Consider the following 55,806-nt stretch of genomic DNA (forward strand, 5'->3'; position numbering starts at 1 on the left):
GGTCGCCGATGCCGCCGAGACGCACGTGCCCGAAGGCGTCGACCTCGCCGCTGGACAGCGTCATCCCGGTGCCGTCGCGCGGCACCGCGCCCTCGGACACCACGAGGATCGGCGCGAAGCGCGACTCGAAGCGCTGCTGGACGAGCGCGCACACCTCCTCGATGTCGAAGGGCTGCTCGGGGATGAGCACGATGTTGGCGCCGCCGGCGATGCCAGAGTGCAGCGCGATCCAGCCGGCGTGGCGCCCCATCACCTCGACGACGAGCACCCGGTGGTGGGACTCGGCGGTGGTGTGGAGGCGGTCGATGGCCTCCGTGGCGATGTTGACGGCGGTGTCGAAGCCGAAGGTGAAGTCGGTGCCCGAGAGGTCGTTGTCGATGGTCTTCGGCACGCCGACGACCTGCACCCCGAGGTCGGCGAGCCTGGTCGCGACGCCGAGGGTGTCCTCGCCGCCGATCGCGACCAGCGCGTCGACGCCGGCCTCGGCGAGGTTGTCCTTGATGCGCTGGACCCCGTCGTCGACCTTGAACGGGTTGGTGCGCGAGGAGCCGAGGATCGTGCCGCCGCGGGGCAGGATGCCGCGGCACTGCTCGATGCCCAGCGGCATCGTGATGCCCTCGAGCGGACCCTTCCAGCCGTCGCGGAACCCGACGAACTCGAACCCGTGCTCCTTGACTCCCTTGCGGACGACCGCGCGGATGACGGCGTTCAGGCCCGGGCAGTCACCTCCGCCTGTCAGCACTCCGACGCGCATCGAGCCCCTGCTTCCCGTCTTGGATCGTTCCAGTGGCACGAGCCTAGCGAGAGCGGTCGCTAAGTTGCACCCATGACCTTCTCGATCGTTGCCCGGTCCGCCGACGGTGAGTCATGGGGCGTGGCCGTGGCCTCCAAGTTCCTCGCCGTCGGGTCCGCGGTCCCCGCCGCGGTGGCCGGCGTCGGCGCCGTCGCGACCCAGGCGTGGGCCAACGTGGCCTACAAGGGCCTCGCCCTCGCCCACCTCGACGAGGGCGCCACGGCCTCGATCGCCCTGCAGCGCCTCGTCGACGAGGACGAGGGCCGCGACCACCGCCAGGTCGGCATCGTCGACCTCGACGGCGGCGCGGCCACCTACACGGGCCCGTCGTGCCTGGACTGGGCCGGGGGCCTGACCGGCGACGGCTTCGCGGTGCAGGGCAACATCCTGACCGGACCCGAGGTCGTCGAGGCGATGCGCGACGCCTTCGAGGCGAGCGACGCCGATGCACCCCTGGCCCGCCGGCTCCTCGCCGCGCTCGCCGCCGGCGACGACGCCGGCGGCGACAGCCGCGGTCGGCAGTCCGCCGCGGTGCTCGTCGTCAAGGACGGCGCGGGCTACGGCGGCTTCGACGACGTCGCCGTCGACCTGCGCATCGACGACCACGAGGACCCGGTCACCGAGCTCGAGCGCCTCCTGGGCCTGCACGAGGCCCTCAGCCCCGACATCGCCGAGGCGGACCAGGTCGAGGACACCCCCGAGCTGATGGCCGAGCTCGACGGCCGCGCGCGGTCCCTCGGCCACCTCCACCTCGCCGCCTGGATGGGCACCCACAACCTCGAGGCGTACGGCGGCGACGGCTGGACCGCGCGCCAGGTCGTCGACCAGCTGCGCGAGGAGACCCCGGACTGGTCGCCCTCGGCCTGACGGCGGGACGACGGCCGACTCAGCCGAGCTTGTCCAGCGCGGCTCGCGCGGCGTCGCGGTCCTTGGTCGCCGTGCGCAGTGCCGCAGCGGCCTCGTCGCGGACGTCCTCGGCGTCGCCGAGCTCGTCGTCGACCTCGTCGAGCTCACCCTCGAGGTCGACCACCCGGCGGCGCAGCTCGTCGATCTCGGCCTGCAGCTGGAGCGAGCGCGCCGACAACCGCTCGACGTCGGCGACCGCCTCGTCGTGCTCGGACACGGCGCCGTCGTGGACCGCCGTGGCCTGGTCGAGCCGGTCCTGTGCCGCGGCGCGCGCCTTGGCGTCGCGGTCGGGGTCGGGCACGACGCGCAGGTCGGGCGGTCCGGGCGCCGGCGCCTCGCGGCCCGGAGCCGAGAAGCCCAGCGCCTCCGGCACCGCCAGCGCCGCGGCGAGGGTGGCCTCGTCGACCGCGTCGACGCCGTTGGACTGCAGCGGGGCGACGAGCAGCCCGCTCCGCACGGCCCGCCCGCACTCCTCGTCGATCATCGCCGCGGTGAGCGTCGCCTCGACCTGGTCGGCGACGGCCTGGGTGACCTTGTGCCCGGCCTCCGCGGCAAGGTGGCGCGCCTGGTGGGCGACGGCCGCGGTGACCTGCCGGCGCTGCTTGGTGAGAGCCCGCAGCTCGCCGGCCGACATCGCCGCCTGCGCCTCGCGCAGAGCCGCCCCGACGTTGAGCAGCTGGTCGACCTGGTCGCCCTCGCGCCGTACGAGCAGGTTGACGACCCACGCCGCGATGCCGGGCCGCTTGAGCGCCTTGACGGGCCCGGCCAGGTCGGTGCCCTTGAGCTCCTTGACCTTGGCGTCGCGGGCCGCGGTGAACTCCCCCGGCGTCAGCGCGTAGAGGTCGTCGGCGATGTCGAGCAGGTCACTCATCGAGGCCCTGCTCGATCGCGTAGCGGGTCAGCTCGACCCGGTTGTGCAGCTGGAGCTTGCGCAGGGTGTTCTGGACGTGGTTCTGGACGGTCCGGTGCGACAGCACGAGGCGCTCGGCGACCTGCTTGTAGGACATGCCCTTCGCCACCATCTTGAGCACCTCCGTCTCGCGCTCGGTGAGCTGCTCGCCGGGCGGCACGGCAGGGCCGGGGTCCTGGGCCATCCGCCGGAACTCCCCCAGCACCAGTCCGGCCAGCCCGGGCGTGAAGACGCTGTCGCCGACGCTCACCCGGCGTACGGCGGCGATGAGCTCCTCACGCGAGGCCGACTTCACCAGGTAGCCGGTCGCGCCCGCCTTCACCGCCTGCAGCACGTCGTCCTGCTCGCCTGACGCCGACAGGATCAGGACCCGCGCGGAGGGGTCGTCCTGCAGCACGGTCGCGGTGACCTCGACGCCGCTCGGCGCAGGGATCTGCAGGTCGAGCACCACCACCTGCGGCCGCGTGGCGCGGAACCGGTTGATCGCCTCGGTGCCCGTCGCCGCGGTGGCGACAACGTCGAGGCCGGACGCCTCGAGGTCGGCGGTGACGGCGTCGCGCCACATCGGGTGGTCGTCGACGACCATCACCCGGACCCGGGGCTGCTCCTCCATGACCCGTGACCCTACTCAGCGACGGTCCGGAACCGACCGCGCCGGTGCAGCAACGGCGCCGGGTCGTCGTCGCCGACGGTCACGGTGTCGATCGCCACCTGCACCTCGACCGACCAGCCCACCTCGCGCTCACCCACCAGCGAGACCTCGGCGTACGCCGTCGCCCCGACCAGCAGCGGACCGTACGGCGTCGCGACGAACTCCGCCTGGCGGAAGGGCCCGCCCGGTGCGGGGGCCGTTCCCGCGAAGGCCTCGGCGAGCTGCCGGTCGGCCCAGGTGAGCACGTGCACGACGCCGCGCCCGGAGTCGCGGAGCTCGGCGAGCAGGTCGCTGTCGGGATCGAGCAGCGCGAGGAGCGCCGGCGCCGGGCCGAGCGCGGTCATCAGCGAGGTCACCGTCAGGCCCGCGCGCGAGGGCCCCGCACCCGCGGTCCACAGCGTGACGGAGCCGCCGAGCCGGCCGCGGAAGCGACGCGCCGGATCGGGATCGGCGTCGGCGAAGGGATGCCCGGCGTGGATCGTCACGGCGCGGTCCTCGGGACGCGGAGCTCCCACTCGGTGCCGTCGGGACCGGTGGTCAGCGTGGTCACGCCGCCGAGGTCGCGCACCCGCCCCTCGATCGACTCGCTGACGCCGAGCCGTCCGTCCGCCCGCGCCTCGGCGAGCCGGCCCTCGGGGATGCCGCCGCCCTCGTCGCGCACCGACACCGCGACCTGGTCGCCCAGGTCGTCGAGCAGCACCCAGGCGGGGGCGTCCTCGCCGACGTGGCGCGCCACGTTGTCCAGGCACGCCGCCACGACGGCGACGACCTCGTCCGCGACGTGCTCCTGCACCTCGACCGGGCCGCCCGGCACCACGACCTCGACCCGCGGCCGCCGGCCCAGCTCCTCCAGGGCCGCCGCGAGATCGACCACCCCGTCCGCCTCGTCGGTCGTCACCCGGTCCTGCGACCGGATCAGCGTGCGCAGCGCCCGCTCCTGCTCCCCAGCGAGCCTGCTCAGGTCCTCCCCCGCCCCGCCGAGCTCGGCGCCCCGTCGTTGCACCAGCGCCAGCACCTGCAGCACCCCGTCGTGCACCACGCGGGCGAGCCGCACCCGCTCCGCCGCGGCGGCCGCCTCCCGCTCGGCCAGGTCCCGCTCGGCCGCCATCTGCTGGAGGGACTCGACGAGGTAGCCCACGATCGGCCCGCCCAGCACGATGAGGAAGACGTAGCCGTAGTTGCCCTGGTCGAAGTCGGCCCGGATCAGCCGGTCGGTCCCGCCGAGCAACACGGCCGCGAGCAGGCCGCCGCGCCAGCCGTAGCGGACCGCCCACGCCAGCAGGGCTCCCATGATCCAGAAGCCCGGGATGGTGGCGTTGAACCACTCGCCCTTGACGAAGGGCGTCACCACCAGCAGCCCCACCGCGATGCCGAGGTCGGCGACCATCAGCCGCGCGGTGCGCCGGATCGGCTTGGCGTAGGTGACGAGGGCGTACGCCGTCCAGCCGATCATCAGCGCCACGCACGCCCAGCCGGCGACCGGGTGGTCGAAGTTGTGGCGGTAGACGTTGAGGAAGACCGCGTTGGCCAGCACCACGAGCCGCAGCCACGCGAGCGCGCGGAACATCCGGTCCTCGACCGCGACCACGGCGCGGACCGCGGCGGGGCTGGACCCGGGGCGCGTCATGCCTCAGGCAGCGGGCTTGCGCTCCGCGCCCTTCGCCGAGTCGCCCTTCTTGGACTCCTCCTTGGCGCGGGAGGCGTACATGTCGACGTACTCCTGGCCGGAGAGCCGCATGATCTCGTACATGATCTCGTCGGTGATCGACCGCAGGATGAACCGGTCGTTCTCCATGCCCGCGTAGCGGCTGAAGTCGAGCGGCTTGCCGAAGCGGACGGTCGGGCGGATGATCCGGCCGAACTTCTTGCCCGGAGGCGCGACCACGTCGGTGCCGACCACCGCGGTCGGGATCACGGGCACGCCGGTCTCGAGGGCGAGCCGGGCGATGCCGGTCTTGCCGCGGTAGAGACGACCGTCGTGCGAGCGGGTGCCCTCGGGGTAGATGCCGAAGAGCTCACCCTCGCCGAGCACGCGCTTGGCGGAGATCAGTGCGCCGGACGCGGCGTCCGCGCCGGAGCGGTCGATCGGGATGTTGCCGGTGCCGCTGAAGAAGGTCTTCTGCAGCCAGCCCTTCACGCCCGGGCTGGTGAAGTACTCGGCCTTGGCGACGAAGCGGACCATGCGCGGGATCACCAGCGGCATGAAGAGCCAGTCGGCGTAGGAGAGGTGGTTGCTCGCGAGGATCGCCGGCCCCTGCGCGGGGACGTTCTCGACGCCCTCCGCGTGCGGCCGGAAGACGACCTTCAGCGCCGGACCCAGCGCGATGAACTTGAGGAACCAGTAGAACACCCCTACGCACCTTTCCCCCGAGACCGGGACAGGGAGAGCCTAGTGCCTCCCCGGGCAGACCTCGCACTCGTGCAGAATCGCGACATGACCCGCAACCCGGACTACGACGCGCTCGTCGTCGACGCCCGTCCCGAGCTCACCGGCGGCCGCCGCGTCGGCGTGCTCCTCAGCCACGGATTCACCGGCTCGCCCGTGTCGATGCGGCCGTGGGGCCGGTACCTCGCCGACCAGGGGTACGGCGTCCGCGTGCCCCTGCTCCCGGGCCACGCCACCACCTGGCAGGACCTCAACACGAAGACCTGGACCGACTGGTACGGCGCCCTCTCGGCCGAGCTCGACACGATGCTCGCGGAGCACGACGCCGTGGTCGTCGGCGGACTCTCGATGGGCGGAGCGCTCGTGCTGCGGCTCGCCGCCGACCACCCCGACGACATCGCCGGCGTGATGCTCGTCAACCCCGCGGTGGCCACCAAGCGCCTGGACGTCAAGCTGCTCCCGGTCCTCAAGCACCTCGTCGGCTCCTTCCCGGGCATCGCCAACGACATCAAGCTGCCGGGCGCGGAGGAGCACGGCTACACCCGCACGCCGTTGAAGGCGATCCACTCGCTCATCGCCTCGTGGAAGCCGCTCGTCGCCGACCTGCCGGCGGTGAAGGCCCCGCTGATCTACTTCCGCTCGACCGTCGACCACGTGGTCGACGAGGCGTCGCAACCGCTCATCCTCGACGGGATCTCCTCGACCGACGTGGAGGTCGTGCCGCTGCCCGAGTCCTTCCACGTGGCGACCCTCGACAACGACGCGCCGACGATCTTCGAGCGCTCCGCGGAGTTCGTCGCGCGCGTGACGGCCTGACGCGGACCGGCCATCGGGGCGCGGGGATTGCCGGGCCGCCGTACGCTGTCGGCATGCCGCGAGAGGACGACCCGGAGTCTGCCGACCTGGCTCGCGAGCGCGAGCTGGAGTGGCAGCAGATCATCGAGAACTTCGGTGAGCGCGTGGTCCTCGAGCCGGAGGACGAGACGCCCTACGAGGCGCCGAGCACGCGCTTCGAGCGCGACGACGAGCCGGACGACGTCGAGGTCGCCGACGACGTGCACCCCTCCGATGCCTTCGTGCCGCCGAGCCCTCCCCCGATGCCGCTACCGCCGGCCGACCGGCTGCTCGCCTGGCTCGGGGTCTTCGGTGTGCCCGCGGTGGTCCTCGTCTGCGTCGTCGCCGGCATCAGCCTGCCGACGTGGACGGCGATGCTGTTGGCGGCCGCGTTCCTCGGCGGCTTCGGCTACCTCGTCGCCAAGATGTCCGACGAGCCGCGCGACCCGTGGGACGACGGCGCCGTCCTGTAGTCAGCGGCGGGCCTCGGCCGCCATGAGCGCGGCACCGACCGCGCCCGCCTCCGGACCGAACCGGGTCGGCACCACGGCGGGCACCTCCCGGTAGGCGGTCCCCTGGAGCGCGCCGACCAGCGCGCTCCGGGCGGGCTCGAGCAGCAGGTCGCCCACCGCGGAGACGCCCCCACCCACGACGACGACCTCGGGGTCGTAGGCCGAGACCAGACCGGCGATGCCGACGCCGAGCCAGGTCCCGATCGTCGCGAACGCCTCGCGCGCCGTCCGGTCGCCCTCCCGCGCCAGCGTGGCGACCTCCCGTCCGTCGAGGTGGGAGCCGAGGGTGACACGGGTCAGTCGCTCGAGCGCGCGCCCGCTGCAGTACTGCTCCCAGCAGCCCTTCAGACCGCACTCGCACTGCAGTCCGTCCGGGACGACCTGCACGTGGCCGAACTCCCCCGCCAGCCCGTTGGCGCCGCGGTGGACCCGGCCGTCGACGACCACGGCGCCCCCGATGCCGGTGCCGACCGTCACGAGCAGCGCGGCGGACGTCCCGCGCAGCGCGCCGGCGACCAGCTCGGCGTGCGCCGCGCAGTTGGCGTCGTTGTCCAGCACCACGGTCGTGCCGAGGAGGGCGGCGAGCCGCGCCCGCACGGGCGCGTCCCGCCACGGCAGGTGGGCGGCGAACCGCACCCGCTCCCGCTCGCGATCGACGAGCCCGGCCGCGGACACGCCGACGGCGGCGAGCGGCCGCCCGGCGGCCACGTCGAGCGCAGCGCGTGCGACGGCCTCCTCCACCTCGGCGTCGGGGGCGTCCCGGCCCGGCATCGGCACCTGTGCCGACGCCGCCACGGCCAGGTCGTCGCCCGAGCCGGTCACCTCGACGGCGAGCACCTTCGTCCCGCCGATGTCCACCCCGACGTGCACGCGGCGTCCTAGGAGCGCGCCAGATCGGCAGCGCCGATGACGCCGGCCTCGTTGCCGAGCTCCGCGCCCCGGATCTCCGCCTGCGGCCGGTAGCCGCGTCCGGTCAGCTCACGGCCGAACGCCTCGCGGATCGGGTCGAGCAGCAGGTCGCCCGCCTCGCTGACGCCGCCGCCGATGACGATCACGGCAGGGTCGAGCACGGCGACCAGCGACGCGATGCCGTGGCCCAGCCAGCGACCCACCGAGGCGAGCTGCTCGACGGCGAACCGGTCGCCCTCCTGGGCGGCCAGGGTGATGAGGGGGCCGGTGATGCGCTCGGGGTCGCCGCCGGCACGCTCGAGCAGGTCCGCGGCGAGCAGGGAGCTGCCGCCGGCCGCCGCCTGGGTCTCCCGCACCAGGGCGGAGCCCGAGCCGTACTGCTCCAGGCAGCCGAAGTTGCCGCAGCCGCAGAGGCGGCCCTCGGGCACCACGCAGAGGTGACCGATCTCCCCCGCGACCCCGAAGCCGCCGCGCAGCAGCCGGCCGCCGGCGATGACGCCCCCGCCGACGCCGGTGCCGACGGTCACCATCAGCTGGTCGTCGACGTCCTTGCCGGCGCCGTAGCGGAACTCGCCCCACGCCGCGGCGTTGGCGTCGTTCTCGACGGTCACCGGGAGGCCGGTCAGGCGGGACAGCTCCGCGCCGAGGGGCTCGTCGCGCCAGGCGATGTTGGGCGCGAAGAGCACGGTGGAGCGGTTGGCGTCGATGTAGCCGGCCGCGCCCACGCCCACAGCGGTCACCGGGTGCTTCTGCGCCAGGTTGCGCACGAGGCCGGCGACCGCGGTCTCGATGGCCTCGGGGTCGGTCGCCGGCGAGACGACGCGCGCCTCCTCGAGGATCGTGCCGTCCTCGTCGACCACCGCTCCGGCGATCTTGGTGCCGCCGATGTCGATGCCGCAGGTCAGGCCGGTCACCAGGCACCGTCCGGACGCGGTGCGTCGTCACCGCCGTCGAGATCGATCCGCTGCACCTCGGGCCCGCGCTGCGGTCCGGCTTGGTCGGGCGCCGGCGTCTCCAGCATCCCGGCAGCGGCCTGCAGCAGCGAGGTCGCCGCGGTCAGCAGGTGGCTCTTGACCTCCGGGGAGGTCTCGCGCACCGCGTGGACGACCCGGCAGACCGGGCAGTAGCGGCACTCCGCGCTGTCGGTCGCGATGTGGTCGTTGACCTCCTTGGCCAGCGATCCGGCGTGGTCGACGAGACCGCCGAGGCTGGAGCCCACCTCGGTGCCCTGCTGGCGCGCCAGGTCGGCCAGGGCCCCGAAGAGCTTGACCGCTTCCTCGCCCACGGAGCCGACCTCGGGCCTCGGGGCGTCCGGACCCGCGGCGTCCTGGGGGTCCGGCTGCGGGTCGTCGGGCTCGGTCACCTCGTCGCCTCCCTCGTGGTCGTGTCCTGGTCGGGCTCCCGGAACCGCACCTGCAGCTCGCCGTCCTCGACCCGGGCGCCGGCGACCTCCAGCCGGGCGAGGCCGGCGGGCAGCGTCAGCAGCCGACGTGAGGATCCCACCGTGACGACGAGCTCGTCGCCATTTCGGGCCAGGCCGACCTCCGAGCGGGTCACGAACGGCAGCGCGAGGTGCACCACCGCTGCGCCGGACGCATCGCGGTTGACCCGGAACGGCCCGTCACCGCTGGGCCGGGCGAGCGGGTCGTCGTCGCCGTACAGCTCACGTGCGAGCGCCGCCAGGGCGGGTACGCCGACAGGCTCGCCGGGCTGGTACTCCGAACGCCACACCGGCAGGCCCGCGAACGACTGGTCGACCTCCTTGAGCACGGTGGCCTGCGCGTCGACCCAGGCCGCACGCCAGGCGTCGCCGTCGCCTGCGGGGAAGACGCGGTTGGCGATCACGCCGTCGACGCGATAGCCGAAGAGCGACAGGCTGGTGTAGGCGCGGCGGGCCTCGGCGAGCACGACGTTCTCGGGCGTGAGGACCAGGCGCACGGACGAGTCGGGGCCGGAGAGCAGCTCGTGCACCTCGTCGAGCTCGCGGTGCAGCCGGGTGATCGCGTCGAAGACCGAGTCGCCCGGCATCGGCACGCCGGCAGCCCGGTTGAGCACCGGGCGCAGGGCCTTGACCAACCGGCGCTGGATGGGGAGCAGGCGCTCCATGTACCACCCGAGCGCCTCCGGCAGGGCGAGCAGGCGCAGCGTCTCGGCGGTCGGAGCGCAGTCGACGACGATCACGTCCCACTGGCCGGACCGGGCGTGGAGGCGGAGCTCGAGCAGGGCGAGCACCTCCTCGGCACCCGGGATGACCGTCATCTCCTCCGCGGCGACCGGGTCCATGCCGGCCGCGTCGAGCACCGACAGCAGGTAACGCTGGATGTCGGCCCACGACTGCTCGAACCGCAGCTGCGCGTCGACCTGGTGCACGAACAGCCCCTCGGCGATCTCCGCCGGCTCCGCATGGACCTGACCCGACGCGCCGTACGCGTCGGCGAGCGAGTGGGCGGCGTCCGTGGACAGCACCAGCGTGCGCAGGCCCTGCGCGGCCGCCAGGGCCGCTGTGCCGGCGGCCACCGTCGACTTGCCGACGCCACCCTTGCCGGTGAGGAGGACGATGCGCACGGGGCTGCTCGGAGAGGTCGGCAGGACGATCAGGCGCCGGACTCGACGCGCTTCTTGAGCCCCTTCAGCGCGGTGTCGATCAGGATCTTCTCGCCCTTGCGCTTGAGCATGCCGATCAGCGGGATCGAGACGTCGAGCGCCAGTCGGTAGGTCACCTCGGTGCGGCCGGGCGCGATCTCGTCGAGCACGTAGGCACCGTCGAGGGAGCGCAGCATCTTGCCCTCGACCAGGGTCCAGGTGACCTGGCGGTCGCCGTCCCAGACGTAGGCGAGCGTGTACTCGTCCTTGATCGGCGCGACGTCGAGGGCGAAGTAGACCTTCTCCGCGCGGCCACGCGCGGCGGGGTCGCCCTCGTCGAAGGAGGCGACGACGTCGGCGGTCTTCACGCCCTTCGCCCACGCGGGATAGGCCCCGAAGTCGGCGATGACAGCCATCACGTCCGCTGCGGGAGCGTCCACGACGATCGACGACGACGTCTGCTCTGCCATGAGCGGCAGGCTACCGGATGGTCACCGAACCCCCACCCGGCGGTAATCTGCCCTGCGGTCCAGGTCACGCCCTGCTCGAGAGGATCCACCGTGCGCGAGTACTCCACTCCCCCGTCGGTCGAGCTGCCGACGAGCGGCAACCTGACCGACGACGTGGTCCGCAACGCCAAGGAGGCGCCGGAGGCGGTCGTGTTCAGCCGGCCCGGCGCCGCCGGGGAGGACTGGACCGACGTCACCGCCGCGGACTTCCTGGCCGAGGTCACCGGTGTCGCCAAGGGCCTGGTCGCCGCGGGCGTCGAGCCGGGCGACCGCGTCGCGATCATCTCCCGCACCCGCTACGAGTGGACCCTGGTCGACTACGCGATCTGGTTCGCCGGGGCCGTCACGGTGCCCATCTACGAGAGCTCGTCGGCCGAGCAGGTCGCCTGGATCCTGGGCGACTCCGCCGCCAAGGCCGTCGTCGCCGAGGACCACGCGCACGTCGCGAGGATCACCGAGGTCCGACGCGACCTGACCGACCTCCACCACGTGTGGGCGTTCGACGACAACGCCGTCGACGTGCTCACGAGCCTGGGCGCCGACGTCGCCGACGACGAGCTGGAGAAGCGCCGTACGACGGCCGCCCCTGCCGACGTCGCGACCCTGATCTACACCTCGGGCACGACGGGGCGGCCGAAGGGCTGCATGCTCACCCACGGCAACTTCGAGACCGAGCTGGGCGTCGCCGTCGCGGAGCTCGAGAAGCTGTTCGACGCCGAGGGTGCCTCCACCCTGCTCTTCCTGCCCCTGGCGCACGTCTTCGCGCGGATCATCCAGGTCGGTTGCGTGAAGTCGCGCACCCGGCTCGGGCACAGCGCCGACATCAAGAGCCTGCTCCCGCAGCTCCAGTCGTTCCGGCCGACGTTCATCCTGGCCGTGCCGCGGGTCTTCGAGAAGGTCTTCAACACCGCGTCGCAGAACGCGACCGCCGACGGCAAGGGCAAGATCTTCGACCGTGCGGCGGACACGGCGATCGCCTACTCGCGCGGCCTGGACGCCGGCCGGGTGCCCCTGCGCGTGCGGGCCCAGCACGCGGCGTTCTCGCGACTCGTCTACGGCAAGCTGCGCGCCGCGCTCGGCGGGCGCTGCGAGTTCGCCGTCTCCGGGGGTGCGCCGCTCGGCGACCGGCTCGGCCACTTCTACCGCGGCATCGGGCTCACCGTGCTCGAGGGCTACGGCCTGACGGAGACCACCGCGGCGCTGACGGTCAACCTGCCCGACGCCCTCAAGATCGGCACGGTCGGCCGTCCCCTGCCCGGCACGTCGGTGCGCGTGACCGACGACGGCGAGCTGGTCTTCAAGGGCGGCCAGGTCTTCACCGGCTACTGGGGCAACCCGGACGCGACGACCGAGGCGATCGACGCCGACGGCTGGTTCCACACCGGCGACGTCGGCGAGGTCGACGACGAGGGCTTCGTCCGGATCACGGGGCGCAAGAAGGAGATCCTGGTGACCGCGGGCGGCAAGAACGTCGCTCCCGCCGTGCTCGAGGACCGCGTGCGCGCCCACGCCCTGGTCAGCCAGTGCCTCGTCGTCGGCGACGGCCAGCCCTTCATCGCTGCCCTGGTCACCCTCGACCAGGACGCCCTTCCCGCTTGGGCGGAGCAGCACGGCAAGGAGGGCGACGCGGCCGATCTCGCCGACGACCCTGACCTGCGGGAGGCGATCCAGGCGGCGGTCGACGACGCCAACCTGGCGGTGTCGAAGGCGGAGTCGATCCGGAAGTTCGAGATCCTCCCCTACGACTGGACCGAGGAGGGCGGACAGCTGACACCCAGCCTCAAGCTCAAGCGCAACGTGGTGATGCGGGAGTGCCGCGACGAGATCGCGGCGCTCTACGAGGTCTGAGAAGACCTCGGCAGACGGCCGGCCGGGCGGCGGGCTGATTCGATCGGGCCACCCCCTGGCCCGATGTGACTAGGACCCCAAAACGTTCGGTCTGGCTTTGCCTCCGAGCGGTCTCGGGGGCCCAATTCTCGGCTAGCGTTCTGATCGCTCGGCTGCCGCTTGGGAGGGTGCGCAGCCGGGGGACAGAGCGAGATCGGGGAGGGCGGCAGCGTGCCGCGCCTACCCCGACATGGGGAGCGGGAGGGCTCTTAGATGGACCGTCGAAAGTTGCTGCTGGTCGTCGCCGCGGTTGTCGCGGTGCTCGGCGTGGCACTCGTCTTCGTTTATGCCAAGGGTGCCGACAAGCGCGCCGCCGACAAGTACGACACCGTCGAGGTTCTGGTCGCCACCAAGAAGGTCAACCCGGGCGAGAGCTTCGACGACGCGCTGCAGAGCGGGAAGTTCGAGCTGGCCAACGTGGCCAAGGCCCAGGTCCTCGACGGCGCGGGCGACAAGTCCGACCAGTACGACGGCACCGTCGCGCTGACGACCATCTACCCGCACGAGCAGCTGGTCCCGGTGAAGTTCGGCGGCGCCGACGAGGTCGAGGCCACCACCACGCTGCCGATCCCCGAGGGCAAGATCGCGATCTCGATCGCCGTCGAGGACGCGGCCCGCGTGGGCTACTTCATCCGCCCCGGTGCCGACGTCGCGGTCATCTCGACCCTGATCGACCGAAGCACCCAGGCCCCGATCGTGACGCGCACGCTGCTCGACCACGTCACTGTGCTTGCGGCCGGCGACACCTCGGCCATCTCCACGAGCAACGGCGGCGACGACAGCAACGACACCGACATCAAGCAGCTGCTGACGGTCGCGGTCACCCAGCGCCAGGCCGAGCAGGTCCGGTTCGCCGAGAAGGCGGGCGACCTGACGGTGGCGCTGCTCAACTCCGGCAGCAACGTCGACCCGGACAAGGGCGTCGACGCCGACAACCTGTTCGAGGGCTGAGGCCGAGATGCCTGTCCTCGTCGAGACCGACAGCAGCGTCGTACCGTCGCTGCTCCGGGCGATGCCGGCCGGCGCGCACGCTGTGGCCGCCGCCGACCGGATGTACGTGTGGCTGGACCAGCACAGCGACGAGTACGTCGTCGCGCTGGGCCCGTCGCTCTCCATCGAGCTCGCACTGTCCTACGCCGAGGACCTGCGGATCGCCAAGCCGACCGTGAGCGTGGTGCTGCTGCGCCACGAGTTCGACACCGAGACCCTGACGCGGGCGATGCACGCCGGCGTGCGGGACGTCGTGGGGGCCGACGACGAGAAGGGCCTCACGAAGGCCGTCGAGCGCGCCCACCAGCTCTACCTGGCGCTGCGCGGACCCGGCGGGGCGCGGCAGATGGGCCGGGTCGTCACCGTGTTCTCGCCCAAGGGCGGCGTCGGCAAGACGACCGCGTCGGTCAACCTGGCGCTGGCGCTCTCCGACAAGGGCGCCCGCAAGGTCTGCCTGGTCGACCTCGACCTCGCGTTCGGCGACGTCGCGATCACCATGCAGCTCTTCCCGACGCACTCCATCGAGCAGGCCGTCGGCTCCGAGGACTCGATCGACCTGGCGATGATCGAGGGCCTCCTCACCCGTCACGAGGACGCGCTCAACGTGCTCGCCGCGCCGGCCCACCCCGACGTGCGCGAGCGGATCACTCCCCTGCTCATCTCGCGGATCCTCCGGGCCCTGCGCGACGGCTTCGACTACGTGGTGGTCGACACCTCGCCGTCCTTCGACGACGCCACCCTGACCGCGCTGGACGAGACCGACGAGTGCGTGGTCGTGGCGACGCTCGACGTGCCGACGCTGAAGAACGTCAAGGTCGCCCTCGAGACGATGGACATGCTCAACATCGCGCGCGGCCACCGGCACCTGCTGCTCAACCGCGCCGACGACGAGGTGGGCATCAGCATCGACAAGGTCGAGGACATCCTCAACATGCCGATCGCCTCGCAGGTCCGCAGCGCGATGGACATCGCCGCCGCGACCAACTCCGGCACCCCGATCGTCTCGGGCAACCCGAACCACCCCGCGAGCCGCGCGTACGTCGAGCTCGCCTCCACCGTCACCGGCGAGCCGATCGCGGCGCCGGTCCTCACCCCCGAGACGGTCGACGCCTCGCGTTCGCGCAACGGCCTCTTCCGTCGTGGGAGGAGCTGATCATGGCCAGTCTCTCCGAGCGCCTCGAGGCGGCCCGCCGCCAGTCCGAGGGCAGGCACGCCGGCGACGCGGACCCGACGGACCCGAAGCGGCCCGAGGGCTCGGTGCTCGCCGACGAGCTCGCGACGATGCCGGCCCCGCCCGACCCGTCGGCCAAGGCTGCGGGTGGTCCGCTCTCGCAGCGCACCACCGCGGCCGCCACGTCGGACAACCGCTCCGCGCAGCGCCGGGTCCTGGCGAACCAGGAGGTCGACCGCATCGAGGAGCTCAAGACCAGCGTCCACGCCGAGCTGCTCAAGGAGCTCGGCCCGCACCTCTACGACGCGGAGATGGACCAGGAGGAGCTCGACCAGCGCGTGCGCACCGTGCTCGCCGAGGTGCTGAGCGCGCAGGACCGCCCGCTCAGCAACAGCGACCGCGCCCGCGTGACGCAGGACATCAGCGACGACATCCTCGGCTACGGCCCGATCGACCCCTACCTCCGCGACCCGGAGGTCTCCGAGGTCATGGTGAACGGCTACAACGACGTGTGGCTGGAGAAGTCGGGCCGGCTGATGAAGGCCGAGGCCCACTTCGCCGACGAGCCCCACCTGCGGCGCACGATCGACAAGATCGTGTCGCGCATCGGCCGCCGCGTCGACGAGTCCAGCCCGATGGTCGACGCCCGGCTCCCCGACGGCAGCCGCGTCAACGCCATCGTCCCGCCGCTCGCGATCGACGGCTCCGCGTTGACGATCCGGAAGTTCGCGACCGACCCGCTCACCGTCGAGGACCTGATCAAGTTCGGCTCGTTGAGCCCGCAGACCGCGGACTTCCTCGAGGCCTGCGTCCGCGGTCGGCTCAACGTGATCGTCTCGGGCGGCACGGGTGCCGGGAAGACGACGACGCTCAACGTCCTGTCGTCGTTCATCCCCTCCGACGAGCGCATCGTCACGATCGAGGACGCCGCCGAGCTCCAGCTCCACCAGGACCACGTGGTCCGGCTGGAGTCGCGACCGGCGAACATCGAGGGCAAGGGCGCGGTGACGATCCGCGACCTGGTCAAGAACAGCCTCCGCATGCGTCCTGACCGCATCGTCGTCGGTGAGGTGCGCGACGCCTCGGCGCTCGACATGCTCCAGGCGATGAACACCGGTCACGACGGCTCCATCTGCACCCTGCACTCCAACGGCCCGCGCGACACGCTCGCCCGCATGGAGACCATGGTGCTGATGGCCGGCATGGACCTGCCGATCCGCGCGATCCGCGAGCAGGTGGCCTCCGCGGTCGACCTGATCGTGCACCAGTCGCGCTTCAAGGACGGCTCGCGCCGGATCACCCACATCACCGAGGTGGAGCGCATGGAGGGTGACGTCATCACGCTCCAGGACGTCTTCGTCTTCGACAACTCCGCGGGCTTCGACGAGAACGGCCGCGTCCTCGGCCGGCTGCGCAGCACCGGGTTGCGGCCGAAGTTCATCGAGAAGCTCTCCTACAGCAACGTCGCCGTCGACCCGGCGATCTTCCGGCTGGACCGGTCATGACGCGGCGCGTCCTGGCCGCCGTGTTCGCGGCTCTCCTCGCAGCACTCGTCGTGCTCCTGACCCCGTCCACGGGGTGGGCGGACGACGAGCCGAGCATCGCGCACGTCGAGGCCACCGACGACGGGCTGCGGGTCCTCGTCAGCGTGCCCGCCGACGCCGACGTCGACCTGGGTGGCGTCACCGGCACCCTCGACGGCGACGAGCTCGACGCGACCGCGACGTCCACGGGCACCGACACCACGGTCGAGCGCACCACGATCCTGGCGATCGACACCAGCGACTCGATGGCCCAGCACGGCCGCTTCGACGCGGCCAAGGCAGCGGCCCAGACGTTCCTCGACTCGGTGCCGGACGATGTCGAGGTCGGCATCGTCACCTTCGACGGCGAGGTCCGCACCGCGCTGGCGCCGACCACCGACCGCGACGCGGCCCAGCAGGTGGTCGACGGGCTCGAGCTCAGCAAGGGCACGTTGCTCTACGACGGGATCCTTGCGGCCGTCGACGCGGCCGGCGACGCCGGCCAGCGTTCGGTCCTGGTGCTGTCCGACGGGGCAGACACGGGCAAGGAGACCACCCTCGACCACGTGACGACGGAGATCGACGACACCGCGACGCTCGTCGACGTGGTCTCGCTCGACCAGGCCGGCAAGCCCAAGGCCGTGGCCGCGCTGGACGCCCTCGCCGAGGCGGGGCAGGGCCAGGTCATCGAGTCCACCGGATCCGCCCTCGCCGACGCGTTCGCCGCCGAGGCGGAGGTGCTGGCGCACCAGATCCTGGTCACGGCCCCGCTTCCCGCCGGGTTCGACGCGACCGAGGCGACGGTCGCCATCACGCTGCCGACCGCGGGCGGCGACCTCGTCGCCCACGCGTTCGCCAAGATCCAGGACGCCGCCGACACCCCGGCAGCCCCGTCACTCGAGCCGGTCAACCCCGACGACGGCTGGGACGTGCCGGTCGGCGCGTTCTACGCCGGCATCCTCATCTTCGGTGTCGGGCTGGTCACCGCCGCGGTCCTGCTGGTGCCCAGGAAGGCACAGCCGATGACGATCGCCGAGCGGGTGACGGCGTACACCGGGACGGTGGGACGGGGGCACGAGGAGCCCAAGGCCGCCTCCGAGCCGATGCTCGACCAGGCCAAGGCGGCCGCGGCCGGCGTGCTCGACCGCAACAAGGACCTCGAGGCGAAGCTGGCCGTCCGCCTCACCGCTGCGGGCAGTGGGTTCAAGCCGTCGGAGTGGCTGCTGCTGCACGTCGGCGTCGTCATCGCTTCCGGGATGTTCGGCCTGCTGCTCGGCCGCGGCAACATCGTCGTCGGCCTGCTGTTCCTCGGCATCGGGTTCTTCCTGCCGAAGCTCTACCTGAGGTTCATGGCGGGACGCCGGCGCAAGGCCTTCAACACGGCCCTCCCCGAGACCCTGCAGCTGATGGCCGGGTCGCTGTCGGCCGGCATGTCCCTCGCCCAGGCGGTCGACACCATCACCCGCGAGGGGCAGGACCCGATCGCGTCCGAGTTCAAGCGCGTGCTCGTGGAGAACCGGATCGGCGTCGCTCTCGAGGACGCCTTCGAGGGCGTGGCGACGCGCTTCGACAGCAAGGACTTCGCGTGGGTCGTCATGGCGATCCGGATCCAACGCCAGGTCGGCGGCAACCTCGCCGAGCTCCTCACCACGGTGGCGGCGACCATGCGCGAGCGGCAGTACCTCCGCCGCCAGGTGGACTCGTTGGCCGCCGAGGGCAAGCTGTCCGCGTGGATCCTCACCGGGCTCCCGCCCGGCGTGTTCGTCTGGGTGATGATCACGCAGCCCGGCTACATGGCGCCGCTCTACACCGAGGGCCTGGGACTGCTGATCCTTGCCGGCGCCGTCGCCTGGCTGTCCCTCGGCGTCTTCTGGATGTCCCGCTTGACGAAGGTGGAGGTCTGACATGGTGCTGCTGCTGGCGGTCGTCCTCATCGGCTGCGCGATCGCAGTGCTCGGGCGCGCCCTCGTGTCCACCGACGGGCCCACCGGCCTCGAGCGGTCGCTCGCCTCACTCGAGCAGATGGGCACGCCCGGAGCCAACGAGCTCGTCGCCGAGGCCGAGCCCGCCTTCGCCGACCGCGTGCTGCGCCCGTTACAGGAGCGCGCGCTCACCATCGGCCGCCGGATCACCGGGGCGGACAAGGCGGAGCGCATCAGGCACCGGCTCGAGCTGGCCGGCAACCCGATGGACTGGACCGTCGACCGCGTCGTCGGCATGAAGGTCATCGCCGCCGTCGCGCTGCCCGTGATCGGCCTCGCCTACACCCAGGTGATCGGGATGAGTCTTGGCACATCCGTCCTGGTCTCGGGCGGGCTCCTCCTTCTCGGCTTCTTCGGCCCCGACCTCTACCTCTACAACCGGGCGGAGCACCGCAGCGAGGAGATCCGCCGCACGCTGGCCGACGCCGTCGACCTCCTCACGATCAGCGTCGAGGCCGGCCTCGGCTTCGACGCCGCGCTGCAGCAGGTCGCCCGCAACACCGAGGGGCCGCTCGCCCAGGAGTTCTCGCGCGTCCTGCGGGAGATGCAGCTCGGCAAGGGTCGTTCCGACGCCCTCCGCGCCCTGTCCGAGCGATCGAACGTCGACGACCTCAAGGTCTTCGTCGGGTCGATGGTGCAGGCCGACGCGTTCGGCATCTCGATCTCCCAGGTGCTGCGCGTGCAGACCGCGGAGATCCGGGTGAAGCGCCGTCAGCACGCGGAGGCCAAGGCGCAGCAGGTGCCGGTCAAGATCATGATCCCGGTCGTGATCTGCATCCTGCCCTGCCTGTTCGCGATCGTGATGGGGCCTGCGGCGCTGAGGATCATGTCGTCGTTCTAGACGCGATAGCCTGCCCCAACCATGCCCAGTAGCCAGGCATTCGCCGTCGTCGCGGCCGCGCGGCTCTTCGCGCTGCTCGCGATCGGCGCGCCCGCGCTGTGGTTCCGGGCGTCCGGCGCCCTGTTCGCCCTGCTCGCCCTCGCCCTGCTCTGGCTCTACCAGTCCGTGACCCTCACCCGGCGCGACCTCGAGCTGACCCTGTCGCCGGCCGTCGAGGCCGCGGCGGTGGGCGTGATCTGCGGGGTCGCCGTCAAGGCGTCGCCTGCGATCCTGGCCGCGCTCGTGGTGCCGCCGCTCTACGCGACCGCGATCGCCGGGCTGCGCACCATGGTGCGCACCGTGGCCTTCCAGGTGGTGTCCGTGGTGAGCCTCGGCCTCATGTGGAACGGTCGCGATCCGGCACAGACGGACTGGACGGAGTGGGGCGCGTCGATCTTCACCTGGTCGATGGCCGGCGTCGGCCTCAGCCTGGTCGCCGGCGTCACCTTCGCCACCGACCTCATCGCCCGCGACCGCCTGTCTCCCTACCGGGCCGCGCAGAACCTCCTCAGACAGCTCATCGACCTCTCGGACGACCTGAGCTCCGGGCTCGACGTCGCGGCCATCGGCGGGGAGATGCTCGGCGTCGTGGGCGACCTCGTCCCGACGCGCGCGCTCGCCCTCTACGTGCCCCGCGGCGACGCCCTGATCCCACTGGCGACCAGCTCCGAGCTCGACGCGGCCGACGAGGACGCCTGCGAGAAGCTCGCCACCGACGCCTGGGCGCGAGCGGAGTCAGTCACCGCCGGCCAAGGCTTCGCGTTCACCGCGGGTGACGCGGCGGTCATCGCCGGGCTCCGACCGGGTACTGGCAAAAACATGGCAGACCTCCCCTTCGAGGAGCTCGCGGCCGCGCTCGCCCCGAGCACGGTCAAGTTCGACACCGCGCTGCTGTTCTCCCACTTCCGTGACGTGGCCACGGCCGACGAGCGGCAGCGCCTCGCGCGCGAGATGCACGACGGCGTCGCCCAGGACATCGCGTCGCTGGGCTACCTCGTCGACGCCCTCGCCGCGCGACCGGCGGACGAGGCCCAGGCCAAGCAGTTCGCGATGCTGCGCGAGCGGGTGACCAAGGTCGTCGCCGAGGTCCGCCGCTCGGTGATGAACCTGCGCACGAGCATCGGCGAGAACGAGAGCCTCGGCGCCGCGATCAGCGCGGTCGCGCGGCACCTCTCCGAGGCGTCCGGCATCCCGATCCGGGTGCGGCTCGACGAGCAGCCCGCGCGGCTGCGGCCCGAGGTCGAGGCCGAGCTCTTCCGCATCGCCCAGGAGGCGATGAACAACGCCGTGAAGCACGCGCGGGCAACGGCGATCGACGTCCGCTGCCAGGTCTACGCACCCGACGCCCGCATCATCGTGGCCGACGACGGCGTCGGGCTGCAGGGCGGCCGGGCCGACTCGCACGGCCTGAAGATCATGCGGGAGCGGGCGAAGCTCATCGGGGCCCAGCTCACCGTGCGCGACAACGCGAGCCGTGGGCTCACCGTCTCGGTCACGCTGCGCGCCTCGGGCGGCCTCGGCCCTCCCCCCGAACGGACCCTCACGAAGGAGACACGATGACCGACAACATCACGGTCCTGCTGGTCGACGACCACGAGCTGATCCGCAGCGGACTGGGCGCGGTGCTCGACCTCGAGCCGGACATGACGGTGGTCGGCACCGCCGGGAGCGTCGCCGAGGCGATCACTGCCTACGAGCGGCTGCGCCCGATGGTCGTCGTCGCCGACCTGCAGCTCCAGGACGGCACCGGCCTCGACATCGTGCGCACCGTCCGCAAGCAGAGCGACACCGTCGGCCTGATCGTGCTCACCATGCACTCCGGCGACGACCAGATCTTCGCGGCCATGCAGGCCGGGGCGTCCGGTTTCGTCGGCAAGGACGCGCCGGCGACCGAGGTGATCAAGGCCGCGCGCCACGCCGCGGTCTCCCCCAAGGCGTTCGTGTGCGCCGGCCTGGTCGGGGCGATGATGCGTCGGCGCTCGGGCGAGACGACGTCGTTGACCGAGCGGGAGCACGACGTGCTGCTGCTCCTCGCCGAGGGCCTCAACGCTGCCTCGATCGGCGCGAAGCTCTACCTCAGCGAGTCGACGACCAAGTCGCACATCGCCCGGATCTACCAGAAGCTCGGGGCGGCCAACCGCGCCCAGGCGCTGGTAACGGCGATGCGGATCGGTCTGCTCTCCACGGTCCAGCCCTCGGCCCGCTGACCCCGGCGGATCGCGGCGCCGACGTAGTCAGAAGGGACTACCGCCGTCGACACGAACTCCCGATCCGGCGGGGGGTGCTTCCTCGGCAGGATATGGGTCATCGGGGGAAAGCCCCGGGGACACAGAAACACAACTGAGGGAGAACTCCGATGATCCAGTACCTGCAGATCCTGCTCAACGCCCACCGCGACGAGGAGCGGGGCGCCACCGCCGTCGAGTACGGCCTGCTCGTGGCCCTGATCGCCGCCGTCATCGTCGCGATCGTCGCCACCCTCGGCGGTCAGATCAACGACGCGTTCGGCACCGTGAGCACCCAGCTCGGCTGATCTAGCCACTACGGCACACACGATGGCCGCGTGTCCCACCGGGGCACGCGGCCATCGTCGTCTCGGACGAAGGACGAGGTGGACGATGAGGACTCAGGCGCAATGCCGCCCGGACCACGAGCGCGGCGCGACCGCGGTCGAGTACGCGCTCTTCGTCGCACTCATCGCGGGGGTGATCGTCACGACGATCCTCGCGCTCGGCCCCATTGTCGCGGGCCTCTACACAGCAGCCAGTCAGGGCTGGTGAGCGGCCGCGGCTCTCGCGATCGCGATCCGCTCCAGCACCGTGGGGTGCGAGCCGAACCACCACTGCGACCACGCCGGCGGCGTCGGGTCCGCGAGGGCCTTGAGAGCCAGCTGTCGCTGCAGGGCGATGAACGGCTGGGGGGCGTTCGTCGCCGCCAGCGCGTCGACGTCGGCCCGCGTCTCGATCTCCCGGCTGATCCCGTTCTGGACCGGGCTCGACAGCACCGTGGCGAGGGCCGCGAGCGCCAGGATCATCGGCACGGCGCCCACCTCGCCCGCCCGCGGCCGGCCGCGTCGCTCCGCGGCGCCGAGCAGCAGCCCGAGGAGACCGACCCCGAGCAGCGCTCCTGCGGCACCGAGGGCGGTGCCGGTCAGCACGTCGTCGTGGCGGGCGTGGGCGAGCTCGTGGGCGACCACGGACCTCGCCTGCTCCTCCGGGAGGTCGTCGACCAGGTTGTCGTAGACGACCACGCGGCGTGAGCTGCCGAAGCCGGACACGTAGGCGTTGAGCGTCGTCGTGCGGCGGGAGGCGTCGGCCACCAGCACCTCGTCGACGTCGACGCCCTCCTCGCGTGCCAGCTGCAGGATGTCGGAGCGCAGCGGGCCGTCCTCGAGCGGCGTGAAGGAGTTGAAGAGCGGTTCCACGACGACCGGGTAGGCGAACGAGGCGCCGACCACGAGCAGCGCGAGCACGCCGCCGGCCACCGCTGCCCAGGCCCGCCGCCAGCGTCGCGCGATGCCGACCAGGACGACCAACGCGATCGCGGTCGTCACGATCGCGACCAGCTCGGTCTTGACCACGTCGCCGGCCCAGGACCACCACGAGCCGGTGCTGATGCCGGCGTCGAGCTGGAGCCGGTGCAGCGCGATCGAGAAGGGCAGCGTCGCCAGCCGCCCGATCAGGGTCAGTGCGGCGACGACGCCGGTGACCTGCAGCCACCAGGGCCCGCGCATCCGGTCGGCGAGCCGCTGTCCGCGCGCCCCGAAGCCGAACCAGCAGGCGACCGCCAGGGAGACCACCAGGGACGTCCAGCTCCAGGTGCGTGCCCAGCGGGAGAAGTGCTCGGCGCGCTCGATCTGGGCCGCCGAGAAGACCTCGTCCGCACCGACCGGTCTCGGTGCACCGCCCGGGACGGGGTGCCACGGCACGAACCAGACGGCGAGCAGCACGAAGGCGGCGAGACCGATCAGCGTGGTGCCGAGCGCGATGCGGCGCTGGGTGCTGCGCACCGTTGCGGACGGGTCCACCTCAGGCGCCGTCCGTCGAGGAGATCGACCTCAGCTCGTCCTGCCAGGCCCGCGTGAGGTCCGTGACGGTCCAGTCCGTGGTGCGGCGAAGTGCCTGCTCGATGTCGGCGCCCCCGAGCACCGCCTCGTAGAAGTCCACCAACGCCTCCTCTCCACTGTGCTGAGCCAGTGTCACGCACACGAGCCAGGCCGCCTCGTAGGCGGCGCCGAGGTGCGGCGCCTGGCTGTCGAGGTCGGCCCGGGTCGGCAGTGCGGGCGGGACCCCGCGGCGCCGCACCTGGTCGATGACCTGCCCGGCGGTCCGGGAGAACGGCAGGTCGACGTCGCGCAGCGCCACGTAGTCCGCGAAGCCCTCCAGCAGCCACGGCTCTCCGCCACTCGCAGGGGCGTCGGTCAGCGCGTGGACCGACTCGTGGCTCATCACCACCTGGGCCGAGAGCGGGGTGAGGTCGCCGTACACCTCGGGGTTGAGGAACACGTGCACCGGCCGCCCGGGGACGGTCGACCCGTCGGCGCCGGTCGTGATGGCCGCGACGGCGTCGTAGGCGCGCTGGTCGAGACCGAGCGCCGCGTCCAGCCCGGACGTCGAGGCCGGCACCTCCACGACCAGCCGTCGCGGCGCGGCGGGCAACACCTTCCGGACGTCGAGGAGCGCCTGCTCGGCCTGGCCGACGAGAGGCTTCACCGGCAACGTGCCGGTCGCCGCGATGACGACCACCTCGTCGGTGCGTCGCACCGTCGTCGCGCCGGCGAGCCAGACCGGGGTGAGGTCGGCGCCACCGCCGATCGCGGCGATCCGGCTGCCCTCGTCGGCGAAGGTGAACGCCACGTCGGCATGGGCGGAGCGCTGCTCGAAGCCCGCCACCCGCCAGGTGGTGGCCACCGTCGCGGTCCAGGTGCCGGCGGTGCCGACCTGTCCCGTCTCGGTGATGTAGCGGAACGTGACGTCGTCGAGCCCGGCCGCGTGGACGCTGCCGGCGATGGCGCCGAGCAGGGCACTCGTCTGGTCGTCGGCACCCAGTGCGGCGGCGCCGCCCCGGTCGTCGCGCCGGAAGGCCCGTTCGAGCCGGTCGAGGGTGTCGGCGGCGGTCGCCGGCTGCAGGTCGTCGGTGGACGGCGCCTGGCTGGGGGCGACGTACGGCTCGTCACCGTCGCAGCCCGCGAGCAGCGCGGCGGCGAGCAGCCCCGCGCCCAGCGTGGCCGCCCACCGGCGGAGCAGGGAGGGCTCAGCCAGGGCGGACCGCACCGACGTACGGCATGTAGTGCAGCGGGCTCACCAGGACGCCGGCGCCGGGGTTGGCCGCGTGGACGATCATGCCGTTGCCGATGTACATGCCGACGTGGCTGATCGGGCTGTAGTAGAAGACCAGGTCGCCGGGCTGCAGGTCGCTCTCGGCGATGTGCGGGCCCATGCCGTACTGAGCGCTCGAGGAGTGCGGCAGCGAGACGCCGGCCTGTGCCCAGGCCATCATCGTCAGGCCGGAGCAGTCGAACGCGCTCGGGCCGGCGGCTCCGTAGACGTAGGCCTTGCCGACCTGCGCCATCGCGTAGTGGACGGCGGCGGCAGCCCGGCCGGAGGCGGAGACGCTGATGTCCTCGGCACGGAGGTCGCCCCCGCGCGACAGGATCGCCTCGCGCTGCTTGGCCTCCAGGTCGCCGAGCAGGTCCTTGGCCTCGGCGAGCTTGTCCTCGACCGTCTCCTTCTCGTCCTTCAGCTCCGACTCGAGGTCCGCGACCTGGTTGCGGCGGTCGCTGGTCTCCTCGCGACGGATCGCGTAGGCCTTGAGCTGGTCGTTGTAGTCGGAGAGCAGGGACTCCTGCAGGTCGCTGACCGTGGAGAAGGTGGAGAGCCCGCTCAGGAACGAGTCCTCGTCGGCATTGATGAGCTGGGCTGCCGGGCCCAGGCTCTGGCCCTGGAACTGGCGGATGACCGAGTCGCGGACGTCGGAGCGGACCTTGGCGACCTGGTCGCCCTGGCGCACCTCGTCGGACTGCAGCGACGAGAGCTCGTCGTTGAGGTCAGCGAGCTCGAGCTTCGCGTCGTTGTAGCGCTCCTGCGCCTGCTCGGCCTGCTGGAAGAGGCTGTCGACCCGGGCCCGCACGTCATCGATGTCAGGTGCGGCGTGCGCCGGGGAGGAGGTGTTGACCGTCAGGCAGACGGTGCCGGTGAGTGCGAGCGCGCTCAGCGCGGTGGTGATACGTGTGCGGCCGTTCAGCACGTGCTGGCGGTCCCCTCTGGTGTCGTACGCCTACCGGGTGAGCTGACGGATTCGGGCACGACCTGCCCTACCCGTGCTCCTCGCGTCCGTGTCCCACGGCCGCGCCTCGCACGGGATTCACCCCAGAGTGGTTTGGGTCCCCGGCTCCGGGGCCTCCCGACTGGTCGGACGGCACCGGACTCGACGCGATGTCCGCGCGGATCGGTCGATCCACTTCCACGGACATCTGAGCGAGCAGCCTAGACGCCTTCCCTGGCCCCGCCAAACCCCGGCTCGCCGGTCGAACGGAGACAATGGAGGAGACAAGCGCCACACCTGTCCCACAGGTCACAAGAGCCTCACGCGGACTCGACCTGCGGTCCGTCGACCGGCTGCACGAGCCGCAGCCGCGGCACCAGGCCCTCCGCCGCGAGCACGTCGAGCGCGCGCAGCTCCTCGTCGTCGATGGTCAGCTCGGGCGGCGGCCCGAGCAGCACGGTCACCACGCAGTCGTGGCACGCGAGCCCCCGCACCAGGCAGGTGTCGCAGTCGATCCTCGTCGTCATGGGACGACGGTGGCAGCGGGGTCCGACACAACGTCCGTCCGGACGTGCCTCCCCTAACTCGTCGGAGGTCCGTCCTACCGTCAGCGACATGACCACCGCCCCCGTCCGCAGCCGTTGGGAGGAGCAGCGGAGCTTCGACGAGATCGGCCGCCCGCTGCGCGACGTGACGTTCTGCGTGGTCGACCTCGAGACGACCGGAGGCTCGGTCGGCGACGGCGACCGGATCACCGAGATCGGTGCCGTCAAGGTGCGCGGCGGCGAGGTGCTCGGCGAGTTCCAGACCCTGGTCAACCCGCACACGTCGATCCCGGCCTTCATCGCCGTGCTGACCGGCATCACCAACGGCATGGTCGCCGAGGCTCCGCCGATCACCTCGGCGCTGCCCGCGTTCCTGGAGTTCGCCCGGGGCTCGGTGCTGGTCGCGCACAACGCCGGCTTCGACGTCGGCTTCCTGCGCCACTTCGCCCGCGAGCAGGAGATCCCGTGGCCCGACTTCGAGGTCGTCGACACCGTCAAGCTCGCGCGGCGCGTGGTCACCCGCGACGAGGCGCCCAACCACAAGCTCTCCTCCCTCGCCCGGGTGTTCCGTTCCGGCACCACGCCCAACCACCGTGCACTGGCCGACGCGCGCGCCACCGTCGACGTGCTCCACGGCTGCATGGAGCGCATCGGCAGCCTCGGCGTCCACACCCTCGAGGAGCTGCAGACCTACTCCTCCAAGGTGGCCGCCGCCCAGCGCCGCAAGCGGCACCTCGCCGACCGGCTCCCCCACGCCCCGGGCGTCTACCTCTTCTGCGACGACCAGTCCCGCGTGCTCTACGTCGGCACGTCCAAGGACCTGCGCCGACGCGTGCGCTCCTACTTCACCGCCTCCGAGACCCGCTCCCGCATCGGCGAGATGGTCACGATCGCGACGTCCGTCACCGGCATCGAGTGCGCCACGCCGTTGGAGGCCGAGGTCCGCGAGCTGCGCCTCATCGCCGAGCACAAGCCGAGCTACAACCGCCGCTCGCGCTACCCGGAGAAGGTCACCTTCATCAAGCTGACCCGCGAGCCCTGGCCGCGCCTCTCCCTGGTCAAGCGGGTCCTCGACGACGACGCCGACTACCTGGGCCCCTTCTCCTCGCGCGCGGCCGCCGAGAGCTGCCTCGCGGCGCTCCACGAGACCTTCCCGGTGCGGCAGTGCTCCGACCGCTTCGGCCGCCACCCGTCCCGCTCCGCGTGCGTGCTCGCCGAGCTCGGCCGCTGCCTGTCCCCCTGCGACGGCAGCGTCGACGAGAACACCTATGCCGCCGTGGTGCGCCAGCTGCGCGACGCCCTGCTGGGCGATCCCGACGACGTGGTCGAGCTGGTCAACGACAAGATGACGGCGCTCGCCGAGCAGGAGCGGTTCGAGGAGGCGGGCGTCCAGCGTGACCGGCTGGCCGCCTTCGTCCGTGCCGCCGCGCGCACCCAGCGGCTGACGTCACTGACCCGGTGCCCCGAGGTCGTCGCGACCCGGCGCGAGGACGACGGGCGCTGGTCGGTCCACGTCGTCCGCCACGGGCGGCTCGCGGCAGCGGGCGTGATCCCGAGCGGCGCCGACGCGGTGGCCTACGTCGGACAGCTGCGCGCCTCCGCGGAGACGGTCGTGCCGAGCATCAGCCCGCTCCCCGCGGCGACCGCCGAGGAGTCCGAGAAGATCCTGCGCTGGCTCGAGCTCCCGGGCATCCGGCTGGTCGAGGTCGAGGGCGAGTGGACCTGCCCGGTGCGTGGTGCCGGTGGTTCTAAGGTGGGCCCATGATCACCGCCATCGTCTTCGTGAAGGCCGACGTCGCCCGGATCCCCGAGGTCGCCGAGGGGATCGCCGCTCTCGACGGGGTCACCGAGGTCTACTCCGTGACCGGCCAGATCGACCTGATCGCGATGGTCCGGGTCCGCCAGCACGAGGAGATCGCGGCCGTCGTCGCCGACCAGGTCAACAAGGTCCCCGGCGTCACCGACACCGAGACCCACATCGCCTTCCGCGCCTACTCCAGCCACGACCTGGAGTCGGCGTTCTCGCTGGGTCTCGACTGAGACGCGCCGAACGGCTCGATGTCCTAGTCCTTCGGGACCATTTGGCCGTCCTTCCGGTTCCCCTCGACCCGATCCCCGCCTAGCGTCGGGGTGTCGTGCGCGTGAGGGCGCGCCCGGCTCGTCTTCGGGAGAGGGAGCACCCATGGGGGCTACGCACATCGTCGCGCGCGCGATCGCAGCGGTCGTCGTCGCGGCAGGACTGGCCGCCGTGCCGCAGGCAGCGCAGGCGCTGCCACCCGCCCCGGGCGGACTGGGCTCGAGCGTGGCCAACCCGCCGGTCCTGTCCTGGGACCGCGTGACGGGGGCCGAGGACTACGACGTCCAGGTCGACGACGACCCCACCTTCGACGACCCGACCTTCGAGGTCACCACGGTCAACACGCGCGCGGTGCCCACCACCGTCCTGGGCGCCGGCGACCAGTTCTGGCGCGTCCGCGCGCACGACGACACGGGCCTCGCCGGCCCGTGGGCCGATGCCTCGTTCGTCGTCGACCCCGTGCCCGCGCCCTCGAACCTGACTCCCGACGGCACCACCCTGCAGCAGCCCGGCTCTCCCCCGCTGCTGTCCTGGGACGAGGTGCGCGGCGCCGAGAAGTACGTCGTCCAGCTCGACGACGCGGAGGACACCGAGTACGTCGGCGCGCACGAGTACACCACCACGGTCACCTCCCTGGTCGTCCCGGAGGCGCTGCCGACCGGTGACAACGGCGAGTCGTACCGCTGGCGGGTGAAGGCGGTCCGCGACGGGAAGGCCGGCGTGGAGTCGGCGTACTCCTCCGATGCGGTCTTCACCCTCAAGCCGCTCGACACCGTCACCCTGGTGAGCCCCGCGGACGGCGCCGTCGTCCAGGACGTCGAGCTCGACTGGCAGCCCCTCCCGGGTGCGGCCTACTACGAGCTCCAGGTGTCGACCGACGACAGCTTCTCTGCCTCGACGGTCATCGACGACCGCACCGGCCGCAACCGGGTGCTCGGCACGCGTTACTCGCCGCCCGTCACCTACGACAACAACACCTACTACTGGCGGGTGCGGGCGGTCGACACCTCCGGCAACCCCAGCGCCTGGTCGCGAGCAGGCGACCCACCCAGCTTCGTGCGGTCCTGGGCCGGCGTCGCGAACACCCCTGTCCAGACGGCGCCCGCGAACAACGCGAACGTCGGCCCCGGCTGGCACCTGCAGTGGACGCCGGTCCGCAACGCCTCGATGTACGAGGTCCAGATGGGACCGGACCCGAACTTCTCGCCCGGGACCTTCAACGTCTGCCAGGTGGCGGGCACGACCTACGCACCGGGCAGCTTCGTGATCAACGACGTCAAGGGTCTGGCGAGCACCAAGTCAGACGACAAGTGCACGCCGAACGCCGGCATCCGGACCTACTGGCGGGTCCGTCCGCTCGACCTCCCGTTCTCACGATCAGGGACCGCAACTCGCGGTGTCCAGGGCATCTTCTCGGCGATCCGATCCTTCACGTTCGGGTCCACGCCGGTCGGAGGCGGCTCGATCGGGATGACGCCGTCCGGCGGCGCGACCGTCGACGTGCCGGTGCTCTCCTGGCAGGCGGTCCAGGGCGCCTCGTCGTACAAGATCAGCGTCTGGGACCGCACCGGATCGTCGGTCGTCTCGAAGGACCGGACCTACGCGACGTCCTACGTCCCGGCGCCCTCGACGCCGCTGACTGCGGCTAAGAGCCCTTACGAGTGGAGCCTCACGGCCTACGACGAGGCCGGTGACGCCGTCACCTTGGAGATGCACACCACCTTCTCCGTCAGCGATGCGGCGCCGTCGACCGGGCCCTGGTCAGGCGATGCAGCGCCGCTCACCCCCCTGACGGCCGACGACACCGCGACCCCGACGCGCCGTGCGCCACTGATGGCGTGGGCGCCGATGCCCGGCGCCTCGTACTACCGGGTGTTCGCGGGACCGTCCGGAAGCGGGGCGCTCTTCCCGTCCACGACCAGCGACGTGTTCGGCTCGGACAACAAGATCCGGCACCCCGCGGTCACCGACACCTACACCTGGCTGCTCGACGCCGGCGACTACGACTGGTACGTCGTGGCCTACGACGCCAGCAACGTCGCCATCGCGACCGGCCCGACCGCGACCTTCCGGATCGCCGACCTCGGCGCGGTCCGGGACATCAGGCTCGCGCTCGACGGCAACGCCTTCGGCGCCGACGGTCTCGGCGGATTCGCCGCGCCCCTGTCGTGCACCGAGGCCACCTGCACCGACGCCACCTCCACGCCGGTCATCTCGTGGCAGCCGGTCGAGGACGCCGGCTACTACATGATCTACCTGTCGGAGGACCCCGACTTCACCAACGTCGTCGAGCCGCTCACCTCGCTGCCGGCAACGATGAACACGCGCTGGGCGCCGACCATGTCGCAGGTCAAGGGCGCGCTCGCCGAGAGCCTCGCGGGCGGGTCCTACTACCTGCACGTCCGGCCCTGCAAGGCGGGCTCCCACTGCGGGCCACGGCCGGTGTCGACCTCGGGCATGGCGACCAACAAGTTCCGCAAGAAGTCGCCGGCTGTGAAGCTGGAGCAACCCGCCGCCGGCGCGACGGTCGCCAGCACCGAGGTGACCTTCGACTGGCAGGACTACCGCGACACCAACGCCGCGACGCCGTGGTCGCAGACCGGCGAGGCTGGCACCCAGTCCGCCCAGTGGTACCGGATCCAGGTCGACGACGACGAGAACTTCTCCTCGCCGATCGACACCCTCCGCGTCGACCAGTCGACCTACACGGCTTTCAACACTGCCTACCCCGACGGCCCGCTCTACTGGCGGGTCCAGGCGATCGACGCCGACGACAACGACCTGACGTGGTCCGACAAGCGGGCCTTCACCAAGACGACCCCGGTCGTGGCTCTCACCAGCCCGGCCCAGGACGAGGTCAGGCACGGCACGACCGTGTTCCGCTGGCAGCCCCGGCCGTCGGCCGCGCACTACGACGTCGAGCTCTACCGGAACAACGACACGACCTTCTCCTCCGGCAACCGGGTCTTCCACGAGTCGACCGGGCAGACGGCGTTCGTCTGGGACGAGTCGATCCCGGCCAGCGCGACGCCGTACCTCTGGCGCGTCCGCACCGTCGACGCCGACGGCAATGCCGGTCCGTGGTCGGTGCCCCGTCGGTTCGTGAGCTCGACGGAGGTGCCCACCGTCGAGGGGCCCGCCGACGGGGCCTACCTGCAGGGCGACGACATCCTCCTCAAGTGGACGTCGGTGCTCGGGGCGACCGCCTACAAGGTCGAGCTGATGTCGCCCACGGGCTCGCTCTCCGAGCGGGTCACCACGAAGGCGACCGCCTACGCACCCTCGCGGACCCTCGCCGACGGCACCTGGCAGTGGAAGGTCTCCGCGCTCACCGCGTCCGGGGACGCGATCGGCTCGACCGGCTGGGCCACCTTCGTCCTCGACGAGACCGGCCCCGACCTGCTCAAGGTCGCGCCGACCACGGTGCGGGCGAAGTCCACCCTGACCCTGTCCTTCAGCGAGCGGGTGAAGAACGTCAGCAGCCGGACCGTCTACCTCACCAAGCTCGGCAGCCGGAAGAAGATCGCCGCTCGCGTGACGCTGTCGTCGGACCAGCAGAAGGTGAAGCTCAACCCGAAGGGCCGCCTGCGGCCGTCCACCACGTACACCCTGCACGTCACCGGCCGGCTGACGGACCTGCGCGGCAACAGGTCGGACCCGACGACCAAGAGCATCTTCGTCCGCTGACTCGGGTCGTCGCCTCCCCCGTGGATCAGGCCGAGGCGGCGGCCACCCAGCGCTCGAGGACGGCCTGGGCGGCACCGGAGTCGACCGCCCGCGCGGCGCGCTCGATGCCGGCGGCCAGGGACTCCTGGACGTCGGCGCCGGGCGCGTCGTAAACGGCGAGCGCCGCTCCCGCGTTGAGGAGTACGGCGTCGCGCACCGCTCCGGTCTCGCCGGCCAGCAGCCGGCGCACCACCTCGGCGTTGTGGTCGGCGTCGCCGCCGCGCAGCGCCTCCCGGTCGACGAGGTCGATGCCGAACGCGGTCGGGTCGACGGTCGTCGTCGTGACCTCGCCCTCGTGGGCCACCCACACCGCCGAGGTCGTCGTCGTGGTGAGCTCGTCGAGACCGTCGTCGCCGCGGAAGACCCAGGCGTCGACGCCGCGCTGGGCGAGCACGCCGGCCATGACCGGTGCGACGCGCGCGTCGGCGCAGCCGACCGCCCGGGCCTGGGCGTGCGCCGGGTTGGTGAGCGGTCCGAGCATGTTGAACGTGGTGCCGATGCCCAGCTCGCTCCGGGCCGGGCCGGCGAAGCGCAGGGCCGGGTGGAAGGTCTTGGCGAAGCAGAACGTGATGCCGGCCCGCTCGGCGACCGCAGCCACCTGCGCGGCGGTCAGGTCGAGCCGGATCCCGAGAGCGCGGAGCACGTCGGCCGAGCCCGACTGGGAGCTCGCCGAGACGTTGCCGTGCTTGACCACCTTCGCGCCCGCACCCGCGGCCACGACGGCGGCCATCGTCGAGATGTTCACCGACATCGAGCGGTCGCCGCCCGTGCCGACGACGTCGAGGAGCCGTCCCGGGACGGAGAGCGGCGTGGCGGCGTCGTACATGGCATCGACCAGGCCGGTGACCTCGCCGACGGTCTCCCCCTTCGCCCGCAGGGCGACGGCGAAGCCGGCGACCTGGGCGTCGGTGGCCTCGCCCGCGAGGATCTCCCCCATCGCCCAGGCGATCTGCTCGGTCGACGCCTCGGTGCCCGCGACCAGCGCGCTCAGGACGTCGGCCCAGGTGTGACCGGCCACGGGGCTAGGCGGGGACGCGGGTGCGCAGCAGCGCCACCACCGCGTCGGCCAGCTGCAGCGGGTCGATCGGGTGCGGCACGGCGGCGTCGGCGCGCGACCAGGTCGCGAGCCACGCGTCCTGCGGCCGGCCGGTCAGCACCAGCAGCGGCGGGCAGCGGAAGATCTCGTCCTTGAGCTGCTTGGCGATGCCGAGACCGCCGGCGGGGACCGCCTCGCCGTCGAGGATCGCGAGGTCGACGTGGCCGGCGTCCATGTTCTGGATCACGACCGGCTCGGTCGCCACCTCGAGGTACTCGACCTCGGGCAGGTCGGGGTGCGGTCGCCGGCCCAGCGCGAGGATCACCTGCTCGCGGGTGCGCACGTCGTCGCTGTAGACCAGGACCTTGAGTGCCTTCGACTCCGTCACGGGCCGCATGCTACTCGGCCGGGGCGGGCCGGGGCTGCTGGGCCCGCTGTGCCTCGAGCGCCTCCCTTGCCTCCAGCCGGTCGAGCCGACGGTCCTCGCGCTCGGCCTCCTTCAGGGAAGCGCGCACCCACTGGGCGAAGAGGACGACGAAGAACACCAGGCCGACGAGGTCGCCGGCGCCCCAGAGGATCCCGCCGGCCAGCTGCTGGTCGGCGAGCGGGTCGGGGAGCCAGCCGTAGCCGGGCTGGTGACGCAGGGCGAGGTAGTGGTCACCGCCGAGCAGCGTGGTCTGCCCGAGGATGGTCACGCCCAGGAAGGCGTGGAAAGGCAGTGTGAGCACGGTCAGGAGCACCCGGAAGGGGTGCCCGACCCGGCCGGGCAGCGGGTCGACGCCCACGATCGGCCAGAAGAAGAGCGTGCCCACCACGACGAGGTGGACGTGCATCATCTCGTGGACGTAGGGGTGGGCCAGCGAGGCGTCGTACCAGTGGGTGAAGTAGAGCGCCCAGGGCGAGAGCACGTAGAGCAGGAAGGCCAGCGGAGGGAAGGACAGCACCTTGGCGACCCGCGAGTGGAGCACGACGAGCAGCCACCCGCGCGGCCGCTTCGGCAGCGTGCGCAGCGCCAGGGTCACCGGCGCGCCGAGCGCCAGCGACAGCGGCACGACCATCGAGAGCACCATGTGCTGACCCATGTGCACGCTCAGCAGCGTGGTGTCGTAGGCCGCGAAACCGGACGACGTGGCGAGGTAGAAGGCGGCCATGCCGATGCCCCAGGCGATCGACCGGCCCACGGGCCAGCGGTCGCCCCGACGGCGCAGGGTGTGCACCCCGAGCGCGTAGAGCCCCACTGCCCACACCGTCACCACGAGGGGCAGCGGCGCGAGCTCCCATTGGGTGAAGAGCGTCGCCCAGGAGAGGCGTTCCACGCCCTCGACGGTAGGTCATCGCCGTGCCCGGTCCGCCCAGGGGTCCAATCCCGGGGGGTCGGGGAGACGTCGGCCACCGGTATCGACATAATGAGCACGTGGCGACCACAGCAACGGCATCCCTCCCGGCCTCGCGACTGCACGGCCAGCACGACCGACCCAGCATGGTCGCGGTCGGCACCATCATCTGGCTCTCCAGCGAGCTGATGTTCTTCGCGGCCCTGTTCGCGTCGTACTTCACGATCCGCTCGGTCAGCCCCGACATGTGGGCCGCCAACACCGAGCACCTCAACGTGCCGTTCGCGTCGATCAACACCACGATCCTCGTGCTCTCGTCCTTCACCTGCCAGCTGGGCGTCTTCGCCGCCGAGCGGGGCCAGGTCGGGCGCGTCGGATCCGTGCTCAACCCGAAGGGTTGGGGCCTGCGGGAGTGGTTCGTCCTGACCTACATCATGGGCGCGATCTTCATCGGCGGGCAGGCGCTCGAGTACACCGAGCTGATCGCCGAGGGCGTCACGATCCCGCACGACGGCTACGGCACGATGTTCTACCTGACCACCGGCTTCCACGGCATCCACGTGACCGGCGGCCTGATCGCGTTCCTGTTCGTCCTCGGGCGCACCTACCTGGCCAAGCGCTTCACCCACGAGCAGGCCGTGAGCGCGATCGTCGTGTCCTACTACTGGCACTTCGTCGACGTGGTCTGGATCGGCCTGTTCGCGACCATCTACCTCGTGCAGTGATCCTGCTCCCATGACCTGCGTGACAGCGCTGGGCCCCTCCACGAAGAACTACTGTCCGTCCCGGATCTGCAAGGACTGAATGTGCGCCTCCTGAACCGCTCCGCCGGCCGCCTGTCGCGGCACCGTCGCGGACCGATCGCCGGCCTCGTCGTACTCCTCCTCGGGCTGCTGATGACCGGCGGTCTCTACGCCGTGTTCGCGCCGGCCCAGGCCAACTCCACCGCCAGCCAGGACGAGCTGGCCAAGGAGGGGCGGCAGCTCTTCCTCGTCGGCTGTGCGTTCTGCCACGGCCAGAACGGCGAGGGCGTGCTCACCCAGGACGGCCAGCAGTACGGCCCGGCCCTGACCGACGTCGGCGCCGCCGCCGTCGACTTCCAGGTCGGCACCGGCCGGATGCCGATGGCCGTGCCCGGCGCCCAGGTGCCGCGCAAGGAGGTCGTCTACAGCGAGGACGAGATCGCCGCGCTGGCCGCCTACGTCGCGAGCCTCGGCACCGGCCCGTCGATCCCCGACGCGGACATGTACGACCCCGACACGCTCTCCTCCGAGGAGTACGACGACTACGTCACGCGTGGCGGTCAGATCTTCCTCGCCAACTGCACGGCGTGCCACAACTTCGAGGGCTCCGGCGGCGCCATGCCGCGCGGCGGCTACGCCCCGCGCATCCGCGGCGTCGACCCGAAGAAGATCTACGAGGCGATGCTGACCGGCCCGCAGTCGATGGACACCTTCTCCGACGGCAACATCCCGCCGGATGACAAGAAGGCCGTCATCGCCTACCTCGACCGCATCAACGAGCAGCCCAGCTACGGCGGCTTCACGCTCGGCAGCCTGGGCCCCGTGAGCGAGGGCCTGATCGCGTGGCTGGTCGGCATCGGCGCCCTGGTCGGGTTCGCCGTGTGGATCGCCGCACAGACGACACGCACCAGTGGAAAGAAGGACGGGGCGGACGCGTGAGCGACGAGAGCAACATCGAGCCGGCGCACGGCCACGAGGGCGACCACCTGCCCGAGGAGCCGATCGCCAACCCGGGTCTCCCCCCGCACGAGCCCCGGCCCACCGACGTCGACCCGGAGAAGGAGAAGCGGGCCGAGCGCCAGGTGGCCGCCCTGTTCGGCCTCTCCGCGATCTCGACGGTGCTGTTCGCCGTCGCCTACTTCACCCTCGACGTGGGCGACAACTGGAGCACCTTCGGCAGCCTCGGCGCCTCGACGGTGGCGCTCGGCGCCACCCTCGGCCTGGCCCTCCTCTTCATCGGCATCGCGATCATCCAGTGGGCCCGCAAGCTCATGGGCGACCACGAGATCGTCGAGATGCGCCACCCGGCCTACTCCGAGGAGGAGGACCGCCAGCGCGCGCTGGCCGACCTCAAGATCGGCTTCGAGGAGACCGGCATCGCCCGCCGTCCCCTGATCCGCAACTCCGCACTCGGGGCGTTGGCCCTGCTGGGCGTCCCCGCGGTGGTCCTGCTGCGCGACCTCGGCACGCTGCCGGGAGACAAGCTCGAGCACACGATCTGGGGCCGTGGCGGCCAGAAGATCACCACGGTGGTCGACGGCAAGGAGGTCACGGTCACCGTGCCGCTGATGCGGATCGCCCGTGACGCCATCGGCACCCCCATCCTGGCCTCCGACCTGGAGATCGGCGACCTGGTCAACGCCCAGCCCGAGGTGCTCTTCAACCCCGAGCGCTACTACGTCGACCCGTCCGAGGTCGAGGGCATCAACCTGCAGATCAACAAGAGCAAGGCCTCGCTGATCCTGCTGCGCATGGAGCCGGACGACATCACCCCCGGCAAGGGCCGCGACGACTGGGACGTCAACGGCATCGTGGCCTACTCCAAGATCTGCACCCACGTGGGCTGCCCGATCTCGCTCAACGAGCGCACCACCCACCACCTGCTCTGCCCGTGCCACCAGTCGACCTTCGACCTGGCCAACTCCGGCAAGGTCGTCTTCGGCCCCGCCGGGCGCCCGCTGCCGCAGCTGCCCATCACGGTCGACGACCAGGGCTACCTGGTGGCGCAGAGCGACTTCACCGAGCCGGTGGGACCGAGCTTCTGGGAACGCGACTACGACCGCGACCGCTTTGGAGACGATGACTGATGAGCGCTGACAACGGTCGCAAGACCAGCAAGGTCGCCTCGACCAACGGCACCGAGCCGGCAACGCCCTCGCGGAGCACCAAGGCGGCCGGCGCGGTCGCCAACTGGGCCGACGACCGGCTCGGCCTCGCCAAGGCCACCAAGGGCATGTCGCTGCGCAAGGTCTTCCCGGACCACTGGTCCTTCATGCTGGGCGAGATCGCGCTGTGGAGCTTCGTCGTCCTGCTCCTCACCGGTGTGTTCCTCACCCTGTTCTTCGACCCGAGCATGACCGAGGTCCGCTACGAGGGCTCCTACGACCCGCTGCGCGGCGTGGAGATGTCGCGGGCGTTCGCGTCGGCCCTCGAGATCTCCTTCGACGTCCGTGGCGGTCTGCTCATGCGGCAGATGCACCACTGGGCGGCGATGATCTTCATCGGCGCGATGATGATCCACCTCATGCGCGTCTTCCTCACGGGCGCTTTCCGCAAGCCGCGCGAGGTCAACTGGATCATCGGCTGCCTGCTGCTGCTCCTCGGCACGCTCGAGGGCTTCACGGGCTACTCACTGCCCGACGACCTGCTCTCCGGCACCGGCGTCCGCGCAGCCGACGGCTTCATGAAGGCCAGTCCGGTCGTCGGCACCTACATGTCGTTCTTCCTGTTCGGTGGGGAGTTCCCGGGTGACCAGATCATCCCGCGGCTCTACTCCATCCACATCCTGCTGGTCCCGGGCCTGCTGCTGGCCCTGATCACCGCCCACCTGATCCTGGTCGTCTACCACAAGCACACCCAGTGGCCCGGGCCCGGCAAGACCGAGGCCAACGTCGTCGGTCCCCCGCTGATGCCCATCTACATGGCCAAGGCCGGTGGCTTCTTCTTCATCGTGTTCGGCATCGTCGCCATGCTCGGCGGGCTCTTCACGCTCAACCCGGTGTGGAAGTTCGGACCCTACGACCCGTCCAAGGTGACCGCGGGCTCCCAGCCCGACTGGTACATGGGCTGGCCCGACGGCCTGCTGCGGATCATCCCCGCGTGGGAGACGCACCTGTGGGGCCACACCGTGTCGTGGAACATCATGATCCCGATCCTGATCATGCCTCCGCTGATGTTGATGGTGCTGATCGCACTGCCCTTCGTGGAGGCGTGGGTGACCGGCGACAAGCGCGAGCACCACCTGCTCCAGCGTCCCCGCAACGCCCCCACACGCACCGCCGTGATGGCCGCGCTGGTGACCTTCTACGGCCTCTCCTGGGCCGCGGGCGGCAACGACATCATCGCGATCAAGATGCACCTGAGCATCAACGAGATCACGTACTTCATGCGAGCTGCTGTGATCCTCGGGCCGATCATCGCCTTCATCATCGCCCGCCGCTGGTGCATCTCCCTCCAGCGGCACGACGAGGGCAAGCTGCTGCACGGCTACGAGACCGGTGTCATCGTGCGCTCGCCCGATGGCGGGTACGCCGAGAAGCACCTGCCGATCAGCGAGACCGCTGCCTACGTGCTCACCGCGCGCGACCGCGAGGAGGTCTACTCCCCCGACGCCGCGAGCGACGACGCGGGCGTGGCCGCTCCGGGCGGCCGGGTCGCCGAGGTCGCCGCCAAGATGCGCGGCCGGCTGTCCACGCTGATGTTCGCGGACAACGTGCAGAAGCCGACGGCCGAGGAGATGCACGAGTCGCAGCACCACGCCGAGCACGAGCTGCACGAGCTGGAGCACCAGATCGCCGCCGGACCCAACAAGCACGGTCCGACCAGCGACCACTGAGTGCAACGACGAAGGCCCGCTCCCCCGTCAGGGGGAGCGGGCCTTCGTCGTTGTCCGTGCAGGCCTCGGAGGGCGCTCTGAGAGCCCGCTGGCGGCCTCTCAGAGAGCGGAGCCGTCCTTGTACTCCGACCACGGGATGTTCCAGTCGCCGTAGCCGTTGTCGGGCTCCATCGGCCGGTCGGTGCCGGTGTAGTCGACCACGTCGCCGCGACGCGTCATGGCGAAGAGCCAGTCGGCGTTCTCCGTGCTCATGCCGGTGCAGCCGTGCGAGACGTTGGCGACGCCCTGCGAGGAAACCGACCACGGCGCCGCGTGGATGAACTCACCGGAGTAGGTCAGCCGCATCGCCCACTGGACGCCCTTGATGTTGTAGGCGTCGGCGCCGGTGATGCCGACCGTCTCGGAGTTCATGTCCTTGGACGCGAACTTCTCGATGATGACCTTGATGCCCGAGCGGGTGGTGTAGGCGGGTTGCTGACCGGTCGTGATCGGGATGGTCCGCAGCAGCGAGCCGTTGGAGAAGACCTTCATCTCGTCGGTCTGCGTGTTGACCTTGTAGATGTGCGCGTCGCCGACGTGGAAGTCGACCTGCCGGTCCTCCTGGCCGTAGATGCCGTTGCCGGCGGCCACGCCGTTGATGTCGACGTCGACGCTGACGTCGGTGCCGGCCTTCCAGTAGTGCTTCGGGCGGTAGTGGACCTCAGTGTCGCTCACCCAGTGCCAGGTGCCCTGCTGGGCCGGCGTGGTGGTGACGTGCAGGTGGCGCTCGAAGGAGGCGCGGTTGGTGACCGGGACGTCGAAGGTGACGATCACCGGCATGCCGATGCCCACCGTCTCGTCCGCGAGCGGGGCGACCGACGGGTAGGTCTGCTGGTCCAGCGACAGCGCCTGCGTGGTGAAGCTGGAGGTGCTGTGGACGGTGTCGCCGTCGGTGTCGGTGCCGGTCGACCGCACCTTGTAGGTCACGCCCGGCTCGAGGCCGTCGCCGGCGGACCAGCTGCTGCCGTCGCTGGCCAGGGTGCCGGGCAGCTCCTCGCCGGACTGGGTCACGGTGACCTTGGTCAACCGTGCGTCCTTGGCCGTCACCTTGAGAGCGGTGTCGACCGGGACCCCGGTCGCGCCCTTCTTGACGTTGGTCTTGATGACCGGGTGCGACGCCGACGCGGACGTCGTCGGTGCGCTGGCGCTGGTGCTGTCGCTGTCGCCCATCCCGGCCTTGGACATCGCACCATCGGCCGCGTCCTTGGCGGCGCTGCAGCCGCTCAGCAGCAGGGAGGCGACGGCCAGGCTGGCGAGTCCACGACGGGCACCGGCGCGGGTGCGGGTCGGCAGGGCATGCATGTGACCGGGTCTTTCTGCGAGGGAACGCGCGGCGGATTCGCCGACCCTACGAGGGTAACCCGATGCCCCAGCGGAAAACGCAATCCGGCACGTTGCCAACATCACGCGTCGCGGTGACAACCGAAGGGGCCACAGGCGAACCGGGCGACGTCAGTGGGCGTGCTCGCCGCGGTAGTACTCGAAGACCAGCCCGGAGAGGGCCAGGATGCCCAGCGCGGCGCCGAGGACCAACATCCACCACTGGGTCACCGCGAGCGCGAGGACGATCACACCGAGGGCGCAGGCGCACCAGAACGGCCACCAGGAGTACGGCGGGAAGAACCCGAGCTCGCCCGCACCGTCGGCGATCTCACCGTCGGTGCGGTCCTCGGGACGCGCGTCCATCCGACGCGCGTGGAAGCCGAGGTAGAGCGTGACCATGGCGGTCAGCAGCGTGGTCATGACCAAGGCCGACGTACCGGTCCAGTCGGCGCAGCTGCCGGAGGTGCCGCCGGTGTCGATGAGCGATCCACCGTGGCAGTCGTTGGCCGCGTCGGTGATGAACCAGTAGGCGGGGGTCACCAGCACGAGGAAGACGGTGGTGATGCCGAAGAGCCAGGCTTCGACCTTCATCAGATCTCATCCTCCTTCTGGGAGGCCTGCTGCGCGACGTGCTCGGCGCGGCCCTCCATGTCCGGGGCGTCGGCGAACTCACCGCGCGCCGCTGCGGGGTTTGCGTCGAGCTCGATGGCCGCGATCTCCGGGTGGTGCAGGTCGAAGGCGGGCGACTCCGAGCGGATCCGCGGCAGCGAGTGGAAGTTGTGACGCGGCGGCGGGCAGCTCGTGGCCCACTCCAGCGACCGGCCCCAGCCCCACGGGTCGTCGACCTCGACGAGCGGGGCGTTGCGGGTGATCCACACGTTGTAGAAGAACGGCAGCATCGACGAGGCCAGGATGAACGCGCCGATGGTCGACACCTGGTTGAGGGTGGTGAAGCCGTCGCCCGGGAGGTAGTCGGCGTAGCGCCGCGGCATGCCCTCGATGCCCAGCCAGTGCTGGACGAGGAAGGTGGTGTGGAAGCCGATGAACAGCAGCCAGAAGTGGATCTTGCCGAGGCGCTCGTCGAGCATCCGCCCGGTGAGCTTGGGCCACCAGAAGTAGAAGCCGGCGAACATCGCGAACACGACCGTGCCGAAGACGACGTAGTGGAAGTGCGCCACCACGAAGTAGGAGTCGGACACGTGGAAGTCCAGCGGGGGGCTGGCCAGGATGATGCCGGTGAGCCCACCGAACAGGAAGGTCGTCAGGAACCCGACCGACCACAGCATGGGTGTGTCCATGCGCACGGACCCGCCCCACATCGTGCCGATCCAGTTGAAGAACTTCACGCCTGTCGGCACCGCGATGAGGAAGGTCATGCCGGAGAAGAACGGCAGGTTCACCGCGCCGGTGACGAACATGTGGTGCGCCCACACCGCGACCGAGAGGATCGCGATGCCCATCGTCGCGCCGACGAGGCCGATGTAGCCGAAGATCGGCTTGCGGCTGAACACCGGCAGGATCTCGGTGATGATGCCGAAGAACGGCAGCGCGATGATGTACACCTCGGGGTGACCGAAGAACCAGAACAGGTGCTGCCACAGGATCGGTCCGCCGTGCGACGGGTCGAACACGTGGGCGCCGATCTGGCGGTCGGCCTCGAGCGAGAGCAGCGCGCCGGCGAGCACCGGGAACGCGATCAGCACCAGCAGCGCCGTGATGAGCACGTTCCAGGTGAAGATCGGCATCCGGAACATGGTCATGCCGGGGGCGCGCATGCAGATGATCGTGGTGATGAAGTTGACCGCGCCCAGGATGGTGCCGAGACCGGCCATCCACAGACCCATGATCCACAGGTCGCCGCCGACGCCGGGGCTGTTCACCGAGTCGGACAGCGGCGTGTAGGCGAACCAGCCGAACGAGGCGGCACCCTGCGGGGTGAGGAAGCCGGCCGCGGCGGTGAGGCCGCCGAACAGGTAGAGCCAGTAGCTGAACATGTTGAGCCGCGGGAACGCGACGTCGGGCGCACCGATCTGCAGCGGCATGATCGCGTTGCCGAAGGCGAAGAACAGCGGCGTCGCGAAGAGCAGCAGCATGATCGTGCCGTGCATCGTGAAGAGCTGGTTGAACTGCTCCTCGTTGACGACCTGGCTGCCCGGGTAGGCCAGCTCGGAGCGCATGATCAGCGCCATGATGCCGCCGGCCAGGAACCACAGGAGCGCCGTGACGAAGTACAGGTTGCCGATCACCTTGTGATCGGTCGTGGTCATGACCCTGACCAGCTGACGACCGAGCTGCTTGCGCTCCGGGAAGTCAGCGGAACGAGCGACCGTGGTCATTCCTCGTCTCCGTCTCCGTTGTTGTTGAGGTCGTCGAGGACCGGCGTGTAGGCGTACGCGCCACCCACGATCGGCTCCTTGCTCACGTGGTCAGGATCCTGTGAGAGGTCCGTCAGGTAGGACTGGTAGTCCTCCTGCGAGACGACCTTGACGTTGAACAGCATGCGCGAGTGGTAGGCCCCGCAGAGCTCGTAGCACTTGCCGGCGTACTCGCCGGTCTGCGTGGTCGTGACCTGGAAGCGGTTGCTCCGGCCGGGCACGACGTCCATCCGCATCGCGAACGCCGGCACACCGAAGTCGTGGATGACGTCGGGGCTGTAGAGGTCGAACTCGACCGTGCTGTCGACCGGCAGGACCAGCGTCGGGATGTCCTCACCGGTGCCGGCGACGAACACGTTGGTGCCCTCGGGGGTGTTCACCGAGTCGGGGTAGTTGAAGGTCCACTGCCACTTCTGGCCCACGACCTGGATCTTGACGTCCGGGTGGGGGTCGATCTCCAGGAGCGTGTTCTGCACCCGCACGGTGTGCGAGAAGAACACGATGACCATGATGATCGGGAAGATCGTGTAGAAGATCTCGACCGGCAGGTTGTAGCGGGTCTGCACCGGGACCTCGTCGTCGCTGCGGCGCCGGAAGTACCAGGCCGCGCCGAGGATCAGGGCCCAGGTGACCACGCCGGTGGCCAGCGCGGCGATCCACGCTCCCTGCCACAGGTGCAAGTTGTCCTCGCCCTGTTTGGTGACGATCTCCGGCATGCCGAAGCGACCCGCCTGGGTCTCGTCGGAGCAGCCGCTCAGACCCGACGCGAGTACGACGAAGCCGGCCAGCACGGCCGGACGGCGCAGGCGCCGGGTGGGAGAACCCGAGCGCTCGGGGTGCCACAAGCCCACGAACGAGCCTTCCTCTCGAGGGTCACAACTCCTCGAAGACTAGCGGACCCGGATCACCGATATCGCCCCGGGTCTGAAACGTGGCGCGCACTAGATTGAACGCTGTGAGCACCACCCGTGGCTACCTCGACACGGCGTCGGCCGAGCCGCTGCACCCTGCGGCGCGCGACACCCTGCTCGCCGCCCTCGACCGGGGTTGGGGCGACCCACGAAGACTCCACCGGGCGGGCCGGGACGCGCGGGCCCTGCTCGACAACGCGCGCGCCGTGGTGGCCGAGGCGCTCGGGGTCCACCCGGACGAGATCGGGTTCACGGCCTCCGGCACCGACGCCGTCCACCGCGGGCTGCTCGGCCTGGTCGCCGCTCGTTCCGCGGACGGCATCGTGCACAGCGCCGTCGAGCACTCCGCGGTCCTGCACGCCGCTGCCTGGCACGACTCCCCCGCCCACGTGGCGGTCCCGGTCGACGCCGACGCCCGGGTCGACGCCGACGCCATGGCCGCGGCCGCGCGCCGGCCGGGCGTCGCCGCGGTGGCGCTCCAGGCCGCCAACCAGGAGGTCGGCACGCTCCAGCCGGTCGACGAGCTGGACCTGCCCGACGGCGTGCCGCTGTTCGTCGACGCGGCCGCGGCGGTCGGCCGCGTGGCCCTGCCGCAGCGCTGGTCGGCGCTCTCGGCCTCCGCGCACAAGTGGGGCGGTCCGAGCGGGGTGGGGGTGCTCGCCGTACGACGGTCGGCGCGGTGGACCACGCCGTTCCCCGGCGACGACGGGCTGGAGCAGCTCGGGGAGTCCGTGCCGGCGGCGTTGGCGGCCGCCGCCGCGCTGCAGGCGGTCCTCGCCGAGCGCGACGCGACCGCGGTCCGCCAGCGCCAGCAGGTCGACAGGATCCGGGCGGCCGCGTCCGCCCTCCCCGACACCGAGGTGGTCGGCGACCCAGTCGATCGGCTGCCCCACCTGGTGACGTTCTCCTGCCTCTACATCAGCGGCGACGAGCTGGTCTCCGCCCTCGACCGGCGCGGCTTCGCCGTGGCCAGCGGCTCCGCCTGCACCTCCTCCAGCCTCGAGCCGAGCCACGTGCTCGCGGCGATGGGCGCGCTCACCCACGGCAACGTGCGGGTCTCGCTGCGTCGCGACACCACCGACGAGGAGGTCGCGGAGTTCTGCACCGCACTGACCGAGGTGGTCGCGGAGATCCGGGCGGGGGTCGGGCTGTGATCGAGCTCGACTGCCGCGGCCTGCCGTGCCCGCGACCCGTGATCGAGCTGGCCAAGGCGCTGCCGAGCGTCGCGATCGGCGAGGAGCTGTCGGTCGTCGCCGACGACCCGGCGGCGCGCCACGACGTCGCCGCCTGGTGCCGCATGCGCGGCCAGGAGTACGTCGGCGAGGAGTCCGCCGCGGACGGGCTCCCCCGCTACGTGGTCCGTCGCCTCAGCTGAGGAGCGTCACTTGACGTGCTGGGCGACCTCGTCGGCCGCCTCGTCGCCGTAGGAGCCACGCAGCCGGTCCAGGAACTCGGCGGGCGTGAAGGAGTACTCCTGCGGTCCGACGGTCTCGACGACGTACGCGGCGAGGACGCAGCCCACCTGGGCCGCACGCTCGAGCGTGAGGTCCCAGCCGAGCGCGGCGAGGAAGCCGGCCCGGAAGGCGTCGCCGACGCCGGTCGGCTCGACCGGGGTGACGTCCTTGCACGCGGGGACCTCGATCAGCTCCTGCTCGGTGCCCTCGATCCGCACGCCGTCGGCGCCGAGCGTGGTGACCTGCAGCCGCACGCGCTGCTGCACGTCGTCGCTGGTCCAGCCGGTCTTCTTCTCGATGACGTGGGACTCGTACTCGTTGGTGATGAGGATGTCGGCGCCGTCGATGAGCTCGCGGATCAGGTCGCCGTCACCGAACGCGAGCTGCTGCGAGGGGTCGGCGACGAACTTGTAGCCGCGCTGGCGGCACTCCTCGGTGTGCCGGAGCATGCCCTCCGGGTCGTCGGGGCCGATGAGGACGTAGGACGGGTCGCCCACCGCGTCGACGATCGGCTTGAGCTCGATCTCGCGCGACTCGCTCATCGCGCCCGGGTAGAACGACGCGATCTGCGCCATCGTCTCGTCGTTGGTGCACACGAAGCGGGCGGTGTGGCGGGTCAGCGACACGTGGATGTGGTCGCAGTTGACCCCGTGGCGCTCGAGCCACGCCTGGTACTCGGCGAAGTCCTCGCCCACCGCGCCGACGAGCACCGGGTTGAGGCCGAGCACGCCGAGACCGAAGGAGATGTTGCCGGCGCACCCGCCGCGCCGCACCTCGAGGTCGTTGACCAGGAAGCTGACGGAGAGCTTGTCGAGCTGCTCGACCACGAGGGAGTCGGAGAACTTCCCCTCGAACGTCATGAGGTGGTCGGTCGCGATCGAGGCCGCGATGAGGAGGGAGCCGCTGGCGTGAGTCACGACACGGAAGACTACCGGCCGGTACCGCTGTGGCTACGCGCGAGTAGCCCCTACCGTCGAAGGCATGACCGCCTACGAGGAGTTCGAGTCTCCTGCCCAGCTCCGCGCCGGCTGCGAGCAGATCAACAGCCGTCTGGCGGAGGCCGCCCGCAAGGTGACCGAGGCGCCGCCGAGCATCCACTTCGACGAGTTCCCCCGCGAGGTCCCCAAGAAGGACATCCGGATCTCCGAGGCCGCCCAGCGCCTCGCCAACGCGCTGCACCTGCACCTCGACTGAGACCGACCGGGTCCGAGGACGCAGAACGCCCCCGCCGATCGGCGGGGGCGTTCTTGTCGTCGGTGGTCGAGGCGGTCGTCGTGCGAGCGCCTCGAGACCTCAGTGGAAGCTGTCGCCGCAGGCGCAGCTGCCCGTCGCGTTGGGGTTGTCGATCGTGAAGCCCTGCTTCTCGATCGAGTCCACGAAGTCGATCACGGCACCGTTGAGGTAGGGGACGCTCATCCGGTCGACCACGACGGACACGCCGTCGAAGTCGGTCACGACGTCGCCGTCGAGGGTCCGCTCGTCGAAGAACAGCTGGTAGCGCAGGCCGCTGCAGCCGCCCGGCTGCACCGAGATCCGGAGCGACAGGTCGTCGCGACCCTCCTGCTCGAGGAGGCTCTTGACCTTGGCGGCCGCCAGGTCGCTCAGGTTGATCTGGTCCTCACGCCGCTCGGTGATGACCGGCGCGGCGACCGTGGTCGTGCCAGCGCTCGCAGCAGCTGCCGTCTCGGCACCGTGGCTGTGGCCGTGTCCGCCGCATCCGCACGCGTCACTCATGCTCTCTCCAGGTAAGTCTCGGGTGGCTGTCGAATCAGTGCTCGACAGGTCCAATGGTCGCACACCGGCGGTTATTCCCCACGTCGTCGCGGCCACGAGGTCCGCGGTGTCACCAGGTGAGGACCGCCTTGACCACCTTGCCGGAGCTGGCGTCGGCGATGGCGTCGCCGAACCGCTCGAAGGCGTACGGCGTGACGAGCCCGTCGACCGCGAAGGTGCCCTCGGCCCGCCGCCGGATCAGCTCGGGGATCATCACCCGCGGGTCGGAGTCGCCCTCGATCGAGGAGCGCACCACCTTGCCCGACTGCAGGAGGTCGATCGCGTCGATCGGGTACTCCGGGGCACCCAGTCCGAGCGCGACCAGCGTGCCGCGGGTCCGCAGCGCGTGCTGCGCCTGCTGCACGACGGCGCCGATCGCCGTGGTGTCGATGGCGTACGACGCCCCGCCGTTCGTGAGCTCCTTCACCCGGTCCGGGACGGGTGCGACGCCGTCGCCCTCGGCGGGATCGAGCGCCACGGCGCCGTACCCCTCGGCGAGGCGACGCCGTTCGGCGAGCGGGTCGACCGCGATGACCGTCGCGACCCCCGCGCCCCGGGCGGCGGCGACCGCTGCCAGCCCCACCGCGCCGGCGCCGAAGACGACCAGGCTCTCCTCCGGGGCGGGCCGCAGCACGTTGAGCACGGTGCCGGCGCCGGTCTGGAAGCCGCACCCGTAGGGCGCGAGCAGGGCGAGGTCGAGGTCCTTCGGCACGACGACGCAGTTGTCGGCGTACGCCAGGACGTGGCGGGCGAAGCTCGACTGGCCGAAGAAGCTGCCGAAGACGGTGCGGTCGCCCTGCCGCAAGGTGGTCGACCCGTCCATCCGCATGCCCATGTAGTTGAGCAGGATGTGCTGCTCGCAGTAGCCGACGTCGCCGTCCGCGCACGGACCGCAGGAGCCGCAGTGCCGGAAGCTCATCACGACGTGGTCGCCCACCTCGATCCCCTCGACCTCCGCGCCGACCGCCTCCACGATCCCGGTGCCCTCGTGGCCCATCACCGTGGGGAACATCTCAGCCGGCAGCATCGTCGGCACGTGCAGGTCGGTGTGGCACAGGCCCGTGGCGACGACGCGCACCAGCACCTCGTCATCACGGGGGTCGTCGATCTCGACGTCGGCGAAGGTGAAGGCGGGCTCGCCGTCGGCGAAGGGCGCGGCCGCGAGGAGGACGGTGGTCTGCATGTGCAGAATCTAGAACACGTTCTACTGCGCGGACCAGGTCCGGGCCACGCGCTGGGCCAGGAGCGCCAGGGCGCCCTCGGCGTCGGCGAGGGCCTCCTCCTCCCCCACGAGGTCGACGAGCGAGTAGGCGGCGTCCATCCCGAGCGCCCGCATCTCGCGCGAACCGACCAGCACCTGACCGGCCAGCACCACGCACGGACGTAGCGCGGCGGCGGCGACCGCGGCCACCCCGGCCGGCACCTTCCCCGCACGGCTGCTGAAGTCGAACGCGCCCTCGCCCGTGATCACGACGTCGGCGCGGCCCGCGCGCTCGGGGAGGCCGACCGCCTCGGCGACCAGGTCGATGCCGGCCGCGCGTTCGGCGCCGAGCAGGAGCAGTGCGTAGCCCAGGCCACCCGCGGCGCCCGCGCCCTTCTCCAGGGAGGTCCGGAAGTCGGCCACCGCCGCGAAGCCCTCGAGCAGCCCGTCGACGAGCGGCATCCGCTCCTCGGTGATCCCCTTCTGCGGGCCGAAGGTCTTCGTGGCGCCGAACAGGCCGGTGAGCGGGCTGTCGACGTCGGTCGCGGCGACCAACCGGACGTCGGCGAGGCGCTCGCGAGCGGCATCGAGCTCGAGGTGCCGGATCCCGTTGAACCCGAACGCGCCGCGATCGAGGGGTACGTCGGCAACGGCACCCAGCGCCCCGAGGAGCCCGGCCCCCGCGTCGTTGGTGCCGCTCCCGCCCAGCCCGACGACGACCGTGCGGGCTCCGGCGTCGATCGCGGCCGAGAGGAGCTGTCCCACCCCGGTCGTGGCCGCGTGCTCCGCCCGCTCGGCCCCCGTCAGGTGCACGCCGCAGGCCTGGGCGCTCTCGACGTACGCCGTCTCCCCCACCAGAAGCACCGTCGAGGGCACCGCCTCGCCGAAGGGCCCGGCGACCGTCTCGACGAGGAGCTCACCGCCGAGGGTGGCGTGCAGCACGTCGACGAAGCCCGGGCCGCCGTCGGACATCGGGGCCAGGTCCAGCTCGTCGCCGGGCGCCTGCCGCTGCCACCCCGCCGCGATCGCCTCGGCGGCCTCGACCGCGCTCAGGGTCCCGGCGAACTTGTCCGGAGCCACGAGGATGCGCATGCGGTCCATCATCGCGGCTACCGCGAATCCGCGCCTGGGCGGGCGCGGAATAGGATTCGGTCATGACGACCGTCGACCTTCCGCTGCTGCCGCTCGGCCGTGGCACCGACCCGCTCTCGGAGCGGGGCGTCGAGTGCCCGGGCGACCTGCCCTCGGCCTCCGACCCGGACCTCGTGGCTCGGGCGCGGGCCGCCAAGGAGGCGCTGGGCGAGAAGGTGTTCGTGCTCGGGCACCACTACCAGCGCGACGAGGTCATCCAGTTCGCCGACGTGACCGGCGACTCCTTCAAGCTCGCCCGCGACGCGGCGGCCCGGCCGGACGCCGAGTACATCGTCTTCTGCGGCGTGCACTTCATGGCCGAGTCGGCCGACATCCTCACCGGCCCGAAGCAGCAGGTCGTGCTGCCCGACCTCGCCGCCGGCTGCTCCATGGCCGACATGGCGCGGATCGCCCAGGTCGAGAAGGCCTGGGAGGCGCTCGCCGAGGCGGGCGTGCAGGACCATGTCGTCCCGGTCACCTACATGAACTCCAGCGCCGCGATCAAGGCGTTCTGCGGCCGCAACGGCGGCGTGGTCTGCACCTCGTCCAACGCCGAGGTTGCCCTCGACTGGGCCTTCGCCCAGAAGGGGCCCGACACGAAGGTGCTCTTCCTGCCCGACCAGCACCTCGGCCGCAACACGGCCGTGCTGGAGCTCGGCCTCGGCCTCGACGACTGCGTCGTGTGGAACCCCCACAAGGCCGGCGGCGGGCTGAGCCCCGAGGAGCTGCGCGACGCCAGGATGATCCTCTGGAAGGGCCACTGCTCGGTGCACGGCCGCTTCTCCCCCGACGTCATCGACGACCTGCGCGCCAAGATCCCCGACCTCAACGTGATCGTGCACCCCGAGTGCCAGCACGAGGTCGTCCTGAAGGCCGACTTCGTCGGCTCCACCGAATACATCATCAAGACGATCGAGGCCGCGCCGGCCGGCTCCAGCTGGGCGATCGGCACCGAGCTCAACCTGGTGCAGCGCCTCGCCAAGGCCCACCCCGACAAGAACATCGTGTTCCTCGACCGCAACGTCTGCTACTGCTCGACGATGAACCGGATCGACCTCCCCCACCTGGTGTGGGCGCTGGAGTCGCTGGCCGACGGCGTCGTCGTCAACCGCATCGAGGTCGACCCGCAGACCGAGCAGGAGGCGCTCGTCGCGCTCCAGCGCATGCTCGACCTGCCCGGCAAGAGCCACCGCGACTGACCGCCGCCCCTGAGCCCGATTCGAGAGCAATGAGCCCGTTCCGCCGTACCAAGTCCGAGACCGACCCGGTCGAGACCGACGCCACCCCCGTCAAGGAGGGCGGCAAGGGCCGTCCCACGCCCAAGCGCAAGGAGGCCGAGGCGGCCGCCCGCGCCAAGGCGCGGGGCCCGCGCACCCGCAAGGAGCGCGCCGCCCGTGAGCGGGAGTTCAAGGGCGAGAACAGCCGCAAGATCCGCGAGGGCATGAAGGCCGGTGACGAGCGCTACCTGCTGCCGCGCGACAAGGGGCCGGTGCGCCGGTTCATCCGCGACTTCGTCGACAGCCGCTTCACGATCATCGAGCTGCTGATCCCGCTGCTGGTCGTCTGCATGCTGCTGGGCTACTCCGGCAACGGTGCGATGGCGAGCGCCGGATTCCTCGTCACGATCGTGACCCTGGTCTTCGTCGCCGTCGACGCGGTGCTGCTGCGCCGCCGGGTCCGCAAGGAGCTCGCCCGGCGGTTCCCGCAGGAGTCGGTGAAGGGCACGACCTGGTACGCCATCTCGCGCTCCATGCAGATGAAGTTCATGCGGATGCCCAAGGCCCAGGTCAAGATCGGCCAGGAGCTCCCCGAGACCTACCGCTGATCCCCGCCCGCCGCGCGGCTACAGCCGCGGCGACTGGGTGAGCTCGGGGTCGGTTGCCACGACCGGCGCGACGATCTCGTCGATCGCCTGGAGGGCGGACTCCTCCAGGCGTACGTCGGCGGCCTTCACGTTCTCGGTGACCTGCTCCGGGCGGCTGGCGCCGATGATCGCGGCGGAGACGTTGTCGTTCTGCAGCACCCACGCGACCGCGAGCTGCGCCATGCTCAGCCCGGCCTCCTCGGCGATCGGACGCAGCCGCTGCACGCGCTCGAGCACGTCGTCCTGCAGCCAGCGCGAGATCATGTTCGCGCCGCCCTTCTCGTCCGTCGCGCGGGAGCCGGCGGGCGGCGCCTGACCGGGGAGGTACTTGCCCGAGAGCACGCCCTGGGCGATCGGCGACCAGACGATCTGGCCCATCCCGAGCTCGCGGCAGGTCGGCACGACCTCGGCCTCGATCACCCGCCAGAGCATGGAGTACTGCGGCTGGTTGGACACCAGCGGCACTCGCAGCTCCTTGGCGAGCTCGTGGGCGGCGCGGATCTCCTCCGCCCGCCACTCCGAGACCCCGATGTAGAGGGCCTTGCCCGCGCGGACGACGTCGGCGAACGCCACCATCGTCTCCTCCAGCGGCGTGCCGTGGTCGTAGCGGTGCGCCTGGTAGAGGTCGACGTAGTCGGTGCCGAGTCGGCGCAGCGAGCCGTCGATCGACTCCATGATGTGCTTGCGTCCGAGGCCCTTGTCGTTGTGGGCTCCGGGACCGGTCGGCCAGAACACCTTCGTGAAGATCTCCAGCCCCTCCCGTCGCTCCCCCGCGAGCGCCTTGCCGAGCACGCTCTCGGCCGCGGTGTTGGCGTAGACGTCGGCGGTGTCGAACGTGGTGATGCCGTCGTCGAGCGCCTGGCGCACGCACGCGAGCGCGGCGTCCTCCTCGACCTGCGAGCCGTGGGTGAGCCAGTTGCCGTAGGCGATGGCCGAGATCTTCAGGCCACTCGCGCCGAGGTTGCGGATCTCCATGGTCCGACCCTAGCGAGGGCCCGAAGCGCGGCTCTTGGGATAGTGACGCCATGACCACCGCCGACGTCTCCGTCCGGGTCGCCTGGGTGCAGGACGCCGCCGGGATCGCCGCCGTCCAGCTGCGGGCCTGGGAGCAGCGGTACGGCGACCTCGCCGCCCTGATTGCCGGCAGCGACGCCGACGACTCGCGACGGCTCGCCGCGTGGGAGCAGTACCTCACCCGGCCCCCGGAGGCCCGCTACCGCGCGCTCGTCGCGCTCGACCGGGTCCGGATCGTCGGTTTCGCGCTCACCGGTCCGGCGACGGACCCCGATGCCGACCCGGCCGTGGACGGCGAGCTCGCCGAGTTCACCGTCGACCCGGCTGAGCTCCGGAAGGGTCACGGCTCACGGTTGCTCCAGGCCGGCGCCGACACCTTGCGGGCCGACGGGTTCACCCGGGTCGTGTGCTGGATCGACAGCACCGACGACGCCGGCCGCGCCTTCCTGGAGGGAGCCGGCTGGGCGCCGGACGGGGCGAGCCGCGAGCTCGCCGACGAGAAGGGTGCCGGGGCGGTCAAGCAGGTGCGGCTCCACACGTCGCTCCCCTGAAGCACCGCTCCTGACGCCACGCAGTGCCGCAACGACCCCCGGCCCAGGGGCCGGAGGTCGTTGCGAACGGAGGTCAGACGTCGATCAGCTGACGTTCACCGCACTCCACGCGGCGGCCACCGTGTTGTACTGGTTGCTGGTCGCGCCGAAGAGGTCCCGCGCGGCGTTGAGGGTGGCGGTCCGGGCTCCGGCGTAGGTGGTGCCGGACGTCATGTAGACGGTGAGCGCCCGGTACCAGATGTTCTGCGCGTCGGTCCGGCCGATGCCGGTGATCGTCGAGCCGTTGCAGGTCGGCGAGTTGTGCTGCTTGCCGCCGATCACCTTCGCGCCCGACCCCTCGGCGAGCAGGTAGAAGAAGTGGTTGCCGACCCCCGAGGAGTAGTGCACGTCCAGGTTCTTCGTGCCGGTGGTCCAGCAGGACGCCGAGCTGCCGTCGAGGGCCGGGTCGTCCATCCGGCGGAAGCCGCTGTGCGACGCGAGGTCGAACTGCTCGCCGATGTAGTAGTCACCGGGGTCGTTGGCGTTGTTGGCGAAGAACTCCACCATCGTGCCGAAGATGTCGGACGTCGACTCGTTGAGCCCGCCGGACTCCCCCGAGTAGGTCAGGCCGGCGGTGTTCTCGGTGACGCCGTGCGACATCTCGTGACCGGCGACGTCGAGCGAGACCAGCGGGCCGTAGGTGGTGCCGTCGCCGTCGCCGTACGTCATCTTGGTGCCGTCCCAGAACGCGTTGACGTACTTGTTGCCGTAGTGGACCCGGTTGTAGGAGCCCGCACCGGTGCCGAAGATGCCGTTGCGGCCGTGCACCTGCTGGTAGTAGTCCCAGGTCATGTTGGTGCCGTACTGCGCGTCGACAGCCGCGGACTCCCGGTTGCTGTTGGAGCCGGTGCCGAAGACCGTGTCGGTGCTGCTGTAGGTGGTGCCGGTCTTGCAGCCCGAGCCGAAGAGCTGGCAGAGCAGGCCGTCGGTCTTGTTGGCGAAGTCGGTCGTGTAGGTGCCGCCGCGCGTCGGGTCCTTGAGGAGGTACGACGACCCCGACTGCGTCATCTGCAGGTCGACCTGGCCGCTGTAGAGCGAGTTGCCGTCGCCGTCGACGGTCTCGATGCCCTCCTCGCGGCGGATCACCTTGCCGGTGCGGGCGTCGACGTAGGTGCGCAGCCGGCTCGGAGTGCCGTCCTTGTAGCGACCACCGCTGGTGATCTCCCAGGCCAGCCGCGGCTTGCCGGCGAGGGCGTCGATGACGAGGCGGCCGTCCTCGACCCGCAGCTTGCGGATCTTGCGGGTGACCTTGTCGGTGCGCGTGACCGCCCGGTCGGCGCGTGACTCGCTGACCTGCGGGCGCAGCGACACGTGGATCGGCGCGCGGAGCGTCTGGCTCACGCCCCTCCACTCCGCGCCGGCCGACTGGTGGACGACCAGGTCGCCGCCGAGGACCGGGATGCCGTGGATCGAGCGCTGGAGGTGCACGTGGGTGCTGCCGTCGGCGTCGCGGATCGTGGCGCCGACCGCCTTGAACGTCTGGCCGGCGGTCACCCGCGCGAGCACGGGGTGACGCACCAGCGCGGAGACCGCGCGCTCAACGGTGCGGTCGGCATGCGGCTTGGCGACGTGCGCGGGTGCGCTGGACGCCCCCGGCTGCATGCCGAGGACGAGCGTGGCGAGCGCGGCGGTGGCGGCGGTGGCCGCCGCCATGCGAGACCGGGATCGTGGCCCAGGGTTCAACACAGTGGTGCTCCTCGAGATTCTGGGGGACCCGCGCGGGAGCCGCGGCGGGCGAGCGAAGGCTCTCACCAGGATCAGGCACACAACAGCGTCGAGCGCCTGCAGGTTCGTGCATCTTCACGAACCTGCAAAAACCGGGCAGGTGACCGGTCGGCGCTGCGAGGGTCGCTACAGGTCGAGGAAGTGCTCGAGACCGACGGTCAGGCCGGGGTGGCTGGAGACCTGGCGTACCCCGGTCAGCACACCGGGCGTGAAGGACACCCGGTCGAGGGAGTCGTGACGGATCGTCAGGGTCTCCCCCACCCCACCGAGCAGGACCTCCTGGTGCGCGACCAGGCCGCGCACGCGCAACCCGTGCACGTGGATGCCGTCGACGACGGCGCCGCGCGCCCCGTCCAGCGACGTCGACGTCGCGTCGGGGACCGGCCCCGACCCGACCTCACGGCGCGCCGCGGCGATCAGCTCCGCCGTACGCCGGGCCGTACCGCTCGGCGCGTCGGCCTTGTCGGGATGGTGCAGCTCCACGACCTCGACCGACTCGTAGAACGGCGCGGCCACGGCCGCGAAGCGCATCATCAGGATCGCGCCGATGGAGAAGTTGGGGGCGATCAGCACGCCGGTGCCGGGGCTGTGGACCAGCCAGTCGCCGAGGATGTCGAGCCGGTTCTGGTCGAAGCCGGTCGTGCCCACGACCGCGTGGATGCCGTGGTCGACGCAGAACTCGAGGTTGTCCATGACCACGTCGGGGTGGGTGAAGTCGACGACCACCTGCGCGCCCCCGTCGACGAGGGCGTCGACCGGGTCGTCCTGGTCGACCGACGCGACCAGCTCCAGGTCGTCCGCGGCCTCCACCGCCTTGCACACCTCGGCGCCGACCTTGCCGCGGGCGCCCAGCACACCGACCCGGATCTGACTCTCCACGAGGTCAAACCTAGTGCCCGTACGTCTCGGGGCCCCGTCGGTCCCGCGGTTCGACCGCGGCTTCTGGCAGGCTGGGGGCATGGCGGTGCAGACGATCCCGGCGCGGTTGCGGTGGGCGGTGGACTTCATCGACGTGCAGCCTCAGGACCACGTGCTCGAGATCGGGTGCGGATCCGGGCAGGCGGCCGACCTCATCTGCCGGCGGCTCGAGGGCCGCGGCAAGATGTTCGCGATCGACCGCTCGGAGGCAGGCGTCGACCGGACCAAGAAGCGCTGCGCCGCGCACATCGAGGCCGGACGCCTCACGGTGCGCCAGATCGACCTCGCCACGCTGCGCGTGCCGGTCAAGCGGCTGACCAAGGTCTTCGCCTTCGACGTCAACCTCTTCTGGGTGCGCGACTGCAAGGACGAGGTCGCCCTCCTGCACGAGCGCGTCCTGCCCGGCGGCTCTGTCAACCTGTTCTTCGACACCAGCCGTGCCGAGCAGGTCTCCGAGATCATCACCAAGAGCGCAGCCGCCCTCACCGAGGGTGGCTTCCG

56 protein-coding genes and 1 riboswitch (2 of these 57 running past the window's edge) are annotated in these 55,806 nt (G+C 71.3%); of the genes, 27 read left to right on the plus strand and 29 right to left on the minus strand.

Features of this window, described 5'->3' with window-relative positions:
* Window positions 1-754, minus strand: partial view of a 6-phosphofructokinase gene (locus ACAX67_RS19935; protein ID WP_370705646.1) — the 5' portion only. It extends 275 nt beyond the left edge of the window; 754 of the gene's 1,029 nt are visible here — the first part of the coding sequence; the start codon lies at window positions 752-754; its stop codon lies beyond the left edge, outside the window.
* Between the two features lie 72 nt (window positions 755-826).
* Here ACAX67_RS19935 and ACAX67_RS19940 point away from each other — a divergent pair, with 72 nt between their 5' ends.
* The gene (locus tag ACAX67_RS19940; RefSeq protein ID WP_370705647.1) at window positions 827-1,660 is read left to right on the plus strand and encodes a DUF1028 domain-containing protein; all 834 of its coding nucleotides are present in this window, start codon (window positions 827-829) and stop codon (window positions 1,658-1,660) included.
* A gap of 19 nt (window positions 1,661-1,679) precedes the next feature.
* Here the strand turns inward: ACAX67_RS19940 and ACAX67_RS19945 are convergent, their stop codons facing one another.
* From ACAX67_RS19945 to ACAX67_RS19965, 5 genes are read right to left on the minus strand one after another with little or no spacing between them, the layout of a single operon-like run.
* Window positions 1,680-2,570: a hypothetical protein gene (locus ACAX67_RS19945; protein WP_370705648.1), complete on the minus strand. Its 891-nt coding sequence runs from the start codon at window positions 2,568-2,570 to the stop codon at window positions 1,680-1,682.
* The gene (locus tag ACAX67_RS19950) at window positions 2,563-3,222 is read right to left on the minus strand and encodes a response regulator (RefSeq protein WP_370705649.1); all 660 of its coding nucleotides are present in this window, start codon (window positions 3,220-3,222) and stop codon (window positions 2,563-2,565) included. The genes ACAX67_RS19945 and ACAX67_RS19950 overlap by 8 nt, the downstream gene beginning before the upstream one ends.
* A gap of 11 nt (window positions 3,223-3,233) precedes the next feature.
* Window positions 3,234-3,746, minus strand: coding sequence for a flavin reductase family protein (locus ACAX67_RS19955; RefSeq protein ID WP_370705650.1), 513 nt, complete (start codon window positions 3,744-3,746; stop codon window positions 3,234-3,236).
* Window positions 3,743-4,888, minus strand: coding sequence for a MacS family sensor histidine kinase (gene macS, locus ACAX67_RS19960; protein WP_370705651.1), 1,146 nt, complete (start codon window positions 4,886-4,888; stop codon window positions 3,743-3,745). The genes ACAX67_RS19955 and macS overlap by 4 nt, the downstream gene beginning before the upstream one ends.
* 3 nt (window positions 4,889-4,891) lie before the next feature.
* On the minus strand, window positions 4,892-5,611 hold the full coding sequence (locus ACAX67_RS19965) for a lysophospholipid acyltransferase family protein (RefSeq protein WP_370705652.1): 720 nt from the start codon (window positions 5,609-5,611) through the stop codon (window positions 4,892-4,894).
* A gap of 84 nt (window positions 5,612-5,695) precedes the next feature.
* On the opposite strand from ACAX67_RS19965, the gene ACAX67_RS19970 reads away from it, so the two are divergent.
* Entirely contained in the window at window positions 5,696-6,463 is a 768-nt protein-coding gene (locus ACAX67_RS19970; RefSeq protein ID WP_370705653.1) for an alpha/beta hydrolase, read from the plus strand.
* 53 nt (window positions 6,464-6,516) lie between these two features.
* Complete coding sequence (locus ACAX67_RS19975; protein ID WP_370705654.1) at window positions 6,517-6,954, plus strand: hypothetical protein; 438 nt, start codon at window positions 6,517-6,519, stop codon at window positions 6,952-6,954.
* Here ACAX67_RS19975 and ACAX67_RS19980 read toward each other — a convergent pair whose 3' ends face one another.
* The 5 genes from ACAX67_RS19980 to ACAX67_RS20000 are packed head-to-tail and all read right to left on the minus strand — an operon-like array spanning window position 6,955 to window position 10,955.
* Entirely contained in the window at window positions 6,955-7,863 is a 909-nt protein-coding gene (locus ACAX67_RS19980) for an ROK family protein (protein ID WP_370705655.1), read from the minus strand.
* Window positions 7,864-7,871: 8 nt separating this feature from the next.
* Window positions 7,872-8,816, minus strand: a complete 945-nt coding sequence (locus ACAX67_RS19985) for an ROK family glucokinase (protein WP_370705656.1) — start codon at window positions 8,814-8,816, stop codon at window positions 7,872-7,874.
* Window positions 8,813-9,265, minus strand: a complete 453-nt coding sequence (locus ACAX67_RS19990; protein ID WP_370705657.1) for a hypothetical protein — start codon at window positions 9,263-9,265, stop codon at window positions 8,813-8,815. The genes ACAX67_RS19985 and ACAX67_RS19990 overlap by 4 nt, the downstream gene beginning before the upstream one ends.
* Window positions 9,262-10,467: an ArsA family ATPase gene (locus ACAX67_RS19995; RefSeq protein WP_370705658.1), complete on the minus strand. Its 1,206-nt coding sequence runs from the start codon at window positions 10,465-10,467 to the stop codon at window positions 9,262-9,264. The genes ACAX67_RS19990 and ACAX67_RS19995 overlap by 4 nt, the downstream gene beginning before the upstream one ends.
* Window positions 10,468-10,496: 29 nt before the next feature.
* Window positions 10,497-10,955, minus strand: coding sequence for an SRPBCC family protein (locus ACAX67_RS20000; protein WP_370705659.1), 459 nt, complete (start codon window positions 10,953-10,955; stop codon window positions 10,497-10,499).
* A 90-nt stretch (window positions 10,956-11,045) separates the two neighbouring features.
* Here ACAX67_RS20000 and ACAX67_RS20005 point away from each other — a divergent pair, with 90 nt between their 5' ends.
* From ACAX67_RS20005 to ACAX67_RS20050, 10 genes are all read left to right on the plus strand, one after another.
* A complete protein-coding gene (locus ACAX67_RS20005; protein WP_370705660.1) occupies window positions 11,046-12,842 on the plus strand; it encodes an AMP-dependent synthetase/ligase in 1,797 nt (598 codons plus the stop codon).
* 252 nt (window positions 12,843-13,094) lie between these two features.
* Window positions 13,095-13,832: a Flp pilus assembly protein CpaB gene (gene cpaB, locus ACAX67_RS20010; RefSeq protein WP_370705661.1), complete on the plus strand. Its 738-nt coding sequence runs from the start codon at window positions 13,095-13,097 to the stop codon at window positions 13,830-13,832.
* A gap of 7 nt (window positions 13,833-13,839) precedes the next feature.
* Window positions 13,840-15,024 carry a CpaE/TadZ family protein gene (locus tag ACAX67_RS20015; protein ID WP_370705662.1) on the plus strand — a complete coding sequence of 395 codons (1,185 nt, stop codon included), beginning with the start codon at window positions 13,840-13,842 and terminating at the stop codon, window positions 15,022-15,024.
* Between the two features lie 2 nt (window positions 15,025-15,026).
* Entirely contained in the window at window positions 15,027-16,547 is a 1,521-nt protein-coding gene (locus tag ACAX67_RS20020) for a TadA family conjugal transfer-associated ATPase (RefSeq protein ID WP_370705663.1), read from the plus strand.
* Window positions 16,544-18,469, plus strand: coding sequence for a type II secretion system F family protein (locus ACAX67_RS20025; protein WP_370705664.1), 1,926 nt, complete (start codon window positions 16,544-16,546; stop codon window positions 18,467-18,469). The genes ACAX67_RS20020 and ACAX67_RS20025 overlap by 4 nt, the downstream gene beginning before the upstream one ends.
* Before the next feature lies 1 nt (window position 18,470).
* Window positions 18,471-19,388 (plus strand): type II secretion system F family protein, encoded by a 918-nt coding sequence (locus ACAX67_RS20030; protein WP_370705665.1) that lies wholly within the window; start codon window positions 18,471-18,473, stop codon window positions 19,386-19,388.
* A gap of 21 nt (window positions 19,389-19,409) precedes the next feature.
* Window positions 19,410-20,987 carry a sensor histidine kinase gene (locus ACAX67_RS20035; protein WP_370705666.1) on the plus strand — a complete coding sequence of 526 codons (1,578 nt, stop codon included), beginning with the start codon at window positions 19,410-19,412 and terminating at the stop codon, window positions 20,985-20,987.
* Window positions 20,984-21,634 (plus strand): response regulator, encoded by a 651-nt coding sequence (locus ACAX67_RS20040; protein ID WP_370705667.1) that lies wholly within the window; start codon window positions 20,984-20,986, stop codon window positions 21,632-21,634. Before ACAX67_RS20035 ends, ACAX67_RS20040 begins: the two co-directional genes overlap by 4 nt.
* Window positions 21,635-21,783: 149 nt before the next feature.
* Entirely contained in the window at window positions 21,784-21,960 is a 177-nt protein-coding gene (locus tag ACAX67_RS20045) for a Flp family type IVb pilin (protein ID WP_370705668.1), read from the plus strand.
* An 85-nt stretch (window positions 21,961-22,045) separates the two neighbouring features.
* Window positions 22,046-22,207, plus strand: coding sequence for a Flp family type IVb pilin (locus tag ACAX67_RS20050; protein WP_370705669.1), 162 nt, complete (start codon window positions 22,046-22,048; stop codon window positions 22,205-22,207).
* Here ACAX67_RS20050 and ACAX67_RS20055 read toward each other — a convergent pair.
* The 4 genes from ACAX67_RS20055 to ACAX67_RS20070 form a co-directional block, all read right to left on the minus strand.
* Window positions 22,195-23,454 carry a M48 family metalloprotease gene (locus ACAX67_RS20055; protein WP_370705670.1) on the minus strand — a complete coding sequence of 420 codons (1,260 nt, stop codon included), beginning with the start codon at window positions 23,452-23,454 and terminating at the stop codon, window positions 22,195-22,197. The two genes, ACAX67_RS20050 and ACAX67_RS20055, sit on opposite strands and share 13 nt — an antisense overlap.
* 1 nt (window position 23,455) lies before the next feature.
* Complete coding sequence (locus ACAX67_RS20060) at window positions 23,456-24,700, minus strand: hypothetical protein (protein ID WP_370705671.1); 1,245 nt, start codon at window positions 24,698-24,700, stop codon at window positions 23,456-23,458.
* Window positions 24,681-25,673, minus strand: a complete 993-nt coding sequence (locus ACAX67_RS20065; protein ID WP_370705672.1) for a C40 family peptidase — start codon at window positions 25,671-25,673, stop codon at window positions 24,681-24,683. Before ACAX67_RS20065 ends, ACAX67_RS20060 begins: the two co-directional genes overlap by 20 nt.
* 12 nt (window positions 25,674-25,685) lie before the next feature.
* Window positions 25,686-25,857, minus strand: a riboswitch (cyclic di-AMP (ydaO/yuaA leader).
* Between the two features lie 154 nt (window positions 25,858-26,011).
* On the minus strand, window positions 26,012-26,218 hold the full coding sequence (locus ACAX67_RS20070) for a hypothetical protein (protein ID WP_370705673.1): 207 nt from the start codon (window positions 26,216-26,218) through the stop codon (window positions 26,012-26,014).
* Between the two features lie 88 nt (window positions 26,219-26,306).
* Between ACAX67_RS20070 and ACAX67_RS20075 the strand changes: the two genes are divergently transcribed.
* From ACAX67_RS20075 to ACAX67_RS20085, 3 genes are all read left to right on the plus strand, one after another.
* Window positions 26,307-28,001 (plus strand): DEDD exonuclease domain-containing protein, encoded by a 1,695-nt coding sequence (locus tag ACAX67_RS20075; protein ID WP_370705674.1) that lies wholly within the window; start codon window positions 26,307-26,309, stop codon window positions 27,999-28,001.
* Window positions 27,998-28,276, plus strand: a complete 279-nt coding sequence (locus tag ACAX67_RS20080) for an Lrp/AsnC family transcriptional regulator (RefSeq protein WP_370705675.1) — start codon at window positions 27,998-28,000, stop codon at window positions 28,274-28,276. Before ACAX67_RS20075 ends, ACAX67_RS20080 begins: the two co-directional genes overlap by 4 nt.
* Window positions 28,277-28,418: 142 nt before the next feature.
* A complete protein-coding gene (locus tag ACAX67_RS20085; RefSeq protein ID WP_370705676.1) occupies window positions 28,419-32,000 on the plus strand; it encodes an Ig-like domain-containing protein in 3,582 nt (1,193 codons plus the stop codon).
* 25 nt (window positions 32,001-32,025) lie between these two features.
* Here ACAX67_RS20085 and trpD read toward each other — a convergent pair whose 3' ends face one another.
* From trpD to ACAX67_RS20100, 3 genes are read right to left on the minus strand one after another with little or no spacing between them, the layout of a single operon-like run.
* On the minus strand, window positions 32,026-33,057 hold the full coding sequence (trpD, locus tag ACAX67_RS20090) for an anthranilate phosphoribosyltransferase (protein ID WP_370705677.1): 1,032 nt from the start codon (window positions 33,055-33,057) through the stop codon (window positions 32,026-32,028).
* Between the two features lie 4 nt (window positions 33,058-33,061).
* A complete protein-coding gene (locus ACAX67_RS20095; protein ID WP_370705678.1) occupies window positions 33,062-33,463 on the minus strand; it encodes an Rv3143 family two-component system response regulator in 402 nt (133 codons plus the stop codon).
* A 10-nt stretch (window positions 33,464-33,473) separates the two neighbouring features.
* Window positions 33,474-34,391, minus strand: coding sequence for a cytochrome c oxidase assembly protein (locus ACAX67_RS20100; RefSeq protein ID WP_370705679.1), 918 nt, complete (start codon window positions 34,389-34,391; stop codon window positions 33,474-33,476).
* A 98-nt stretch (window positions 34,392-34,489) separates the two neighbouring features.
* Here ACAX67_RS20100 and ctaE point away from each other — a divergent pair, with 98 nt between their 5' ends.
* The 4 genes from ctaE to qcrB all read left to right on the plus strand — a co-directional run bounded on the left by ctaE (window position 34,490) and on the right by qcrB (window position 38,987).
* Window positions 34,490-35,134, plus strand: a complete 645-nt coding sequence (gene ctaE, locus ACAX67_RS20105; protein WP_527891045.1) for an aa3-type cytochrome oxidase subunit III — start codon at window positions 34,490-34,492, stop codon at window positions 35,132-35,134.
* 81 nt (window positions 35,135-35,215) lie between these two features.
* Window positions 35,216-36,091 (plus strand): cytochrome bc1 complex diheme cytochrome c subunit, encoded by an 876-nt coding sequence (qcrC, locus tag ACAX67_RS20110; RefSeq protein ID WP_370705680.1) that lies wholly within the window; start codon window positions 35,216-35,218, stop codon window positions 36,089-36,091.
* A gap of 47 nt (window positions 36,092-36,138) precedes the next feature.
* The gene (gene qcrA, locus ACAX67_RS20115) at window positions 36,139-37,239 is read left to right on the plus strand and encodes a cytochrome bc1 complex Rieske iron-sulfur subunit (protein WP_370705838.1); all 1,101 of its coding nucleotides are present in this window, start codon (window positions 36,139-36,141) and stop codon (window positions 37,237-37,239) included.
* Entirely contained in the window at window positions 37,239-38,987 is a 1,749-nt protein-coding gene (qcrB, locus tag ACAX67_RS20120; protein ID WP_370705681.1) for a cytochrome bc1 complex cytochrome b subunit, read from the plus strand. The genes qcrA and qcrB overlap by 1 nt, the downstream gene beginning before the upstream one ends.
* Before the next feature lie 99 nt (window positions 38,988-39,086).
* Here qcrB and ACAX67_RS20125 read toward each other — a convergent pair whose 3' ends face one another.
* The 4 genes from ACAX67_RS20125 to ctaC all read right to left on the minus strand — a co-directional run bounded on the left by ACAX67_RS20125 (window position 39,087) and on the right by ctaC (window position 43,575).
* Window positions 39,087-40,328 (minus strand): L,D-transpeptidase, encoded by a 1,242-nt coding sequence (locus ACAX67_RS20125; protein ID WP_370705682.1) that lies wholly within the window; start codon window positions 40,326-40,328, stop codon window positions 39,087-39,089.
* 150 nt (window positions 40,329-40,478) lie between these two features.
* Entirely contained in the window at window positions 40,479-40,940 is a 462-nt protein-coding gene (gene ctaF, locus ACAX67_RS20130) for a cytochrome c oxidase subunit 4 (RefSeq protein WP_370705683.1), read from the minus strand.
* Complete coding sequence (ctaD, locus tag ACAX67_RS20135; protein ID WP_370705684.1) at window positions 40,940-42,685, minus strand: aa3-type cytochrome oxidase subunit I; 1,746 nt, start codon at window positions 42,683-42,685, stop codon at window positions 40,940-40,942. The genes ctaF and ctaD overlap by 1 nt, the downstream gene beginning before the upstream one ends.
* A complete protein-coding gene (gene ctaC / locus ACAX67_RS20140; protein WP_370705685.1) occupies window positions 42,682-43,575 on the minus strand; it encodes an aa3-type cytochrome oxidase subunit II in 894 nt (297 codons plus the stop codon). Before ctaC ends, ctaD begins: the two co-directional genes overlap by 4 nt.
* A gap of 104 nt (window positions 43,576-43,679) precedes the next feature.
* Here ctaC and ACAX67_RS20145 point away from each other — a divergent pair, with 104 nt between their 5' ends.
* Both ACAX67_RS20145 and ACAX67_RS20150 read left to right on the plus strand, forming a co-directional pair.
* On the plus strand, window positions 43,680-44,789 hold the full coding sequence (locus ACAX67_RS20145) for a cysteine desulfurase family protein (RefSeq protein ID WP_370705686.1): 1,110 nt from the start codon (window positions 43,680-43,682) through the stop codon (window positions 44,787-44,789).
* Complete coding sequence (locus ACAX67_RS20150; protein ID WP_370705687.1) at window positions 44,786-45,010, plus strand: sulfurtransferase TusA family protein; 225 nt, start codon at window positions 44,786-44,788, stop codon at window positions 45,008-45,010. The genes ACAX67_RS20145 and ACAX67_RS20150 overlap by 4 nt, the downstream gene beginning before the upstream one ends.
* Before the next feature lie 6 nt (window positions 45,011-45,016).
* Here ACAX67_RS20150 and ACAX67_RS20155 read toward each other — a convergent pair whose 3' ends face one another.
* Window positions 45,017-45,949 carry a carbohydrate kinase family protein gene (locus tag ACAX67_RS20155; protein ID WP_370705839.1) on the minus strand — a complete coding sequence of 311 codons (933 nt, stop codon included), beginning with the start codon at window positions 45,947-45,949 and terminating at the stop codon, window positions 45,017-45,019.
* Window positions 45,950-46,070: 121 nt separating this feature from the next.
* Here ACAX67_RS20155 and ACAX67_RS20160 point away from each other — a divergent pair, with 121 nt between their 5' ends.
* Window positions 46,071-46,283: a P-loop NTPase family protein gene (locus ACAX67_RS20160; protein WP_370705688.1), complete on the plus strand. Its 213-nt coding sequence runs from the start codon at window positions 46,071-46,073 to the stop codon at window positions 46,281-46,283.
* 99 nt (window positions 46,284-46,382) lie between these two features.
* Here the strand turns inward: ACAX67_RS20160 and erpA are convergent, their stop codons facing one another.
* The 3 genes from erpA to ACAX67_RS20175 form a co-directional block, all read right to left on the minus strand.
* The gene (erpA, locus tag ACAX67_RS20165) at window positions 46,383-46,823 is read right to left on the minus strand and encodes an iron-sulfur cluster insertion protein ErpA (RefSeq protein ID WP_370705689.1); all 441 of its coding nucleotides are present in this window, start codon (window positions 46,821-46,823) and stop codon (window positions 46,383-46,385) included.
* Window positions 46,824-46,932: 109 nt separating this feature from the next.
* Window positions 46,933-48,045: an NAD(P)-dependent alcohol dehydrogenase gene (locus ACAX67_RS20170; RefSeq protein WP_370705690.1), complete on the minus strand. Its 1,113-nt coding sequence runs from the start codon at window positions 48,043-48,045 to the stop codon at window positions 46,933-46,935.
* 21 nt (window positions 48,046-48,066) lie between these two features.
* The gene (locus tag ACAX67_RS20175; protein WP_370705691.1) at window positions 48,067-49,155 is read right to left on the minus strand and encodes a glycerate kinase family protein; all 1,089 of its coding nucleotides are present in this window, start codon (window positions 49,153-49,155) and stop codon (window positions 48,067-48,069) included.
* A 62-nt stretch (window positions 49,156-49,217) separates the two neighbouring features.
* Between ACAX67_RS20175 and nadA the strand changes: the two genes are divergently transcribed.
* Together nadA and ACAX67_RS20185 are read left to right on the plus strand one after the other, a co-directional pair.
* Complete coding sequence (gene nadA, locus ACAX67_RS20180; protein WP_370705692.1) at window positions 49,218-50,393, plus strand: quinolinate synthase NadA; 1,176 nt, start codon at window positions 49,218-49,220, stop codon at window positions 50,391-50,393.
* A 29-nt stretch (window positions 50,394-50,422) separates the two neighbouring features.
* Window positions 50,423-51,019, plus strand: coding sequence for a DUF3043 domain-containing protein (locus ACAX67_RS20185; RefSeq protein WP_370705693.1), 597 nt, complete (start codon window positions 50,423-50,425; stop codon window positions 51,017-51,019).
* A gap of 18 nt (window positions 51,020-51,037) precedes the next feature.
* Here ACAX67_RS20185 and ACAX67_RS20190 read toward each other — a convergent pair whose 3' ends face one another.
* Window positions 51,038-52,033, minus strand: coding sequence for an aldo/keto reductase family protein (locus tag ACAX67_RS20190; protein ID WP_370705694.1), 996 nt, complete (start codon window positions 52,031-52,033; stop codon window positions 51,038-51,040).
* A 50-nt stretch (window positions 52,034-52,083) separates the two neighbouring features.
* Between ACAX67_RS20190 and ACAX67_RS20195 the strand changes: the two genes are divergently transcribed.
* On the plus strand, window positions 52,084-52,623 hold the full coding sequence (locus ACAX67_RS20195) for a GNAT family N-acetyltransferase (protein ID WP_370705695.1): 540 nt from the start codon (window positions 52,084-52,086) through the stop codon (window positions 52,621-52,623).
* Window positions 52,624-52,707: 84 nt separating this feature from the next.
* On the opposite strand, the gene ACAX67_RS20200 is transcribed toward ACAX67_RS20195, so the two are convergent.
* Together ACAX67_RS20200 and dapB are read right to left on the minus strand one after the other, a co-directional pair.
* Window positions 52,708-54,315, minus strand: a complete 1,608-nt coding sequence (locus ACAX67_RS20200; RefSeq protein ID WP_370705696.1) for a M4 family metallopeptidase — start codon at window positions 54,313-54,315, stop codon at window positions 52,708-52,710.
* Between the two features lie 198 nt (window positions 54,316-54,513).
* Window positions 54,514-55,266: a 4-hydroxy-tetrahydrodipicolinate reductase gene (dapB, locus tag ACAX67_RS20205; protein ID WP_370705697.1), complete on the minus strand. Its 753-nt coding sequence runs from the start codon at window positions 55,264-55,266 to the stop codon at window positions 54,514-54,516.
* Between the two features lie 79 nt (window positions 55,267-55,345).
* Here dapB and ACAX67_RS20210 point away from each other — a divergent pair, with 79 nt between their 5' ends.
* Window positions 55,346-55,806, plus strand: partial view of a class I SAM-dependent methyltransferase gene (locus ACAX67_RS20210; RefSeq protein ID WP_370705698.1) — the 5' portion only. The gene runs 58 nt beyond the window's last position; 461 of the gene's 519 nt are visible here — the first part of the coding sequence; its start codon is at window positions 55,346-55,348; the stop codon falls past the right edge of the window.

The organism is Nocardioides candidus (assembly GCF_041321175.1).
GTDB lineage: Bacteria > Actinomycetota > Actinomycetes > Propionibacteriales > Nocardioidaceae > Nocardioides.

Bases quoted from the DNA above. Each gene is read 5' to 3' on its own strand.
- ACAX67_RS20030 (WP_370705665.1), top strand. From the start codon at position 18,471: ATGGTGCTGCTGCTGGCGGTCGTCCTCATCGGCTGCGCGATCGCAGTG.
- ACAX67_RS19970 (WP_370705653.1), top strand. From the start codon at position 5,696: ATGACCCGCAACCCGGACTACGACGCGCTCGTCGTCGACGCCCGTCCC.
- ctaD (WP_370705684.1), bottom strand. From the start codon at position 42,685: ATGACCACGGTCGCTCGTTCCGCTGACTTCCCGGAGCGCAAGCAGCTC.
- ACAX67_RS19945 (WP_370705648.1), bottom strand. From the start codon at position 2,570: ATGAGTGACCTGCTCGACATCGCCGACGACCTCTACGCGCTGACGCCG.
- ACAX67_RS20045 (WP_370705668.1), top strand. From the start codon at position 21,784: ATGATCCAGTACCTGCAGATCCTGCTCAACGCCCACCGCGACGAGGAG.
- ACAX67_RS20050 (WP_370705669.1), top strand. From the start codon at position 22,046: ATGAGGACTCAGGCGCAATGCCGCCCGGACCACGAGCGCGGCGCGACC.
- cpaB (WP_370705661.1), top strand. From the start codon at position 13,095: ATGGACCGTCGAAAGTTGCTGCTGGTCGTCGCCGCGGTTGTCGCGGTG.
- ACAX67_RS19950 (WP_370705649.1), bottom strand. From the start codon at position 3,222: ATGGAGGAGCAGCCCCGGGTCCGGGTGATGGTCGTCGACGACCACCCG.
- ACAX67_RS20160 (WP_370705688.1), top strand. From the start codon at position 46,071: ATGACCGCCTACGAGGAGTTCGAGTCTCCTGCCCAGCTCCGCGCCGGC.
- ACAX67_RS20070 (WP_370705673.1), bottom strand. From the start codon at position 26,218: ATGACGACGAGGATCGACTGCGACACCTGCCTGGTGCGGGGGCTCGCG.
- erpA (WP_370705689.1), bottom strand. From the start codon at position 46,823: ATGAGTGACGCGTGCGGATGCGGCGGACACGGCCACAGCCACGGTGCC.
- ACAX67_RS20000 (WP_370705659.1), bottom strand. From the start codon at position 10,955: ATGGCAGAGCAGACGTCGTCGTCGATCGTCGTGGACGCTCCCGCAGCG.
- ACAX67_RS20195 (WP_370705695.1), top strand. From the start codon at position 52,084: ATGACCACCGCCGACGTCTCCGTCCGGGTCGCCTGGGTGCAGGACGCC.
- nadA (WP_370705692.1), top strand. From the start codon at position 49,218: ATGACGACCGTCGACCTTCCGCTGCTGCCGCTCGGCCGTGGCACCGAC.
- ACAX67_RS20075 (WP_370705674.1), top strand. From the start codon at position 26,307: ATGACCACCGCCCCCGTCCGCAGCCGTTGGGAGGAGCAGCGGAGCTTC.
- ACAX67_RS20015 (WP_370705662.1), top strand. From the start codon at position 13,840: ATGCCTGTCCTCGTCGAGACCGACAGCAGCGTCGTACCGTCGCTGCTC.
- ACAX67_RS19940 (WP_370705647.1), top strand. From the start codon at position 827: ATGACCTTCTCGATCGTTGCCCGGTCCGCCGACGGTGAGTCATGGGGC.
- ACAX67_RS20170 (WP_370705690.1), bottom strand. From the start codon at position 48,045: ATGCAGACCACCGTCCTCCTCGCGGCCGCGCCCTTCGCCGACGGCGAG.
- ACAX67_RS20190 (WP_370705694.1), bottom strand. From the start codon at position 52,033: ATGGAGATCCGCAACCTCGGCGCGAGTGGCCTGAAGATCTCGGCCATC.
- ACAX67_RS20155 (WP_370705839.1), bottom strand. From the start codon at position 45,949: ATGACGTTCGAGGGGAAGTTCTCCGACTCCCTCGTGGTCGAGCAGCTC.
- ACAX67_RS20020 (WP_370705663.1), top strand. From the start codon at position 15,027: ATGGCCAGTCTCTCCGAGCGCCTCGAGGCGGCCCGCCGCCAGTCCGAG.
- ACAX67_RS19975 (WP_370705654.1), top strand. From the start codon at position 6,517: ATGCCGCGAGAGGACGACCCGGAGTCTGCCGACCTGGCTCGCGAGCGC.
- ACAX67_RS20040 (WP_370705667.1), top strand. From the start codon at position 20,984: ATGACCGACAACATCACGGTCCTGCTGGTCGACGACCACGAGCTGATC.
- ACAX67_RS20125 (WP_370705682.1), bottom strand. From the start codon at position 40,328: ATGCATGCCCTGCCGACCCGCACCCGCGCCGGTGCCCGTCGTGGACTC.
- ACAX67_RS20085 (WP_370705676.1), top strand. From the start codon at position 28,419: ATGGGGGCTACGCACATCGTCGCGCGCGCGATCGCAGCGGTCGTCGTC.
- ACAX67_RS20185 (WP_370705693.1), top strand. From the start codon at position 50,423: ATGAGCCCGTTCCGCCGTACCAAGTCCGAGACCGACCCGGTCGAGACC.
- qcrB (WP_370705681.1), top strand. From the start codon at position 37,239: ATGAGCGCTGACAACGGTCGCAAGACCAGCAAGGTCGCCTCGACCAAC.
- ACAX67_RS20200 (WP_370705696.1), bottom strand. From the start codon at position 54,315: ATGGCGGCGGCCACCGCCGCCACCGCCGCGCTCGCCACGCTCGTCCTC.
- ACAX67_RS20175 (WP_370705691.1), bottom strand. From the start codon at position 49,155: ATGCGCATCCTCGTGGCTCCGGACAAGTTCGCCGGGACCCTGAGCGCG.
- ACAX67_RS20080 (WP_370705675.1), top strand. From the start codon at position 27,998: ATGATCACCGCCATCGTCTTCGTGAAGGCCGACGTCGCCCGGATCCCC.
- ctaF (WP_370705683.1), bottom strand. From the start codon at position 40,940: ATGAAGGTCGAAGCCTGGCTCTTCGGCATCACCACCGTCTTCCTCGTG.
- ACAX67_RS20025 (WP_370705664.1), top strand. From the start codon at position 16,544: ATGACGCGGCGCGTCCTGGCCGCCGTGTTCGCGGCTCTCCTCGCAGCA.
- macS (WP_370705651.1), bottom strand. From the start codon at position 4,888: ATGACGCGCCCCGGGTCCAGCCCCGCCGCGGTCCGCGCCGTGGTCGCG.
- ACAX67_RS20035 (WP_370705666.1), top strand. From the start codon at position 19,410: ATGCCCAGTAGCCAGGCATTCGCCGTCGTCGCGGCCGCGCGGCTCTTC.